Origin of the sequence: Longimicrobium sp., assembly GCA_036389795.1 — a bacterium.
GTDB lineage: Bacteria > Gemmatimonadota > Gemmatimonadetes > Longimicrobiales > Longimicrobiaceae > Longimicrobium.
The window spans coordinates 1-40,615 of record DASVWD010000159.1; the positions used below are offsets into that span (position 1 = coordinate 1).

The window sequence follows — 40,615 nt, forward strand, 5'->3', positions numbered from 1 at the left end:
CTGAAAAGGTCTCACACAGAGGGCACAGAGAACACAGAGGAACAGCGGAGAGATTGAAGTTCTCTCCGTGTCCTCCGTGTCCTCTGTGTGATGCCAATCTGTTTCTCGCGAACCAGAACAATGCTCGGAAACGTGGTATCATGCCGCCTTCCGGCTTCGCTGTGCATCGGGAAGCTGTCATTCCGAGTGGAGCCCGATGCGCCGAGCTCGTGTTCGCCGCCGAAGTCGGCCGGGCTCCCGGGGAATCCACCCGCGGCCGGCAGGAGGCCGGACCGATGCACGGAGCCAGCGTCCGGGCGGGGTGAGTGGATTCCTCGGGCGCCGCCCAGCTCAGGTGTGAAAGCCGGATCGGTGCCGCGGCGCCGCTCGGAATGACACGGTTCGCAAGAGGACCGGATCGCACACCGATTCCTGGAATCCGGTATCACTCCAGCACGAGGAAGGCGTCGATCTCGTGGAGGGGGACTTCCAGGCGGTCGCCGGTGCCGGGGTGGCGGGCGGTGAGGACCTCGGCGCCGAAGTCGGTGCGCAGCCGCTCGGGGAGGATCACCAGCTCGCCGCCGCGGCGGTGGAGCTGGATGCGGCTGCGCTCCGCGATCGCCCGCTCCAGCCGGTCGTAGTCGCCCGGCGTCCAATTCACGGGATGCGCACCGTGTCCGCCCGCGGCACGGGCGGCTCCTGGGGCTCGTCGTCCGCCGGCTCCTCGGCCGGCTCCGGCGCGGGGGGCGGTGGGGGAAGAGGGGGAGGAGGAGGCGGCGGAGCCGGGCGCGCCGGACCGGGCACGTCCGCGGGCGCAGGCGTGGACGCGGCCACCCGCGCGCCGCCGCGCCCCGGCCGGATCCCCTCGGGGCGCACCGAGAGGTAGTAGTCCTTGATGAACAGCGAGTCGATGCGGGCGAAGTTGCTGTCCGGCAGGTCGCCGAACTTCACCCCCGGCTTGGGGCGCGGCACGGCGAAGCGCAGCGTGTCCATCCACACGTCGAACTCGGTGCGCGAGAGCTTCGACAGGTAGCCGTTCACGTCCACGCCGCACCCCAGGCAGAACGAGCCGAGCGCCCCCTGCGCCGGCTCGGGCTCGAAGCGCACCAGGATGCGCCGCCCGTCGGGGGCGCGCACGTACACGGCGCCCCGCCGCACGATGCTCTCCGCCACGCCGCTCAGGTGCACCAGGCGGCCCAGCTCGCGGTCCTTCAGCTCCCTCACCTCCACGAACGGCTCCACCACCACCGGGAGCACGGGCGCGCGGTCGGCGCCGAAGGTGGAAGACGCGCCGACGTTGGCGATGCGCGTGCGCGTGGTGGCGTCGCCGAACAGGTACGCCGTGAGCAGGGCCAGCAGGCTGAGCCCCACCAGGACGGCGGTCCAGAGCCAGATGCGGGTGTTGCGCCCGCGTACGAGCCGGATGTCCATTCAACCGCTTCAGGGAACGGGGGACAGGGTACAGGGGACAGCCAGAAAACCAGCTCGGCTTCTCGCGGAGGGGACCGGGCAAGCCGCGCGCCGCGCAGGCTGTCCCCCGTCCCCCATCCCCTGTACCCTGCCGCTGGGTGCAAGCGGCGTTCCCCGCTCGCTTTCCGCCGGGACACGGCTTGCCCGGCGGCGCTCCCGCCGGTTATCATGGTGCGCCGCGCCAGCGAGGGCGCGGACCCAGCTTACCCATCCACCGGAGGAAGTTCCGTGCCCCGTACTCCCCCGGGAGAGACGCCGCGCGGGCGGGGAGCGCCGAAGCCGCCGCGGCGGTCGTCGCTCACCCCCTTCTACGTGATCCTCGGCCTGGTGCTGCTGGCCGGCATCGGCTTCCTGGCCATGCAGATGCGGCCCAAGCGCGGCGCCGCCGCCACCCAGCCCGTGGCGGTCACGCTCACCCCCGAGCAGCTCCAGCGCGTCCCCGGCGTCTCCATCGGCCGCGCCGACGCGCCGATCACCATCTTCGAGTTCGCCGACTTCCAGTGCCCGCACTGCGGCGAGTGGGCGCAGTTCATCGAGCCGCTGATCAAGGAGAACCTGGTGGCGACGGGGAAGGCGCGGTACGTGTTCTACGACTTCCCCCTGGGCGGCGCCTTCGTGTACGGCTTCCTGGCCGCGCGCGCGGGGCGCTGCGCCAACGAGCAGGGGAAGTTCTGGGAGTACCACGACATCCTCTTCGCCAACCAGCAGGAGTGGAGCTACGTCCAGGGCCCCGACGCCGCCCTGGAGAAGTTCCTGGGCTACGCGGAGCGGATCGGCGGGCTGAACGCGGGCCAGTTCGAGCAGTGCCTGCGCTCCGACAAGTACCAGAAGGAGGTCTCCGAGAGCCGCCAGCTGGGCGAGTCGCTGGGGGTGCAGGGGACGCCGTCGGTCTACGTGAACGGGCAGAAGCTGCAGCAGCTCCCCGAGCGCTACAGCCAGTTCGAGGCCGAGGTGCGCCGCATCGCGCCCGGGGCCTTCGCGGGGACGCCCGCGCCCGCCCCGGCCGCCACCGGCGCGGCGGGCGGCGGCGTGAGCGGCACCTCGGCGGCCCCGGCGCCCGCGCCCACGCCGCCGTGAGCGCGGCGCAGGACGTGGCGGCCGGGGCGCGCGCCCCGGCGCGCGAGGAGGAAGAGGCGGCCCCGGCGCCGCCGGTGAGCCGCATGGCCATCGCCGTGCTGGCGCTGGTGGGGCTCTTCGTGGCCGGCTACCTGTCGCTGTACAAGCTGGGCGTCATCGGCGAGATCACCTGCCAGATCGGCTCGTGCGACCGGGTGCAGGCCTCTCCCTGGGCGGTGTTCCTGGGCGTCCCCGTCCCCTACCTGGGGCTGGCCGGCTACGTCGGCATCCTGACGGTGTCGCTCCTGGGGATCCAGCCGCGCTTCGCGGGGGAGCGCTGGGTGGCGCTGGCGCTGTTCGGGATGGCCGCGGTGGGGGTGGCGTTCTCGGCGTACCTGACGTGGCTGGAGGCGTTCCGCATCCACGCCTGGTGCCAGTGGTGCGTGGTGTCGGCCATCCTGATGACCCTGATCTTCCTGCTCTCCATTCCCGGGCTCAGGCGGGCCCGGTGAGCGAGCCCTTCGGAGGAGCGATGCCGGAGAACGACGGCCGGACGGTGCCGGTGCGCCTGGTGTTCGCCGACCAGGGGACGTTCCACGCCGAGACGGTGCACGTGCCGCTGGCGGTGCTGGACCAGTACGACCGCCTGGTGGACCTGCTGCGCGAGGAGGAGAGCGTCACCCGGCAGATGTACGTCGACATGGACCGCCTGGTCTCGGCCTACGTGGTGAACGACGGCGAGTAGCGCGGCCCGTCTTTCGCGACGGAGGAGAGGGCCCTTCCCGAGGCGCGGGAGGGCCCTCCAGTCTTTCACGATCATCCCGCGTCGCAGAGGATCGTCCACGTGGAGGTCCCTGAAAAGCCTCACACAGAGGACACGGAGGACACAGAGAAGTTCGAATCCGTTTCCGCTGTTCCTCTGTGTTCTCTGTGTCCTCTGTGTGAGCCCGGCAGTTCGCCCGAGCCAGAGATGCACCGAAGTCCGCTGGCGTGGCAGGAACGACGGGTCAACCTCTGGGGAGGGGAGCATGGCGAAGCGGGACGGGAAGCCGAAGGGCGCGGCGCTGGTCACGGGGGCGTCGGGCGGGATCGGCGAGGAGCTGGCGAAGCTGTTCGCGGCCGACGGGCACGACCTGGTGCTGGTGTCGCGCGGCCGGGAGCGGCTGGAGCGCGTGGGCCAGGCGCTCGAGCAGGCGCACGGCGTGGCGTACACGGTGGTCACCGCGGACCTGGCGGACCCGGCGGCGCCGGAGCACGTCTTCCAGGCGGTGCGCGCGGCCGGGATCGAGGTGGAGGCGCTGGTGAACAACGCCGGCTTCGGCCTCTCCGGCCCGTTCGTGGAGACGGACGGCGAGGCGCCGACGGACCTCGGGCGCGAGCTGGAGATGATCCGGGTGAACGTGGCGGCGCCCACCCACCTGGCCAAGCTCTTCCTCCCGGCGATGGTGGAGCGCGGGCGCGGGCGGGTGCTGAACGTGGCCTCGACGGCGGCGTTCCAGCCCGGGCCCACCATGGCCGTCTACTACGCCACCAAGGCGTACCTGCTCTCGTTCTCCGAGGCGCTCTCGGTGGAGCTGCGCGGCACGGGGGTGACGGTGACGGCGCTCTGCCCCGGGCCCACGCTCACGGGGTTCCAGGAGGTGGCCGACGTGGGCGCCTCGCGGCTCTTCCACACCCCGTTCGTGATGAGCGCGGCCGAGGTGGCGCGCGTGGGCTACCGGGCCATGCGGCGCGGGAAGCCGATGGTGGTGGCGGGGCCGATGAACAAGCTGCTGGCGCAGGGCACGCGCCTGGTGCCGCGCACGATGGCGGCGCGGCTGGCGAAGATGGCGCAGGCGCGCATGTAGGCGCCGCTTGAGCCGGCCGCGCCGCGCGGTTAGCTTTGGCGCTCCCCAACTTCGATCCCTGGAGAACACATTCCATGAAGAAGATTCTCGGCGCGGCGGCGCTCGGCGTGGTCCTCTGCGCCCCGGCGGCGCGGGCTCAGGCGTCACACGTCGGCCACGGCGACCACGGCGCTCCGGCGCACGTGCTGCACGGCTCGCTCATGCACCGGCAGGAGCTCGGCCTCTCGGCGGACCAGGCCGCGCGCCTCGCGGCGATCCAGGAGGAGCTGAAGGCGGCGCACCGGGCGCACTGCGGGCAGCTCCGCGGCGTCTCGGCCGACGCCGGGCGGCGCCAGGCGATGCACGCGGAGATGCGGACCGCGATGCACCGCGCGCACGAGCAGGCCACCGCGGCGCTCACCGCGGAGCAGCGCGCCCGCCTCGACGCCCTGCACGCCGCCCACCACGGCGCCGGCGCCCGGCACGCGGCGATGCAGCACGGTGACGCCCACGCCGAGCACGCGCAGCACCACGCATCGGCGCACGGCGGCCAGGCGCACTCCGGTCACGCGCAGCACGCCGGGCACGGCGAGCAGTGCAAGGGCGACGACTGCTGCGGCGGCGCCGGCTGCTGCGGGGACGGCACCTGCGACGAGGCGGCGTGCAAGGAGTGCTGCGAGGTCTGCTGCGAGGGCATGGAGCATCGCGGCGGGCACGAGGGGCACGCGGCGGGGCACTCGCACCGCTGAGCCGGCAGCTTCCTGGCAGATCGTGACGAAGCCCGCTCCCCGGTCGGGGGCGGGCTTCGTCGCTGGTGGTGCCGAGTCGCGAGTGCCTGAAGACACTCGCTGGACCACGGAAAGCCTCGCAAACTGCGCGAGGCTTCAACAGCGAACAGCGACGGCGCAGTCCGCGCCCGATCGTCCGAATCACCCTTCTCCACCAGGGGCTCCAATGGCCGAATCCGCCGACCGCGACATCGTGAAGACGTACTCCCGCGCGCAGTTCGTGGCGAAGCTGCGGCGCCTGGCCGACTCCATCGAATCGGCCAGGCCGTTCACCATCCAGGTCGCCGGCGAGAAGCTCCGCATCCCGGCGAGCGCGCGGTTCAACATCGAGCACGAGCGCTCCGGCGGCGAGCACGAGCTCGAGTTCCAGCTGCTCTGGGCGGACGGCGCCGAGTAGCCCGGCGGCCGGGGAGAACGACGAGGGGCGAGCCGCGATGGCCCGCCCCTCGTCGTTTCCGCTGCTGTCCCTGTTCCCTGCGGTTAGAAGACGCTCACGCTCAGGTACTTCTTGGGGTTCGCGCGGATGTCTTCGGTGAGCTGGGCCAGGTTGGTCACCGCGGAGTTCAGGTTGTTGTAGAGCTGCTCGTCGCGCGAGAGCTTGCCCAGCGTCCCCTCGCCGCGGTCGATGCGGCCCACCACGTTCGCCAGCGCCGTGCTGGCGCTGTTGAGCGACGCGGTGGCCGCGTCCAGCCGCAGCGTCAGGCTGTCGGTGCGGGCGATGGCGCGCGCCAGCTCGGGCCGGGTGGCCGCCCCCTCGATCCCCGCGGCCGAGCGGCGCAGGCTGCCGGAGAGGCTCCCCAGCTCGCGGCGCTGCTCCGTGGCCAGCGCGGCCAGCTCGGCCAGCACCGCCTGCAGCTCCTGCGCGCTGGTGTTCACCGCGCCGATCGTCTGGTGCGAAAGGAGGAGTTGCGCGCGGGCCAGCACCGTGTCGGCCTTCACGCCCAGCCCCTCGGCCGTGGCGCCCAGCCCGCCGGCCTCGCCGCCGCTGCGCAGCACGTCGCCGCTCTGGGCCATCCGCCGCGAGGTGCCGGGGACGATCTCGGCCACCTTCTCGGCCAAGAGCCCCTTCTCGGCGATGCGCACCCGCGAGTCGGCGGGGAAGGGATACTGCCCCTCCAGCTCCAGGCGCATCTCCACCCGGCCGCCGTCGGTGAGCTGCAGGTCGGCGATGCGGCCGATGTTGACGCCGTGCAGCTGCACCGCGTCGCGCTTGCGGATGCCGCCCGCGTCGTCCACCACCGTGGTGACGTAGTAGCGGCCCCGGAAGAGCCCCGGGTCGGTGAGGATGAACAGCGCCGCCAGCACCGCCAGGAGGCCGGCCAGCACGAAGATCCCGACCTGCACCTCGCGGCGGGGGGTCCGGGACGGAGTCACAAGCTGCATCTCCTGCTGGGAGATTCGGTTGCGCGGGGCCGCCGAAGGGGCCCCGCCGTCGGCGCGCTGGATCATGCGGTCTCCAGGAGCTCGGAGTCGGGAACGTCGCGCTCCAGGAAGGCGCGGACCAGCGTGTCGTCGCTGGCGCGGAACTCCTCGGGCGTGCCGACGAAGCGGATCCGCCCGTGGTCGAGGAGCGCCACCCGGTCCGAGATCGGCAGCGCGCCCTCGATGTCGTGGGTCACGATGATGGAGGTGATCCCCAGCTCGCCGGCCAGCTGCGCGATCAGGCGGTGCACCACCGCGCCGTTCACCGGGTCCAGCCCCGTGACCGGCTCGTCGTAGAGCAGGATCTCGGGGCGGCCCACGATGGCGCGCGCGATCCCCACGCGCTTGCGCATGCCGCCGGAAAGCTCCGAGGGAAGTTTCCCGAGCACCTTGCCCGCGTCAAGGTTCACGTGATGCAGCGCCTCGGCCACCTGGGCCAGCACCTGGCGCTCGCCCATCTCGCGCTGCTCCTCGTCGGAGAGCCCCTGCGCCACGTTCTCGAACACCGTCATCGAGTCGAAGAGCGCCGCGTTCTGGAACACGTACCCCACCAGCCGGCGGCAGCGGACGAGCGCCCGGCGCCCGCCGCGGAAGACGGACTCGCCGTTCACGATCACGTCGCCGCGGTCGGGCGTGATGAGCCCGATCGTGGTCTTGAGCAGCACGCTCTTCCCCGTGCCCGAGTGGCCCACCACGGAGATCGTCTCGCCGCGCCCCACGGTGAGGTCCACCCCCGCCAGCACCGGGTGGTCGAACGCCTTCCAGAGATCGCGGTACTCGACCATCGGGTCGCCCACCGCGGGTGTCACCGTCATCGTCCCCCTCGCCTTCCCGTCTTCCACGTCGTTCGAAATCGATATGGGATCCAACCGTCACGACTGCTCGAACTACAACTTCAACTGCAACTGCCGGGTTCGGGCGTGTCCCTCCGCTGCGCTCCGGGCCGGGCTGCGCGCGCCGTAGGGCACGGTACGACTGTGCCCAACGGCGCCGGGCCTCCTCCGCGCCAAACCCCCGGCGCTCCGGAGTCCCGGCCCTCCGGGCGCGCATCCCTCACGCAACTGCCGTCCCGCCCCACCCCGTCGAGTCCACCCTCTCCCGGAGTTGGGAGAGGGTTGCCGCTCCAAGGCGGCGGGTGAGCGCCCCCCGCGCGGCACCGACACCCGCCCAGCACTTCGCACTTCGCACCCCGCACTTCGCACTTCAGTTCAGCAGCAGCGGCGGGAAGAGCGCGTCCAGCACCAGCACCGACAGCGTCATCAGCACCACGGCGCTGGTGGTGGACCTGCCCACGCCCTCGGCGCCGCCGCGGGTGGAGAGGCCCATGTGGCTGGCCACCAGGGGGATCACGAAGCCGAACGCCGTGCCCTTGGCCAGCGAGTAGAACATGTCCCAGTTGTGCCAGAAGAGCCCGGCGCCGTACTTGAACGCCGGGATCCCCAGCCCCACCGTGGCCTGCGCCGAGACCATCCCCGCCACGATCCCGGCGATGTTGCACATGGCCACCAGCGTGGGCACCACGATGATCCCGGCGATCAGGCGCGGGGCGACGAGCGTGCGCACGGGGTCGCGCCCCAGCGAGTGGAGCGCGTCGATCTGCTCGGAGACCACCATGGTCCCCAGCTCCGCCGTGATGCGGGCGCCCACCCGGCCGATCAGCACGATGGCCGTCATCACCGGGCCCAGCTCCAGGATGATGCTGGAGGCCACCACGCTGCCCAGGATGTAGAGCGGCACCCCGCCGGTGAACTGGTAGCCGCCCTGCTGCGAGGTCACGATCCCGCCCAGGATCCCCGTCACCAGCACGATGGGGATGGAGCCCACCCCCATCCAGTACATCTGCGCCGCCACGTCGCGCAGCGCGATGCGGCCGGTGAACAGGTACACCAGGCTGCGCCACACCAGCGTGGCCATCCCGCCGGTGTGGGCCAGGAAGTTCTCCCACCCCCGCCCCAGCCCCGCCAGCGGCCCGCTCAGGAAGAACTCCCGCCGCGGCCCCGCCTCGCGCGGCCGCTCCAGCGGCGGCAATTCTCCCGTGCGCGTCGACATCGCTCGTCCGAGATCCGGATGAAAAAGCCCGGACCCGGTCACCTGGACCGGACCCGGCGCGCGGCCTCACCCGCCGCGCGCTCGATACCCCGCATTCTCCGTCCGGTTCGCCCCTGGAAACGTACGGCGGGCGTGGCAAAACGGATCTGGCGCAAAGAACGAAAACCCGAAAACCATCACTCCCAGCCGCCCCTCGACCGGCGGGGGATCAGCGCGGCGTCGGCATCCGCTCGACTCGCCACCCACCCGACTCGTCGAGTAGATCCCTCGGGTCGCTACCGCGCCCCTCGGGATGACATCCGTTCCTCCCGGCGAGCAGGGTCCGATGCAGAGGCGAGCCGGGCGAGGCATGCCTCGCCCCTACTCATCCCCACTTTCGCACTTTCGCACTTTCGCACTCACGCACTTCAGTCCCCCGACTCCAGCGCCGGCTCCATCGCCGCGGCCGGGACCCGGCGGGGCTCGCCGTGCGAGGTGGGCTCGGCCGCCGGGCGCCTGCGGCGGCGGAAGAGGCCCATCCCCCACTCGCGGAAGTCGGAGAGGATCTCGTACACCGTGGGGATCACCAGCAGGGTCAGCAGCGTGCTGGTGATCACCCCGCCGATCACCGCCACCCCCATCGGGGCGCGGAACTGCGACCCCTCGCCGCGCCCGAGCGCCACGGGGATCATCCCCGCGATCAGCGCGAAGGTGGTCATCAGGATCGGCCTGAGCCGGATGGCGCCCGCCTCGATCAGCGCCTCGCGCAGCGGCGTGCCCGCCTCGTGCGCCCACTTGGCGAAGTCGATCAGCAGGATGGCGTTCTTCGCCACGATCCCCATGAGCAGGATGATCCCGATCATGCTCATGATGTTCAGCGTGTTCCCCGTGAGCCACAGCCCCAGCACCACGCCGATCAGCGACAACGGCAGCGACAGCATGATCGCCAGCGGGTCCAGGAAGGAGTGGAACTGGACCACCAGGATCAGATACATCAGCATCACCGCCACCCCCAGCGCGAAGAAGATGCGCCCGAACACCTCGGCGGTGTCCTCGCTCTCGCCGCCCTGGGTGATGCGGTAGCCGTCGGGGACGCGGATGTTCTCCAGCCGCGCGCCGATCCCCGCCAGCACGTCGGAGAGCGGCGCCCCCGAGGTGTTGGCCTGCACGTTGATCACCCGGTCGCGGTCCAGGTGGTCGATCTGCGCCGGGCCGAAGTTGCGCCGCACCTCGGCCACCTGCCCCAGCGGGAGGGTGACCGGCCCCTGCGGCCCCTGCAGCACGATCGGCAGCCCCTCCAGGTCGGCGGTGCGGGTGCGCGCCTCGGGGGCCAGCCGCACGGTGACGTCGCGCGTCTCGCCCGAGGGGTCCACCCAGTCGCCCGCGTCGATCCCCGCGAACGCCGGACGGACGGACTGCGCCACCTGCGCGGCGGTCACCCCCAGGCTCCCGGCCAGGCCGCGCCGGAGCACCACCTCCACCTCGGGCTTCTGCCCCTTGGTGGAGAGGTCCACGTCGGCCGCGCCGGGAACCTGCTTCACCGCCGCCAGCACCTGCTCGGCCAGCTGGTTGAGCACGCGCACGTCGGGGCCGCGCACCTCGATCTGGATCTGCTTCTGGTTGTTGAACGCGTTGGTGGTGAGGCTCACCGTGGCCCCGGCGATGCGCCCGGCCTGCCGGCGCAGCTCCTCGCCGATGGTGTACTGGTCCTGCTCGCGCGTGTTCTTGGGCGTGAGCCGCGCGTAGACCAGGGCGTTGTCCACCGTGCCGCTCCCCGTGCCCCCGGCGCCCACCGTGGTGTAGGTGTACTCCACCTCGGGGCGGGCCCTGGCCAGCCGGGCCACCTCCTCGGCCTTCAGCCGGGTGTACTCCAGGTTCGACCCCGCCGGCGTCTGCACGGTGATGTACAGCTCCGAGCGGTCGTCCTTGGGGAAGAACTCGAAGCCCAGCTTCTTGAACGGCGGCACCATGAAGCCCGCCATCATCATCAGCGGCACGCCGACCACCAGCAGGAGCGCCGTCAGCGCCTTGCGGTCCGTCACCGCCAGCAGGAACGCCAGCCCCAGCGCGATCGCCATCACCACCCCGAAGCCGGTGAGCCCGGTGGCGGGGATGGCGACGGCCCCGAAGAACGCGCCGACGGCGATCACGAACATCGACGCCCGGTGGTCGAGCGCCCAGGCGATCACCTTCTTGTAGTCCTCGGCCCGCCGCGCGAACCAGGCGTTGAAGCGGTCCAGCTTCCTCGTGATCCACGCCTTCTGGTGCTCCTCCTTGTGCGGGTCGGCCCAGTACGCCGACAGCATCGGGTCCAGCGAGAAGGAGACGAAGAGGGAGACCAGCACCGAGCAGGCGATGGTGAGCGCGAACGGCGCGAACCACTGCTCGGCGAGGCCGCCCATGAAGGCGATGGGGACGAAGACGCAGACGATGGAGAAGGTGGTGGCCGCCACCGCCAGGCCGATCTCGTCGGTCCCCTCCATCGACGCCGTGTAGTGGTCCTTCCCCATCTCCACGTGCCGCACGATGTTCTCGCGCACCACGATGGCGTCGTCGATCAGGATGCCGATGGCGAGCGAGAGGCCGAGCAGGCTCATGGTGTTGAGCGTGAAGCCGAACGCCCACACCGCCACGAAGGCGGCCAGCACGGAGACCGGCAGCGCCAGGCCGGTGATCACCGTGCTTCTCCACGAGTTCAGGAAGAGGAACACCACCAGCACGGTGAGGATGGCGCCCAGGAAGAGCGCCTCCTCCACGCTCAGCACCGAGCGGGTCACCCGCTCGCCAGCGTCCTGCACCACGTCCATGCGCACGCCCGCGGGGAGCGTCTCCTGGAGCTCCTTCACCCGCGCGATCACGCGCTCGCTGACGTCGGTGGTGCTGTAGCCCTGGCTCTTGATGATGTCGATCCCCACCGCCGGGCTGCCGTTGTAGAGCGCGGCCGAGCGGGGCTCCTCGGTCCCGTCCTTCACCGTTGCCACTTCCCCGAGCCGGATGAGCCGCCCGCCCCGCTCGGCCACCACCAGCTGCGCGAACTCGGCGGGGGACTGCATGCGGCCGCGCAGGCGAATGGTGCGCTCGTCGAGCTGGCCGTTCAGCCGCCCCACGGGGACCGCCAGGTTCTGCTGCTGCAGCGCCCCCACCACCTGCCCGATCCCCACCCCCGCCGCCTGCAGCGCGTCGGGGCGCACCTCGACGGTGAGCTCGCGCTCCACCTTGCCGCGCACCACCACCTCGGCCACGCCCTGGAGCCCCTTGAGCTCGCGGGTGACGCCGGGGTCGGCGATGCGCGTCAGCTCCGGCGAGCTGAGCGTGGGCGACGACAGGGCGAGCGAGACGATCGGCAGGTCGTTGGGGTCCCAGCGCGACAGGATCGGCTCCTCCATCTCCTGCGGCAGGTCGCCGCGGATCTGCGAGATGGCGTCGCGGATGTCCTGGGTGGCCTGCTGCACGTCCTTCTCGAAGACGAACTGCACCAGGACGTTGCCGAAGCCGTCGTAGCTCGACGAGGTCATCTCGTCGACGCCGCTGATCCCGGAGATCGCCTCCTCTACGGGATCGATCACCTCGCGCTCGACGATGTCGGGGCTGGCCCCGGGATACGGAATCGCCACGAACACGAAGGGCGGGTTGATCTCGGGGTACTCGTCGGTGTCCAGGTTGAACAGCGCGAAGAGCCCGAAGACGACCAGCGCCAGCATCGAGACGACGGTGACGACCGGCCGCCTGATGGCGAAGTCGGAAATGAACATGGCGCCTCCTCCCTCAGCGCTGCCCGGCGGACGCGGCCGCGGGCGCCGCGGCGCCCACGCGGACCGGCGTCCCCGGCGTGGTCCCCAGCGCCGCGCCCACCAGGAGCGTGTCGCCGGCCGTGATCCCCCCCAGCACCTCCACCCGCTCGCTCTCCGGGTCGCGGGAGCCCAGCTGCACCGGCACCCGCTCGGCCCGGCCGCCCTTGAGCCGCAGCACGGAGGGCTGCACCCCCCGCTCGTCCACCGCGTTGGCGGGGACCAGGATCGCCTGGCGGGCCTCGGCCTCCACGCGCCCCTCGGCGAAGAGGCCGGAGACCAGCGTCCCCTCCTGGTTGGGGACCTGCACGTAGACCGGCACCTGCCCCGTGGACGGGTCGGCCGAGGGGTTGATGCGCTCGACGGTGCCGGTGAAGGCGCGCCCGGGGTAGCCGCTCACGGTGAAGCGCACGGCCGCGCCGGGCTTCACCGCCCCCAGCTGGGCGGCGGGGACGCTGGCCTCCAGCCGCATGCTCCCGGGGTCGACGATGGTGAAGAGGGCGGCGCCCGGCGCCACCACGTCGCCCGCGCTCACCGGGCGCTCTCCCACCACGCCGCCGAGCGGGGCGCGCACGCTGGTGTTGCCCAGCTGCTGGCGGGCGCTGGCCAGGCGGGCCCGCGCGTCGGCCAGCTGGCCGCGGGCGTTGGTCACGTTCCAGCGCGCGGTCTCCAGGTCGCGCTCGGCCACGGCGCCGGCGCGGGCCAGGCTCTCGGTGCGCTCGGCGTTCCTCTGCGCCACCGTCACCGACTGCTCGGCGGTGCGCACGGCCGACTGGGCGGAGAGCACCGCGTCGCGCAGCGCCGCCGCCTCGATGCGGGCCAGCGGCTGCCCGGCGCGCACGGCCTGCCCCTTGTCGGCGTACACCTCCAGCACGGTGCCGCCCACCTCGGCGCGCACCTGGGCCTCGCGCTCGGCGCGCAGCGTCCCCGAGAGCGCGGGGCCGGTGCGCAGCTCCTCGACCTGCACCACCAGGACGTTCTCGGGCCCCACCACCACCGCCTCGGGGGCCTTCGCCTCGGCGGCGTCGCCCTCCTTGCCGCACCCGGCCAGGGCCAGGGCGGCGGCCAGTACGAACGCGGCCGCGCCGCGCACCGGAATCGTCTTCGTATCGCTCATGGCACCCCTGCCGACGTTAGGGCGGTGGCCGTCTGGTCCGCGGGCGTGGTCCGCGGCTGCTGTCTGAGCTGCTGCTGTTGCTGCGGCTGCTGGAGCTGCTGCGCCCCGGCCGGCGCCGAGCCCGCGGCCTGCCCGACGTTGAGCGGCAGGTCGGGCAGCAGCGCCAGGCGGGCCTGCGCGATGCGGAGATCGCGCGCGGCCTGCGCCCGGTTGGCCTCGGCCTGCTGCAGCAGGATGCGCGAGTCGGTGAGCTCGGTCTGGGTGGAGATCCCCTCGCGGAAGCGGATCTCGGCGATCTGGTACGCGCGGGTGGCCTGCTCCACGGTGCCGGCGCTCGCCTCCCAGGCGGCGCGGGCGGCGGCCAGCCGCTCGAGCGCGGTGCGGGTGTCGAGCTGGGCCAGGCTCACCGTCTGCGCCAGGCGGGCCTGGGCCTCCAGCACGTTGGCCTCGGCCACCAGCTGGTCGCCGCGCAGGCGCCCGCCGGTGAAGAGGGGCACCGAGAGCTGGGCGCCCACGTTCCAGTTGCTGCGGAAGTCGTCCCACGCGGGGAGCGCCCCCTGCGGGTACCCCACCCGCCCGTACTGCGAGAAGAGGCTCACCGTGGGGAGCCGCTGGCTCCTGGCCACCCGGAGCAGCCCCTCCTGCACGCGCACCGCCTCCTGCGCCTGCTTGACGGGGGCGCGGCTCATCGTGGTGGTGTCGCCCAGGAGCCGCTGGTTGGAGGAGAAGCGCGCCACGGGGACGGCCTCGGCGTCGTTCAGCTCGGTGGTGAGCCGCAGCGGCTCGTCGGGCGAGAGGTTCAGCAGGAGCTTGAGCCGCGTGTACGCCAGGTCGCGCTCGCTGGTGCGCTGGATGAGCACCGGCCGCTGGTTGTCGCGGGTGACGGTGGCGCGCAGCAGCTCGAACTCGGGCTGGTTCCCCACCTGCCGGGCCAGGCGCGTCTGCTCCAGCGTGGTCTCGGCCTGGCGGAGCGTGGCCCGGGCGATCTCCACCAGCCGGTCGGCCAGCGCGGCGTCGTAGTACGCCTGGGTGACGTCGAGCACCAGCTGGGCGCGGGTGGAGGCCAGGGCGATCTCGGCGTTGCGGCGCCCGGCGTCGGCCACCTGGTTCTGCCCGGTGATGCGCCCGCCGGTGAAGAGGTTCTGGTTGAGGTTCAGCCCCAGCCGCCAGGTGTTCTCGCGCCCGAAGGGGAGGTCGCCGAAGGCGGCGAAGGGGTTGGAGTTCACCGCGCAGTCCACCGCGTGCTCGAGCGAGTCGACCCGCTCGGCCAGGGGGAGCGACGGGTCGGGGGTGAAGGTGCCGCAGTTCTGCGGCCCGGTGGTGGTGGTGGTATCGGACCCGCCGCCGCCGATCCCCTCGAACTCCGAGGCGAGGGCGCGGGTGTAACTGGCGGTGCCGGTGAGCTGCGGGAGCCGCTCGCTGCGGGCGCGCAGCTGCTCGCCGCGCGCGCGGGTGATGCCGGCGCGGGAGATGACGATCTGGTCGCTGGCGTCCTCGGCGATGCGGAGCGCCTCCTCGAGCGAGAGGGGGCGCCCGGCGGCCGCGGACGCCGGCTGTCCCGGTACGGCCTGCGCGGCGAGCGGCGCGCAGAGCAGCGCCGCCAGCAGCGCGGCGGCCCCGGACAGGCGCGGCGCGGTTCGGGTGCGCATATTCTTCAGGGCTGAAGCGTTCACGTCACGACTGCGTTCACACGGTCACGAAAGTCCCCGAGGACGGCGCGCGGTCGCCCCGGGTTTCAGCGCTCCGGCGCGCCTCACGCGGCGTCGGAAGTGGCCCGGGCGGCGGCGTGCCGCAGCCCGTACCAGTTGTCCAGCAGCTTGTCGCACTCGGTGATGAGCAGCTCGTGGAAGCGCTCGGCCTCCTCCAGCCGCCGGTGGCCGTCGGCGCACTGGGGCGGCAGGGCCGCGCGGGTGTCGGCGAAGACGTTCACCATCTCGCGCCAGCGCGACTGGGCCACGCGCAGCATCTTGGCCCAGGGGTCGCTCTCGACCTTGTAGAAGTCGCGGCGGTCGCCGAGCGAGCTGGCGCGCTGGATCATCCCGAGCTGCTCCAGCATCCGGCAGTTGGTGCTCACCGACGCCTTGCTGGCCTGGAGCTTCTCGGCCAGCTCGTCGAGCGAGAAGGCCCGCCCGCCCACGAGCAGGAGGCCGAAGATGCGCCCGGCGCTGCGGGCCATCCCCTCCTTCTCGCAGATGAGCCCCATCCGCTCCACGAACTGCAGGACCGAATCCTCCATCGTTCTCACCTTTGGAGTCGGGAATCCCCCCTCATGAATCAGCGGCGGAATGCTAATCGGTTCAGATCGTTCAGTCAATACTGAACGATGAGAAACATCTGAGTGATTCAAAAGTTTCTAACACAACTCTTTCGGCGGGAAGGAGATGCGGATCTTCGCACGTGGGAAATCCCGAGCTGCTGAGCCAGATTCAGAGGTCGGAGAGGGGGCGGGAGGAGGGGGCGGGAGGGGGAAGGTGGGGCAGCGATGACCCAGCAGAATGAACCGGGTTCAGTACGATAGGGCCTCCGCGTACCAGCCAGATCTCGTGCCGCGCGGGGGGCCCTCACCCGCCGCCTTAGAGCGGCAACCCTCTCCCAGGTCTGGGAGAGGGTGGACTTACGATTCTGCGAGAGCCCCGTAGGGTCGAGGCCTGCCTCGACCGGCGGATGCCGGTGCGTGCGCGGGAGGCGGGCGATGCGTCGGGCAGCCTCCGCACGGACTCGCGGGCTCGCCCCTTGAAACCCCAGGCGATGTGCGCGACGAAACCCCGCGTGAGGGATGCGCGCCCGCCAGGGCCGGGACGCCGCCGCCACAGGGGTATCGTGGCGGCGGTGGCCCGGCGCCGTTGGGCAGCGTCGTTTGCTGCCCTACGGCGCGCGCAGCCCGGCCCGGAGCGCAGCGGAGGGACACGCCCAGACCGCAGTGCGAAGTGCCCGGTGCGAAGTGCGAGCGCTCCACGAGACAGGTGGGCGGCGCCGGGTGGCCGTGATCTTGCCCAACCTTTGCGGTGACAATAAGCTACGCTGTCCGCCACCTCCCCGTCCAACCCGAGAACCGAGGCGAACGCCCCCATCGTGAGCCCCTCGGCCCAGGCCCCCGCCCGGGAGCACGACGCCCGCTTCGGCGCCACGCGCGACGGCGTGTGCGTGCTGTCGCCGGACTGGCGCATCCGCTACATGAACGCCTCCATGCTGGAGATCCTGCGCCTGATCGGGCGCGAGGAGGGGATCCAGACGCTCTGGGACGCGCTCCCCGGCTGGGAGCGCACCCCCGCGGCCGACCGGCTGCGCGAGGCCATGGAGAGCGACCGCCCGCAGCGCTTCCGCGTGGACGGCGAGCGCGGCGCGGGGCGCGTCTGGGAGGTGGAGGCGGAGCCGCTGGAGACGGGCGAGCTGCGCGTGCGGCTGCGCAACGTGACGGCCGAGGCGCGCGCCCAGCAGGCCGAGGAGCGCTTCCGCGAGGCCACCGTCTCGCTCGCCGAGCGCGAGGAGCGGCTGGAGGGGATCGTGGCCGGCGCGCCCGTGGGGATCGTGCTGCTGGACGCCGACACCTTCACCGTGCGCGAGGCGAACGAGTTCTACCACCAGTTCCTGGAGGGCGAGTGGCGGCGTCCGGGGGCGATCGTGGGGCACGCCACGCCCGAGTTCATCCCCGACTGGCACGCCGCGGGGCTGCAGGAGACCTTCGAGCGGGTGCGCGACAGCGGCCAGGCGTTCGAGATCTCGGAGTTCGAGTTCCACGGCTTCGCGCGCGGCACCACCTACTTCCGCTTCACCCTGCAGCCGATCCCCGCCGGCCCCCGGCCGCGCTACCTGCTGCTGATGGTGGTGGAGATCACCGAGCAGGTGCTGGCCCGCCGCCGGGCCGAGGCGGAGCGCCGGGCGCTCTACGACGTGCTGGCCACGCTCCCCGTGGGCGTGCTGGTGGCCGAGGCGCCCTCGGGGCGCACCACCTACCTGAACCCCGCGGGCGCGGCGCTCGGCGGCCGCTCGGCAGACGAGCTCACGGCGGCCGAGGTGGGCGAGTACACGGCGCGCTGGCGGATCTGCCGCCCCACCGGCGAGCCGTACCCGCCCGGCGAGCTGCCGATCGCCCGGGCGCTGCGGGGCGAGACCACGCGCGACGCCGAGATGGTGCTGCGCCTCCCCGACGGCGCGGAGCGCACGGTGCTGGTGAGCGGGGTGCCGCTCCTGGACGCCGAGGGGCGGGTGGACCGCGGGATGGTGGTGTTCTACGACCTCACCGACCGCCTGCGGCTGGAGCGCGCGCTGCTGGAGCGCAGCCGCGAGCTGGAGGCGGCCGCGGCCGAGGCGGCGCTGCGCGCGGAGGAGAGCCGGGCGCTGCGCGAGATCGGCCGGGCGCTGGTGTCGGAGCTGGAGCCCGACCGGGTGCTGCAGATGGCGGCCGGCTACGCGCGCGAGCTGCTGGGGGCGCGGGGGAGCTCGGTGTGCCTGCTGCTCCCCGGCGGCCAGGAGTTCCGGGTGAGCCCGGCGCTGGGGACGCTGGGCCAGCTGGACGGGACGGTCTTCCCCTACCCCGGCTCGGTGATGGAGCAGGTGGTGGCCGACGACGAGCCGATCCTCTACAACGCGGTCGACGAGGTGCGCCCCACCAGCCCCGTGCTCCCCCTGGTGCGGCGCCTGCGCCTCCGGAACCTGCTCTTCGTCCCCCTGCGCGCCTTCGGGCGCACGCTGGGGGTGCTGAACGCGGTGGACCGCGAGGAGCCCTTCGGCCCCGAGCAGGTGCGGCTGCTCTCCGCGCTGGCCGACTCGGTGGCGCTGGCCATCCACAACGCGGGGGCGTTCGCGGCCGAGCGGCGCCGCGCCGAGGAGAACCGCGCGCTCCTGGCCGCGGCCGAGGCGCTCACCTCCACGCTCGACGCCGACGAGGTGACGCGCCGCATCGCCACCATCGCCTGCGACCTGACGCGGGCGGACGGGGCGGGGCTCACGCTCCTCTCCGGCGAGCGCGGCGAGCGCTCCCAGATGATGGCGGCGGTGGGGATGCTGGAGCCGATGGCGGGCGCCGAGAGCCCCAGCGCGGGCTCGCTCACCGAGCTGGTGACGCGCGGGGGCCGCCCCCTCCTCCTCTCCCTCTCGGAGCTGGACGACGCGGTCACCTCCAGGGGAGCGCTGACCGCGCTCGGGGCCGAGCACGGGGCGGTGGTGCCGGTGCGCGCCGGCGACGACGTGGTGGGGCTCCTGGGCGTGGTGCGCACGGCCGACACCGGCCCGTTCTCGGACGACGACCTGCGCGTGCTCTCTCTCCTGGCCGACCAGGCGGCGCTGGCGGTGAGGAACGCGCGGCTCTACGAGTCGGCGCGCTCGGCGAGCCGCGCCAAGAGCGAGTTCCTGGCCATGATGAGCCACGAGCTGCGCACGCCGCTGAACGCGCTGGAGGGGTACGCGAGCCTGCTGGAGGAGGGGATCTACGGCCCGGTGAACGAGGCGCAGATGCGCGCGCTGGACCGCATGCGCGTCTCGCGCCGGCACCTGATGGCGCTGATCGACAAGGTGCTGGACCTGGCGCGGGTGGAGGCCGGCACCCGCCGCCCGGAGCTGGAGGTGGTGGAGGTGGACGCGCTGGTGGAGCAGGTGGCCGAGGCCATGCGCGGCGCGGCGGAGGCCAAGGGCCTGGCGCTGGAGATGGAGGCGGGTGGCGCCGGGCGGCTGCGCACCGACGCCGGCCTGGTGCGGCAGATCCTCACCAACCTGCTGGGCAACTCCATCAAGTTCACCGAGGCCGGCGCCGTGCGGGTGCGCACCCGCCGCGAAGGCGAGACGGTGACGGTGGAGGTGGAGGACACCGGTCCGGGGATCGCGCCCCAGCACCAGGACCGCGTCTTCGAGGCGTTCTTCCAGGTCGACCCCTCCACCACGCGCAAGGAGGGCGGCACCGGCCTGGGCCTGGCCCTCTCGCGCGACTTCGCCCGGCTCCTGGGCGGCGAGATCACGCTGCGCAGCACCCCCGGCGAGGGGTCGACGTTCGCGCTGCAGCTGCCGGTGGGGGAAAGTGCGTGAGCGCGAACACGCTCGGCGGGGTTGCGCAGATGTCGTTCGATACCAGGTTGCCGAGCATAGTTCTGGTTCCAAACAGATTGGAATCACACAGAGAACACAGAGGGAACTGAAGACGCGATTGAAGTTCTCTGTGTCCTCCGTGTCCTCTGTGAGAGGCTTTTCAGAAGCTGTACCTGAACGATGCTCCGCAAGGTGGTATGATTCCAAATCTTTGGGGTCTCTCTCGAAAAACCAGGAACGCAGTCGGCGCCTGGCCGACCAGGGTCAGGCGCAATCCGCCGCCACGGTCTCGAGCTGGAAGCACCCGTCGGGACAGGCGGTGTCCTGCGAGCAGCCGTACGTGCAGTCGAAGTTGGCGTCGGTCGGCTCGCACGGGCCCAGGAACGACGGCGGCGCCGGCTCGATCTGGTGCGCCCTGAGGGTGCCGCGCCCCCGCGGAGCGTCCGGGGTGGTCTCGAACGAGATGATCTCCAGGTCTTCCAGCTTCAGCTTCTTCATGGCTCCGCGCGGTACCGAAGTGCCTTCGCTTGCCCGCGTTCGCAAGGCATTGTCCCAAAGTTAAACGTTTGTTCAGAGAGAGACAACCCGGCCAGGCCCCGGGGCAGCTCCTTTCCGAGCCTCGGGAGAGGGGCGAAGACACGCCATCCGTGGAAGCTCGGCGACCCCGCGCACCCCATCCCGACAGGTTCGGCCCACGGTCACAAAGGTTTGCTTGACACGGATCGGGGGCTTGCAAATAATTGCACGAAATGATGATCACGCCCTCTTCATGGAAAGGACTCACGGGCATGAGAGACCCATGGTATTGCGACGAGGACGCGGTGTTTCCCGACCGCGCGGATTGGATGAGCGCACTCCCCGACGATCTGCCACTCCACAGGATGTCCATCCCCGGCACCCACCAGACCTGTGCTCGGCGCCTGGGAGCGGCCTTCGTGTGCCAGGCGCTGAGCCTGGCGAGCCAGCTCAGGGCCGGAATCCGCTTCCTCGACATCCGGTGCCGCCACTACAAGACCGGGATGCCGATCCACCACGCGGCCAACTATCAGGGCTACTGGTTCGACAAGAAGTTCCAGTTCGAAGACATGGCGGACCCCTGCGTGCTCGACGACTGCATCGCCTTCCTCAGGGCCCATCCGAGGGAATGCATCATCATGTCCATCCGGATGGAACTGCCCTGGTACAGGGAAGACGCGGCGGACGCGGCGGCCAACGGGGGCGAGTGGTTCAGCGACTGCGTCTGCAAGTCCATCGAGCATACCCGGGACTTCTGGTTCGACCCCGCCACCCTCGGCGCGCCCGAGCGTCCGCCGCCGCTCCTGGGCATGGTCCGCGGCAAGATCGTCCTCGTCAGGGGCTTCCTGGACAACTTCAGGGCGACGTGGCCGGACGAGGTCAGGACCCGCGCGAGAGGCTGGCAGAGGGACGGCGCCGTGCTCCACGAACAGGATGAATACAGGGTCTATTCCTGGTCGCTGGGAGCCAAGTTCAACTGGATCGCGAAGACCTCCGACCGCGCCCGCGGCCTGAATCTGTGGTACAGCAACTTCACCAGCGGCTCCGAGGGGCTCGCGCCCTCGGACGTGGCAAAGGCCATCAACCCGAGGGTGGCCGGCTACCTCGACCTGTGCCGCCCGACGTCCGGCCCCGACGGCGTGGGAATGCTGGCCATGGATTTCCCCGGCGACGGATTGATCCAGAAGGTCGTCGCCCTCAACTCCGCGCCGCAGCCGCCCGTGCGGACGACGCTCTGGCTCGCCGACGAGTTCGGCGGCATCTCCCGCCCCGCGGGCGAGGACAATCACGTCTCCATTCTCCCGGGACGCTCGCTGGGCGGGCTGGAGGTGAAGTACCAGGACGGCTACGGCCTCGTCAACCTGCGCCTCTTCGACTCCACCGGGAGGGTCTTCGTGCCGATCCGGCAGTGGTCGGACGGGCGCTACGGGGGTGGATGGATGTGCCCGGACTTCGACGGCGACGCCCCCGTCCGCGTGAACGGGCCCATCAACGGCATCCAGTTCGCCAAGCATGAGAAGTGGGGGATCGTGAACGCGCGCGTCCACCTGAGAGGCAAGCCCGAGGAGGCCTGGGAGCCGTGGCTCACCCGCGCGGAAACGGACGCGACGGCGGAGTGCGTCTCCGAGCCCCGGGTGCTCAACGGCGCTCAGACGGTGTTCTGGCTCAACACCTGGAGAGAGGGCGGGAAGGGCATCGTCGACGGCCGGATCGCCTACGCCTGACGACAGGGAGAGGCCCTGCTCCCGAGTCCCGCCCAGCCGGCTCGTGCGGATTCGCCCCTCCCCGGGTCTCGGGAGAGGGGCGAAGTCACGTCGTCCCTTCGCGCTCCCGATCCTGCCCTACTCGTCCTGCGACAGGATGACGGCCGTGTACGGGCCGATGCTCACGCTGCCGCTGGCGGGCATGCCGTGCATCGCGGGCCCGTCGGCGGCGACGTGCCAGCTGGGGTGGTCGCCGTAGTCGGCGCCGTAGCCGCTCCAGTCGCTGTTCAGCCGCACCTTCCACTCGCCGCCGCGCGGGAAGCCGATCACGTAGCTGTCGTACGCGCGGTTGGCGAAGTTCAGCAGCACCACCACGTCGTCGCGCGGGCCGCCGCCCTCCCAGCGGTGGAAGGCGAGCACCTTGTCGGCGTCGTTCACGTGGTGCACGTGCACGTGCGGGCCGCTTAAGCCCCGCGTGGTGTCGAACCAGTTGCGGCGCAGCCGGACCAGGTCGCCGTACAGCAGGTGCACGCCGCCGAAGGCGTCGAGCCTGGTCCAGTCGATCGGGTCGCCGTCCTCGAACCAGCGGTCCTCCAGGATCTCCTGCCCCTGGAAGAGCATGGGGATCCCCGGCGAGGTGAACACCAGCGCCGCCCCCAGCGTGGAGCGCTTGCGCGAGAACCAGCTCCCCGCCTCTCCCGGCCAGATCTCCTCCGGCACCCGCGCGTGCCCGTTGGCTACCTCGTCATGGCTCTCCGTGTAGATCACGCGCTTACAGGGGTCGCCCTCGTAGCGGTGCTCCACGGCGCGGCGCAGCTCCTCCATGCTGCGCCCCTCGTCGTGCATGGCGACCACCGCGCGGCGCACCGGGTGCACGAACTCGCCGTCCCACTGCGTGTCGAACCCGGCGCCGCCGGCCTCCGCGTCGCGCACGATCCAGCCGTTGTTCCGGAGGTCCTCGGCCACGTGCAGCTTCCAGGGCTGGCGGAAGTCGGTCTCGCGGTTGATGCGCTGCATCAGGCCCCACCCGTCGCCCAGGTCGTGCGACGGGTCGCCGTCGTTGCCGAAGACGTTGCGGATGTACGCCGTGGCGTCCCAGCGCAGCCCGTCGAAGCGGAACTCCTCCAGCCACATCAGCGCGTTGTCGCGGATGAACTGCCGCACCTCCTCGCGCCCGTAGTCGGGGCGCGTGTCGCCCCACGGCGTGCTCGAGCGATGGTCGTTGTAGAAGTAGATCCCGCCCTTGCCGTTCTCGCTCCACCCGTCGAACTGCCAGAGGTCCAGGTCGCTGGGGCCGAAGTGGTTGTAGACCACGTCGAAGATCACCGCGATGCCGTGCTCGTGCGCCGCCTTCACCAGCCGCTTCAGGTCGGCCGGGCCGCCGAAGGCGCTCTCGATGGCGAAGATGTGCGCCGGGTTGTACCCCCACGAGAAGTCGGCCGCGAACTCCACCGAGGGCATCAGCTCGATGCAGTTGACGCCCAGCTCGCGCAGGTACGGCAGGCGCGCGATGACGCTGGCGAAGCTCCCCGGGTGGTCCCCGGGCTGGTCGTTGAAGGTGCCCACGTGCAGCTCGTAGACGACCAGCTCGTTCCAGGGCGGCATCCGGTAGCCCGACTCGTCGCCCCAGTCGAAGGCGGGGTCCACCACGATGGCGTTGCCCACCGAGCTGGTGACGTCGCGCGCGTACGGGTCGATCCTGCCGAGGGTCTGCCCGCCGCCGCGGATGGCGAAGCGGTACTCGTCGCCCGCCTTCGCGCCGGGGAGGTCCGCCGACCAGTAGCCGTTCCCCTCGTGGGCCAGCGGGTGCGCGTCGGCGTTCCAGTCGTTGAAGGTGCCCACGACCGAGACCGCTTCGGCGTGCGGCGCCCAGACGCGGAAGGAGACGCCCTCGCCGTGCAGCACCGCCCCCATCCCCGCGTGCGGCGACGGCTGCGGCGCCTCCGCGGATGGCGACGGCTGCGGCGAGGATTCCTCCGCCGCGCCGCCGTCCGGTGCCTCCGCGTGCGGCGCCTCGTCCGCTCCGGCCGCCTCGGGCGTGGCCTCCTGGTCCGCGTCCGCGCCGGAGTCGGATTCCGCGGAGCTTTCCGCCGCCGGCTCGGGCGCAGGCTCGGCGGCGGGCTCGCGTGCGCGCGCGGCCGGCTCGCCCAGCACCTCCGCGGCGGACGGCTCCTGGGGGACGTCGGGCCCCGCGGCCACCGCGTCGGGGTCGACGGAGGACGCGATCAGGGAGTCGATGATCGGGTCGACGCGCGCGGGGTTGAGCGCGCTCGCGGAAATCACTTCAGGCGCGGGCGGCGGGTCTTCGGGCGGCTGCCACGGCTCGGGCTCCTCCCACGGCTCGGGCTCGCGCGGATCGTCGGGTCCGAAGCGGCGCATGGGGCCTCCTGGCGGTGGGGATGGAGATCGGGTTCGCCGGGCGCGGCACGGCGGCGCACCGGCCGGGTGCGGACGCGGAAAGACGGCTTCAGGGGGGCAAGTTCCACGCCCGGTGGCGGGGCAGGTGACGGGCTGCGGAACGGCGGACCCAGGTGGGGAGACGACTCCCCACTTCGAGCCGACCGACGCATGGTTCACTCCATACGCGCCGTCGTGAGAAACGGTACGGGGGATTGGGGATTTCCGCTGGTCCATAAACATGCGCTGCCCGGTACACGCATTGCCCTACCCATTGCCGCCGCGGCACACTCGTGCCGACACTTTTCCCACCAAGCGGAGGCGCCTCATGAGACCGCTTCGATTCCCCACCCTGCTCCTGCCGGCCGCGCTCGCGCTGGCGCTGGCCGCCTGCGCCGAAGACCCCGCCGGCCTCTCGCCCGACGACGCCCAAGTGCGGCGCGTCGTGGTCCCGGCGTGCGTGGAGTTCGGGCCGCCCCCGGCGCTCGGCACCGTGTACGGCGCGCCGGTCGCCACGCCCATCAACGCGGTCGTGTTCGTGGAGAACGGCGTCCGCGTCTCCGTGCACAGGTTCTTCACCGCTGGAGGGGCGTTCTACAACCTGATGCGGATCGAGAACGCGTTCGGCGGCTTCGGAGCCGGCCAGATCGCCCGCGCCAACAACATCAACATCGGCTTCGACTACACGGGAGTGGGCTTCGCCGTGAACGCCGTGAGGCTCGAGTGGCGGGACGCCGGCGGAGTCGAGAACCTGCAGGTGAACGCGAGCGGCACGTTCATCGGCGAGCTGGACACGCCCCCGGCCGCACTCGGCGGGGTGGGCGTTTCCTCCAGTTCGTTCGCCATCCCCGGCGGCGACCAGGGGACCACCACGCTCACCGGACCCGTCAGCCGCTTCCGTGTGGGCGGCCAGGAGTTCTGGATCGACCGCGTCTGCGCCTTCCCGTAAGGCGCGGCGGACAGGACCCGGATGCGAAGGAGGCCGGCGCGAGCGATTCGCGCCGGCCTCCGTCTTCCTCCGTACCTTGCCTCCGTCCGGGCCGTTCACTGCGCCGGCACGGCGGGTAGCAGATGGGACATGCGTGGGACGACTGGGACGCGGTCCGGTGAGTGTGTTTCGCCGGGGCGCGGCCTTCGTCGCCTCGAACCGGGCCACGCGGCGGACGCGGGTAGATTCCTCGGTCGCGCCGGGCGATCGTGCCGGGGCAGGAATCCGCGCGGCGCTCCCTCGGAATGACAGATCCTTGGTTCTCCACGTGATTCCCGCACTCACGCACTCACGCACTCACGCACTCACGCACTCACGCACTCACGCACCTCCCCTGAACCTCCGCAGCCTGAGCGAGTTCGCCACCACGCTCACCGAGCTCAGCGACATCGCGGCGCTGGCGAGCACGGGGGAGAGGAGCCAGCCGGTGACCGGGTACAGCACGCCCGCGGCCACGGGGATGCCGATCACGTTGTAGACGAAGGCCCAGAACAGGTTCTGCTTCACCGTGCGGATGGTGGCCCGCGACAGGCGGATGGCCGTCACCACGCCGCGCAGGTCGCCGCGGATCAGCGTCACGTCGCTGGCCTCGATCGCCACGTCGGTCCCCGTGCCGATGGCGATGCCCACGTCGGCCTGCGCCAGCGCGGGGGCGTCGTTGATCCCGTCGCCCACCATCCCCACCCGCTTCCGCTCCTCTTCCTGCAGCCGCTTCACCTCGCGCGCCTTCCCCTCGGGGAGCACCTCGGCCAGCACGCGGTCGATCCCCGCCTGGCGCGCCACGGCCTGGGCGGTGCGGCGGTTGTCGCCGGTGATCATCACCACCTCGAGACCCATCTCCTCGAGCGCCGCCACCGCCTCGCGCGACCCGGGCTTGAGCGTGTCGGCCACGGCCAGGAGCCCCGCCGGGCGCCCGTCCACCGCGGCGAACATCGGCGTCTTCCCCTCGTCCGCCAGCGCCGCGGCGCGCTCCTCCCACGCGCTCGCGTCGATCCCCCGCTCGCGCAGCAGCCTCGCGTTGCCGAGGAGCACCGCACGGCCCTCGACGACGGCCTCGATCCCGTGCCCCGCCACGGCGCGGAAGCCCGCCGCGTCGGCGAGCGCGAGGTTGCGCTCCCGCGCGCCGCGCACCACCGCCTCGCCCACCGGGTGCTCGCTCCCGCGCTCGGCCGAGGCGGCCAGCCGCAGCAGCTCGTCCGCGCCGAAGCCGTCCGCCGGGGCCACGTCCGTCAGCGCGGGCTCGCCGCGGGTGAGGGTGCCGGTCTTGTCCAGGACGATGGTGTCGAGCTTGTGCGCCGTCTCCAGGCTCTCGCCGCCCTTGATCAGCACCCCGTGCTCGGCGCCCTTCCCGGTGCCCACCAGGATCGCCGTGGGAGTCGCCAGCCCCAGCGCGCACGGGCAGGCGATGATCAGCACCGACACGAAGCTCACTAGCGCCATGGTGAAGCGCGTCTCCTCCGGGCCCAGGACGAACCAGGCCGCGAAGGCGGCGATGGCGATGGAGATCACCACCGGGGTGAAGATCCCGCTCACCACGTCGGCCAGGCGCGCGATCGGGGCGCGCGAGCCCTGCGCGTCCTGCACCAGCTTCACGATCTGCTGCAGCGCCGTGTCCCTGCCCACCCGGGTCGCCGTGAAGCGGAAGGCGCCGGTGCGGTTCAGCGTGGCGCCGAACACCTCGTCGCCCGGCCCCTTCTCCACCGGCAGGCTCTCGCCGGTGAGCATCGACTCGTCCACCGCCGAGGCGCCGTCCACGACCACGCCGTCGACCGGGATCTTCTCGCCCGGGCGGACCACCACCACGTCGCCGGGGACCACCTCCTCCACGGGCACGTCCGCCTCCGCGCCGCCGCGGACCACGCGCGCCGTCTTCGCCTGCAGCTCCACGAGCCGGCGGATCGCCTCGCCCGTCCTCCCCTTGGCGCGCGACTCCAGCAGCCGCCCCAGCAGGATCAGCGCGATGATGACGGAGGCCGCCTCGAAGTAGACCGGCGCGCGCGCCCCGCCCTCCATGGCCATCCCCGCGTGGGCGCCCATGGCGAAGAAGCCGGGGAAGAGGGTCGCCGCGACGGAGTAGAGGTACGCCGTGCCGGTGCCCGTGGCGATCAGCGTGTTCATGTCCGCCGCGCGGTGGCGGAGCGCCGCCCAGGCGCCGCGGTAGAACTGCGCGCCCGCCCAGAGGACCACCGGGGTGGTCAGCGCGAGCTGCACCCACTCCTGCCCCCGGAAGGCGAGCCACGGGACGCGCCCGTGCGACATCGCCATCACCAGCACGGGGAGCGAGAGGAGCGCGGCCACCCAGAAGCGGCCGCGCAAGCTCCGGTACTCGGCCGCGTGCGCCGCCGCCAGCGACTCCGCCGCCGCGCCCTCTCCGCCGCCGGGGACGTCGCGCACCCGGTAGCCGAAGTCCTCGACGGCGCGGCGGAGCGCGGCGGCGCCGGTCGTGCCCGGGAGGTACTCCACCCGCACGTCCATCGTCCCCAGGTTGAAGGCGGCCGAGACGACGCCCGGCTGCGCCAGCAGGTGCTTCTCCAGCGGCTGCGAAGAGCCGGAGGGGCGCGCCGAGTCGTCCACCGCGAAGTCGGCGCGCGCCGTCCCCGCGGTCCCGTAGCCGGCGTCCTCGACCACCCTGATGAAGTCGCGCACGCCGGCAGCCGCCGGGTCGTACTCCACGGTGGCGCGCGCCGTGGCGAAGTTCACCCCCGCGCGCCGCACCCCGGGCGCCTTCGACAGCTGCTTCTCGATGCGCCGGGCGCACGCCGCGCACGTCATCCCCGTGATCGGCAGGTCCACGCGCTCGCCGCCGGGGGCGCCTTCGCCGCGGCGCGGCGGCGCGGACGTGAGCTGCACCATCGGCCGCGCCGGATCTTTATCTCTGTTCCCGCGGGCGCCGGGGTCCGGGCCCGCCGTCGTTTTCGCTTCCATGTTCGCCTCCCGCCTCAGCGGGCGTGCCTGTACATGAGGTCCAGCACCTCGCCGTAGGTGTCCTCGGCGCGGCGCTCGTCGCCCGAGCGGAGCGCGTCGGTGATGCAGTGGCGCAGGTGGTTCTTCATCAGCAGCTTCCCCACCCCGCGCAACGCCTCGTGCACCGACGCGATCTGCGTGAGCACGTCGGCGCAGTAGCGCTCCTCCTCCACCATCCGCTGCAGCCCGCGGACCTGCCCCTCGATGCGGCGGAGCCGCGCGAGCGCCTGCTCCTTCAGCTCGCCCTCGACGTGCACCGCCGCCCGCGGCTCGACTGCGTTCTCGGTCATGATCTCGATCCTGAGCAGTAGGATACCCCCGTACCCTATCAATGTGCGAATGATAACCAGGGTGTCAAGGGGGGGATTTCTCCGTGTGCGGAGGAGGAATCAGCCGAGCCGATGGAGCAGCGCGCTCGTTGCCCGGCGAAGGAAGGCGCTCGCCTGCTCGCGGCGAACGGTTGGGAAGTTGTCCAGAAACTCGTCGAGAGAGTAGCCACCGGTCAGATACTCCACCAGCGTATCCACTGGAACGCGAGTACCGACGAAGACGGGCGTCCCGCCCATGATCTCAGGATCGCTGTGGATCACGCTGCCGTCTGGCAGGGCGACAGGACGATTGTCGGGCATCACACCTCCTTCGCTGGTGCCGCGAATCGTACCCGAGCTTCGAGTGCTGGTCCATCCCCACACAACAAGTCCGCCACCGCGCGCCGACCACATGACTGCCGGTGGCCGACAGTGCGCGGTGCTCGGAATTCCGCGTTGCTTCACTGGTGGCGCCTGCACACATTCGCAAACTCCACACAGGGATCGGCATGAACTCCTCAAAGCAGGTGATCGATGAATGACCATGCCTTCCAGGAACTCCTTGAGAGCGTCCGCCAGGGAACGGCGATCCTCCGCGGCGAGATCGAGCCGGCGCGCCGTTTCTTCATTGATGGTTCGCGTGAGCTCGGCACCGGGCGAGCGAGCGATCAGGAGACAGCAGGGGACGGAGATTGGCCTATTTCTAGTGGCACGAAAGAAGACTCTTGATCCTCACGTTGCGTGAGGTCTTACCGTAGTCGCGTCGTGGCCACGACCCTGGGAAGGAGAGAGACGTGACGAGGCTCTGGAAGGTGGGCGAGCTGGCGCGCAGCACGGGGCTGTCCGTGCGCACGCTGCACCACTACGACGAGATCGGGCTGCTCTCGCCGTCGCACCGCACGCAGTCGGGGCACCGGCAGTACGGGGAGGGCGACGTGGCGAGGCTGCAGCAGATCGTTTCGCTGAGGAGCCTGGGGCTGCCGCTGGAGGAGATCCGCGGCGCCCTGGACCGGCGCGGGCTCTCCCTGGCCGAGGTGATCCGGCTCCACGCGGCCCGGCTGCGGGAGCAGCTCGACATGCAGCGCCGGCTGGTGGAGCGCCTGGAGGCGGTCGCCGCCGGGCTGGACCGGGCGGAGGGCGTCTCCGCCGAGGAACTGATCCGCATGATGGAGATGATCAAGATGCACGAGAAATACTACACTCCCGAGCAGCTGGAGCAGATCAAGGCCCGCGGCGAGGAGTACGGGCCGGAGCGCATCCGCCAGTTCGAGGCCGAGTGGGCGCAGCTCATGGCCGACGTCCAGGCCGAGATGGACAGGGGGACCGACCCGGCGGACCCGCGGGTGCAGGACATGGCCCGGCGCTGGATGGAGCTGGTGAGCGCGTTCACCGGCGGCGACCCCGGGATCGCGAGCTCCGTGAAGCGCATGTGGCAGGAGGAGGAGCAGATCCACGGGATCGACACCGCCAACATGCGCCGGATGGGCGAGTACATCGGCCGCGCCCACGCCGCCGCGCAGAGCGCGGGGTGATCTCCTCAGCGCAGCGAAAAGCCGCCCGCACGGCAGGTCCGTGCGGGCGGCTTCTTTTGAGCGGTCGTGTTACAGATCGGCGGTTCCGCGGCGGCGGCTCGCCGAGGTGGCGCGCTCCCGGCATCTCCTGAACCGATTGAGAGGGAATCCGATCCGGTCGACCGAGCCAGGAAGTCGTAAAGGAGAAGAATGATGAGGACGGAGCTGCCGGTGGCGCCGCTGGGCGTCACGGGGATGGAGATCACGCGCGCCGGCTTCGGCGCGTGGGCGATCGGCGGGGCGGGGTGGGCGTTCGGGTGGGGGAGCCAGGACGACGACGACTCCGTCACCGCCATCCGCCACTGCGTGGAGCGCGGGATCAACTGGATCGACACCGCGGCGGCCTACGGGCTGGGCCACTCCGAGGAGGTGGTCGCGCGGGCGCTCGCCGGGCTGCCGCCGGACGAGCGGCCGTACGTGTTCACCAAGTGCGGGCTGGTGTGGGACGAGCGCGACCGCGAAGCCCCGCCCCGGCGCGTGGGCGACCCGGCCAGCATCCGGCGCGAGGTCGAGGCGTCGCTCAGGCGCCTGCGGGTGGAGCGGATCGACCTCTACCAGATGCACTGGCCTGCGGAAGACGGCACGCCGCTGGAGGACTACTGGGGGACGCTGCTGGAGCTGAAGGCGGAGGGGAAGGCGCGCGCGGTGGGCCTCTCCAACCACGACGCCCGGCAGCTCGCCGCGGCCGAGCGGCTGGGGCACGTCGACACGCTGCAGCCGCCGTTCTCGGCCATCGACCGCGACGCGGCGGCCGCGGAGCTCCCCTGGTGCGACGCGCACGAGACCGGCGTGATCGTCTACAGCCCGATGCAGTCCGGGCTGCTGACCGGCGCCTTCGACCGGGCGCGCGCGGCGAATCTCCCCGCCGACGACTGGAGGTCGCGCTCGCCCGACTTCACCGGCGAGGGGCTGGAGCGCAACCTGGCGCTGGCGGAGGCGCTGCGCCCGGTCGCCGAGCGCCACGGGGCCACCGTGGCGGCGGTGGCGGTGGCGTGGACGCTCGCGTGGCCGGGCGTCACCGGGGCCATCGTCGGCGCGCGGAGCCCGGAGCAGGTGGACGGCTGGCTCCCCGCCGCCACCCTGCGCCTGACCGACGCGGACCTGGACGAGATCGCCGGCGCCATCCGCCGGACCGGCGCCGGGACCGGCCCGGAGCGTCCGCCGGTGCCAGCGCCGGTGTGAGCCCTGGAGCCGGGTAAACGCGAAAGCCGCCCGCACGGCAGGTCCGTGCGGGCGGCTCGTCGCGATGGGTGCCCCTCCGGGCTCAGGGAGCCGGGGCCGGAGCGGGCGCGGCCGGAGCGGGCGCGGGCGCGCCGGACTCGGGGCAGCGGTACGCGATCATCTGCCCCTTGCGGTCCTTCGAGACGCCGAAGACGGCCGCGGCGACGCGGCGGCCGCTGCTGGGCTCGCGGACGGTGCCCAGCAGGATGGCGTTCGCGCCGATCTTGCCGGCGCGGCGCTTGGCGGCGTTGATCATCTCCGTCTCGCCGGTCATGTCCACGTCGCCCGAGGTGTGGATCAGGGCGTAGCGCTGGCAGGTGGAGGGGACCTCCTCCTCGCGCAGGAAGACGGTGACCTGGTCTTCGGGGACCGGGGCGTGCTGGGCGCCGGGCACCAGCAGGGTGGACCGGGCGCTGACGCAGCCGGCGAGCAGCAGCAGCGCCGACGCGTACAGGGGGATGCGGTTGCGTGACATGGAAGTGGCGAGAGCGTGAAGGGCGCCGGCCCGGCGCGGGACCGCCCGGAGGCGGGAAAGGACAATCGGGTGCGCAGAAATTGACGCGCGGACCTCCCGCGCGCAAGCACTACCGCGCGGGCGCTCCGCGCCAGAGCACGACGTCAGAACGACTCCTCGCCGAGACCCGCGCCCCGGACGGAGCCGAAGCCGGCCTCGCCGGTGCTCTTGCTGACGTGGACGCCGTACTTCGCGCCGCCGGCCGCCGCGAAGGTCACCACCCAGGCCGCGCCGGTCGCAGCGGCGGCGTCGCCGTCGGTCTCGGCCAGGCTCTCCACCGTCATCCCGGGGAGGTTGCGGACGCCGAACATGGCCTGCATGTCGTCGGCGGGGTCGGCGACGAGGGTGGCGGCGCGCCACACCACCGCGCACTGCTCCTCGGCCGAGAGGCCGGACACGTCGCTCCTGCCCACGTGGGGCATGGCGCGCGGGCAGCCGGTCTCGCCCACCATCGCCCGCAGCACCTCGCGCGTGCGGCCGGGCGAGGGCGGGCCCTCCACCACCAGCAGCCCGAGCGCCAGGACGCCCACCGAGATGAGCGCCGGGCGCATCTTCTTCTTCATCAGCGGGCCGAACCAGTTGGAGAGCATCACCCCCGCCGCCGCGCCCACCGGCGCCCCGCGCATCATCGCCGTCACCCGGTCGAAGTCGGGCGGCAGCTCGACCAGGAAGCGCCTGGGCAGCGTGGACGCCAGGTAGGCGCCCACCACCGCGCCCACGGCCGCCAGGCGCGCGAACTCGGCCCAGTCGAGCACCCCCTGCCGCTTCGGCGCCACCCACGAGACCGACTGGTTGGCGGTGGAGAGGAACTGCTTGGCGGCCTGCTGCTCGGTGGCGTCGGGGGTGGGGCGGGCGAGGGTGTCCGTCATCGCCCGCAGCTCCATGTCGTGCGACGAGGAGATCACCTCGGTCTTCGCCGACTCGTCGCGGTAGCGGGTGCGCAGCTCGTCGGTGAGCTGGCGGACGCGCTGCGAGTGCTGGTGGCACTGGGTGCGGAGCACGTCGGCGTCGGGGCGCGCGGGGTCGGCCAGGAGCAGCCGCTTGCGCCAGAAGCGGGCGCGCTCCTGGTACAGCTCGTCCAGGCGCGAGTAGAAGCCGGCCGAGCGGCGCTTCTCCACGTACAGCGCGACGGCGATCATCACCGCCGCGCAGATCGTGATCACGATCTGCATGGTGTGGATGGGGATAGGGGTGAGAAGAAGATTTTAGGGGAGGGGGAACGGTTGGCGCCAACAAGATCGCGCAAATGCGCGGGCCGCGCCAGGGTTTTGCCCGGCGGCCTCGCGCCATCAGAACGCGATGGACTGGGGCAAATGGGTGGTCAGGTAGCGCTGAGCGACCCGGAAAGGCTCCGATACCTGCTTGAACGATTCCGGATTCCGCTCCTCCGGGGGACGCCAGTCGAAGTTCTCCAGCTCCGTGACCATCACCGTTCCGACCGAAAGGACCTTCCCGATCGTTGCGGCGCGGCTCTGGGCCATGGAATAGAGCGCCTTGTGAAGGAGAGCCTGCGTGACGAGCATGCGCCAGAGCACCGGACGGGTCCTGGGGTGGAAGTACTGGAAGATTTCCAGGAAGCGCCCGAACTTCTCTCCTCCGTGCTTCGGGACGTCATCCTCGAACGCCTTCTGGAACTCCCCGAAGCTCAGGCAGCGCGGAGGCGCATCCTTCTCCCGGAGGATGAGGGCTTCCACGGCCACATCGAGCCAGCCGAGCGTAACGCCCTGCCTCCAGTACCTGGCAGGATCGGAAATCCGCTTCGTCTTCCAGTCGTGGTCGAACGGTTCGTACGGCAAGTCATGGTCGAGACGCGCGAACTCGAACTCGTCGGTGAACGAGATGTACATCCGTTTCGCCAGGAGGTACTGCGCTTCGATCTTCTCGTCCACCGCGAGGTCCACCCCCGTCAGCCGCTCCTGGAGAAGCCGGAACCAGGCGGCGGGAGCCAGCAGATTGTAGATGGTGGAAGACAGATAGTATCCTCCGTCCAGCCAGCTCGGGCCGCCGGGCGGGCCCAGGTGGCCCAGGCGGGCAGTCCGCGCGAGGCTGTAGACGCGGTGGAAGGCGCTCTCGGACGCTTCCGCGAGACGGAACAGCAGCGGCTCGCATTCCTTGTACAGGCGCTTTCTCGCCTCGTACTCGTAATCGCGCCTCGCGTCCTGCTCCGATTTCTGCGCTGCCAGCGCGGCTTCGAGACGCGTATTCTGCTCCTGGCTCGCGCCCTGCAGCCTGGCGATCCTCCAGGTGTTCCACCCGTTCCAGAAAGCTACGGCGAGCGTTCCCAGGAACGTGAGACCAACCCCGGTGAGCGCGAGCGTGGCGGTTCGATGCGCTTCCCGCGCCTGGATCATGGCCGCCAGCGTGTCAGCCTCGACGATCATCTCCGCCTCCACTCCGTAGTGTAAGCGCCAGCCGACGCGCGTCGGAGGTTCTGCCGCTCCGCGGGCGTGGTCGTGCCCGGATCACACCGCCGCCGCCACCTCCGCGCGCGAGACCAGGCCCTGCGTCCCGTTCACCCGCACGCGCTCGCCGTCGTGCAGGCTCGACAGCGCGCCGTGCACGGCCATCACGGCGGGGACGCCGACCTCGCGGGCGGTGACGGCGCCGTGGGAGAGGGGGCCGCCGCTCTCGGTGACCACCGCGCAGGCGGAGTAGAAGAGCGGCGTCCACGCGGGGTTCGTCGTCCGCGCCACCAGCACCGAGCCGGGGACGAAGCGCGCGAAGTCCTCCACCCCGTGCACCCGGCACACCGGCCCCTCCGCCACGCCCGGCGAGCCGGGGAGCCCCCGCAGCGCCCCCTCCGCCGCGGCCTCGGGCTCCTCGCCGTAGACGCGCGGCGGGGCGGCGCGCTTGGCCGCCTCGTACGCCGCCCGCTCGCGCCGCGCCTCCTCCGCGGCGGCATCCTCCACCGGCTCGCCCTCCATCAGCGCCGTCAGCGTCCGCTTGCGCAGGAAGAAGACGTCCTCCGGCCGCTCCACCACGCCGCGTCCCACCAGCCGGCGGCCGACCTCCACCAGCGCCGCGCGGAAGGGGATGGAGAGCCGCGTGGTCTGGTAGTGCTCCAGGTCGTCGAGCCCCGTGTAGGCGCGCGTGAGCCGCAGCACCTCGGCGGCGAAGTTGCGCAGCTCCTCGGGCACCAGCGCCAGGTACTCGCGCTCCGCGGCGGACTGGCGCGCGCGTAAGCTCCCCTCGCGCGGCGCCGGGTCGGCCACGTCGCCCTGGAGGAGCATCAGGCGCAGGTTCTCCAGCACCACCCAGGGCTGCCCGATCCAGGTGGGCACGTAGGCGTCGAAGTCCACCTCGCGGTGCCCGTGGTTCTCCAGGAAGCGCCGGAAGCCGGACGCGAACGCCGGGAAGCGCTCCAGCATCCCCTCCTCCCACGCCCTCCGCCGGTCCACCTCCGTCAGCAGCCGCTCCAGCTCCGGCTCGCCGCGGACCACGCGGTAGAGGCGGTACAGGTCCGCGTTCACCAGGTTCGTCTTGGTCTCGCAGAACGAGGTGAGCGCGTCGTAGAGCGCCGGCGCCCGCTCGCGGCCTACCAGCATCGCCACCAGGGTGAAGAGGGTGCGGTGCAGCACGCCCTGGGTGATGGAGATGGCGATGTTGGGGAGGAAGTACTCGCGCCCCAGCCGGTCGACCGCCCGCAGGTGCCGCCAGAGCTCGCCGTCGGGCAGCGTCTCCAGGTCGACGGCGGCGAAGCGGCCCAGGGCGAGCAGGTAGCGGTCGAGGTCGCGCGCCCAGGTGACGGGGAGCTCCTGCACCCAGCGGTAGCGGTCGATCAGCCACTGCCGCTTCGAGCTGAGCTCCTCCAGCGAGTCGAAGCGCACCTGCAGCGCCTGCGTGAAGAGCTGCACCGCCGTCTGGTTGCCGTAGACGTAGCCGTCGAAGCGCTCGAACCACTTCCCCGCGAACGGCGGGTAGCCGAGCAGCTCCAGCGAGTACGCCAGCGACTCGTGGAAGCCCTCGGTGGTGAAGTCCCAGGTGAGCGGCGTCACCGGGTTGGGGAAGCGCTCGGCCGACTCGTCGCGCGTCCAGCGGGCGGGGAACTCGGTCACCGGGCGCGACTGGAGGAGGTACAGCGTGCCGCCCGCCACCGCCCACTCGGTGTCCTGCGGGAAGGCGTAGAAGCGCTCCACCCGCACCACCAGCCGCAGCAGCTCGGCCAGCTCCGCGTCCGAGAGCGCCGGCGCGTCGCGCTTCTCCGGCGGCACCTCGACGCGCTCCGTCCCGTGCCGGGTGGAGACCAGCGCGTGCGCCTTGGTGCCGACCGCGCGCTGCACCACCTCGCCGGTCCGGCGCGAGAGGACGTACTGGTCGATCCCGCCCTCGCCGGAGACCACCGTCTCGCCCAGCCCGAAGGCGGCGTTGACCACCACCTGGTCCAGGTCGCCGGTGACGGGGTTCATCGAGAACGCCACGCCCGCCACCTCGCTCGCCACCATCCGCTGCACCACCACCGCCATCGCCGCGCCCGCCGCGCCGAAGCCGCGCTCGTGCCGGTAGCGCACCGCCCGGTCCTCCCAGAGCGAGGCGAAGCAGCGCCGCACCGCCTCGATCACCCCGTCCACCCCCGCCACGTCGAGGTAGGTGTCGTGCTGCCCGGCGAAGGCGGCGCCCGCCAGGTCCTCGAGCGTGGCCGAGGAGCGCACGGAGACGCGCCCGCCCCCCAGCAGCGGCGGCAGCCGCGCCCGGAGCGCCTGGTCCACCTCCGGCGGGAGCGGATGCGAGACGAGCAGCGCGCGCACCTCCGCGCACTGGGCGTGGAGCGCGGCCGCGTCCCCGGGCGTGAGCGCGGCGATGCGCGCCTCCAGCCCCGGCACCGCGGCCAGGAACGCGCGGTACGCCGCCGCGGGCACCACCACGCCCGGCGGCACGGGAAAGCCGCCCTGCGTGAGCCGGGCGAGGCTCGCCCCCTTGCCGCCCGCGGCGGAGGGCTCGGTGGCCGCGTCGTCGGTGAACTCGAGGATCATGGGAATTCGGATCGAGGAACGCCAATCGAAGTGGGCCAGACCGGATGGGCAGGTTCAGCCGTCCAACAGGAGGATCCTGCGCAGGGCGCCATGAGAAAGGTCGGCCCGGCCCACAGTGTTATCTCATTCCAAGATAACTTCGCTAAACTTTTTAAGATTCACCGTTCGCCTGTGGCGCTCCGACTCCGCGGCTGGGGCGAACCAGATGTAACCGGTTCGTTATCCGCCTACCGGTCGCGCTGGGAGCGTGTCCTCCGCCCCTTCCGGGCATCGGGCAGACTCCAGTCAGGGATGGAACGGCGCATGAACGCATCGAACATCGGGACCGTGAACGCCGTGTCGCCATGGGCCGGGCTGTAGATCATCCCCTTGCGGATGAGCCCGTTGCGCAGCGGCGCGACTGCGGACACGTCCTCGCCCAGGACGCGAGCGATGTCACCCGACCGGTGCGGTCCCGGACCCAGTTCGGCCATCGCCCGCACATAGTCTTTCTCGCGCGGGGTGAGCCGGTCCATGCGCACCCGGAAGAAACCTTTGTCGAGGTGGTCGAGCGCGTGCTGGGTCGCGCGTTCGGCGTCCTCCACCTCGATCGGCGACGCATCGGCCACGTTCCAGGCATGGTATCCCCACTCTTGAAGGAAGTACGGATAGCCCCGCGTCGTATCCACGATAATATCCAGCGCCCGGTCCGTGATGTCGGCGCCTTCGCGCAGCGTGGGTTCACGGATGGCATTCTTCGCGTCCTCCGGCGGTAGCGGCCCGACGTCGGGAAAGGCGAACAGCCGCTCGGCATACGACTTGGCATCACCGGCGAGCGCGGCGAGCTGCGGCAGGCCCGCGCCGAAGAGCACGAACGGGAGCCCCTTCTGGCCGATCTTGTGCACCGAGACGATCAGCGCCGCCAGGTCTTCCGCCGACACGTACTGCACCTCGTCGATGAAGAGCGCGACCGCGCTGTCCGCCGCTTTCGCGGCCTCGGCGACCGCCAGCAGCACTTCCGGCAGGTCCGACTCCAGGCTTCCCGAATCGGCCGTCCCGGTCTCGGGCTCCACTCCGAATTCGACGTCGCCGACCGCCACCTTGAAAGCGCTGGCGAAGGAGCGCAGAACACCGAGTGCCCGACGCGCCCGGACCTGCACCCGCTCGATACGGCTGAGCCTGAAGAGCAGCTTGCGCAAAGGTGGGACTAGCTGCTCGGCCAGCCGTTTGCTCTCCGGAGCCTCCAGCATGACAGTCTGGTACTCCAGTTCGTCCGCGATCTCGGCGATGCGGTTGAGGAGCACCGTTTTCCCCACGCCGCGCAAGCCGAGGAGCATCTGGCTCCGGGCGGCACGCCCCGCCTTCACCCGGCCAAGCGTAACCCTCGCGTCCGCGATGATCTGGTCGCGGCCAGCGAGTTCCGGAGGTTGTGTCCCGGCTCCGGGAGCAAACGGGTTCGTTGTTGGATCCATAGCAAAGTTACGAAGGTTATCGATCTTATCCAAGATACAGATAACTTTACTAATTTCCTTTATATTCGCAACCCTGCGGGGTGGGGGGCTACCAGACTCCCCCGGATACGGCGCGACATCAAACTAATCGCGAGATCAGGCGCTCGTCACATGGCACTCGACGCCGGTGCTGCCGGCTGCGCCTCCCACTCCGCCGCCAGCCGCCGGATCTCCGCGTCGATCGCCCGCGCCTCAGCGACCAGCTTGCGGCGCGCCTCCGGGCGGCGGACGAAGAGGAGGAAGGTGCGGGCGCGCCGCCACGCCCCGCCCGCGCGGTCGCGGTAGAGCAGCGCCACGGCCCCGGCGTACGGCAGCGACAGCGCGTAGAGCACGGTCCAGAACGGCGTCGCCAGGACGGCGACGGCGAGGATCTGCAGCGCCCAGAAGAGGGGGAAGACCGGGAGGCTCAGGAAGACGGCGTTCGAGGCGAAGTGGTCGCGGTCGGTGGACATCTTCCGCACCAGCGCCTTCAGCACGCCGTACGGCAGCCAGTGGTTCACCGTCCCCCACGCCGCGATCGGCAGGCCCACCAGGAGCAGCTCCAGCTCGCGGAAGACGAAGAACGCCGCGCGCCCCGGCTCCACCGGCAGGAACAGCTCCGGCGCGGTGATCCCCAGCCGCCCCAGCTCGCCGTACAGCCCGGCCAGCCGCCCCTCCAGCGCCGCCAGCTCCTCGCGCCGCTCCCTCGCCAGGCGCTCGCGCCCCGCCTGGAGGCGGTGGATGGTCCGCACCCGCCCGGCCACGTCCGCCGGCTCCTCGCGCCCGAGCGGCGCCGGGGGCACGCCCGCCACCTCCAGCAGCTCCGCCGCGCGGGTGAAGGTCTCCACGTCGCGCTCGGCCGCGTAGCTGGTGGTGAGCTCGCGGATCCGCGCCTCGACCAGGTCCGTCAGCTCGCGCGGGCCGGCCTCCGGGTGCGCGCGCCGCCACTCCCCCGCGTCGAACGGCTCGCCGAAGACGATCCCCGCCGCCGAGCGGAAGCGCTCCTTCGCCTCGAAGTGCAGGCCCACCGGCACCACGGCGAGCGAGGGGTGGTGCGCCACGAAGTCCAGCGCGATGCGCGCCGCGCCCGTCTTGAACGGCCGTAAGCCCGGATCCGAGTGGCTCACCCCCTCGGGGAAGATGCACACCGCGCCGCCCTCCGCCAGCCGACGCCGGCACGCGGAGAGCGCGTCCACGTTCTTCGCCGGGTCGGCGCCCTGCTCCACGTCCTGCGCGCGGTGGAACTCCACCACGTTCAGCGCCCGCATCAGCAGGCGCAGCAGCGGGTTCCGCTTCAGCGTGCTCTTGGCCGTGAGCGTCACCGGCCGCTCGATGCGCGTGATGATGAGCAGCGGGTCGACGAACGCGTTGGTGTGGTTGGCCACGAAGAGCACCGGCCCGCGCTCCGGGACGTTGCCCCGCCCCTGCACGTCCACGCGCCGGAAGAAGCCGAAGAGCGCCGCCCTCCAGAGCGCGCGGACGAAGCGGTAGATCACGCCGCCCCCTCCGCCTCGAGCGCGGGCACCGCGCGCCGGGCGAGCAGCGCGCGCGCCGCGCGGCCGGCCACGAGCGCCAGGAAGACCCCCGCGACCAGGTCCACCACGTAGTGGTAGCGCAGTACCAGCGTCGCGGCGGCGATCAGGACCACGAGGGGAACGTAGATCAGCCCGCGCAGCGTGTTGCGGTGCCGGAAGTCGAAGTACATCGCGAAGAACGACGCGCCCAGGTGCAGGCTGGGGAAGGCGCCGTGCGGCCCACCCAGGGCCTCGACCGACCTCGTCACGACCCCGTGGAAGAACCCGCCCGAGAGCGGCGTGGCGAACTGGTCCGCCAGCTGGACGATGGGGCCGCGCGCCGGGAGGAAGAGGTAGCCCAGGAAGCTCAGCGCGTACAGGATGGCGAAGCCGGTGATGAACTCCTCGCGCTCCCCCGCCGGCCGCCCCACCAGCCCCAGGAAGATGGAGACGTACAGGTAGGGGATGAACGACGCGTAGAAGATGCTCAGGAACTCCACCCAGCGCGTCGCTCCCAGCGGGTCCAGCCACAGCGACGGCGAGTCGCCGAAGAGGAGCGCCTCGTCCGCCGTCGCCAGCCACGGGTCGGCGACCCAGGGGACGGCCCGGAAGGCGACGTGGCCGAGCGTGGTGTAGAGCGTGAACATCACCGCGATCACCGCCAGCGCGCGCGCGAACGCCCCCGGCCGCCGCGCCAGCGCCCACGCCACCGCGCCGAACCCCGCCAGCAGCCCCGCGTGCAGCGCCAGCTCCCCGCCCACCCGCGCGCCGCCCGCGTACGCCACCGCCAGCGTGGCCGTCACGACCGCGAGGATGAACAGCGTCGCCCGGTCGGCGGGATGGATGCGCGCTGCGGCCACGGGGAGAGAGAGAGCGGGACGGGAAGAGATGGAGCCGATCACACCGGCCGCGAAACATGCCGCCGCGCCGCGTCGCCGGGCAAGTGCGTCGTTCCGCTTCGACCGGCATCGGCGCGGCCGCCGGCGGC

General features: G+C 71.8%; 33 protein-coding genes. 12 read left to right on the top strand and 21 right to left on the bottom strand.

From position 1 onward, the window contains the following. Positions 1–424: 424 nt before the first annotated feature. Together VF746_21485 and VF746_21490 are read right to left on the bottom strand one after the other, a co-directional pair. Complete coding sequence (locus VF746_21485; protein HEX8694998.1) at positions 425–640, bottom strand: hypothetical protein; 216 nt, start codon at positions 638–640, stop codon at positions 425–427. Continuing rightward, positions 637–1,410: a hypothetical protein gene (locus VF746_21490; protein ID HEX8694999.1), complete on the bottom strand. Its 774-nt coding sequence runs from the start codon at positions 1,408–1,410 to the stop codon at positions 637–639. Before VF746_21490 ends, VF746_21485 begins: the two co-directional genes overlap by 4 nt. A gap of 267 nt (positions 1,411–1,677) precedes the next feature. On the opposite strand from VF746_21490, the gene VF746_21495 reads away from it, so the two are divergent. The 6 genes from VF746_21495 to VF746_21520 all read left to right on the top strand — a co-directional run bounded on the left by VF746_21495 (position 1,678) and on the right by VF746_21520 (position 5,516). Continuing rightward, on the top strand, positions 1,678–2,526 hold the full coding sequence (locus VF746_21495; protein HEX8695000.1) for a thioredoxin domain-containing protein: 849 nt from the start codon (positions 1,678–1,680) through the stop codon (positions 2,524–2,526). Continuing rightward, a complete protein-coding gene (locus tag VF746_21500; protein ID HEX8695001.1) occupies positions 2,523–3,017 on the top strand; it encodes a vitamin K epoxide reductase family protein in 495 nt (164 codons plus the stop codon). Before VF746_21495 ends, VF746_21500 begins: the two co-directional genes overlap by 4 nt. Before the next feature lie 20 nt (positions 3,018–3,037). After that, positions 3,038–3,250 (top strand): hypothetical protein, encoded by a 213-nt coding sequence (locus VF746_21505; protein HEX8695002.1) that lies wholly within the window; start codon positions 3,038–3,040, stop codon positions 3,248–3,250. Between the two features lie 283 nt (positions 3,251–3,533). Beyond that, positions 3,534–4,352 (top strand): SDR family oxidoreductase, encoded by an 819-nt coding sequence (locus VF746_21510; GenBank protein HEX8695003.1) that lies wholly within the window; start codon positions 3,534–3,536, stop codon positions 4,350–4,352. Between the two features lie 74 nt (positions 4,353–4,426). Next, positions 4,427–5,080 (top strand): Spy/CpxP family protein refolding chaperone, encoded by a 654-nt coding sequence (locus VF746_21515; protein HEX8695004.1) that lies wholly within the window; start codon positions 4,427–4,429, stop codon positions 5,078–5,080. A gap of 205 nt (positions 5,081–5,285) precedes the next feature. After that, positions 5,286–5,516 (top strand): amphi-Trp domain-containing protein, encoded by a 231-nt coding sequence (locus VF746_21520; protein ID HEX8695005.1) that lies wholly within the window; start codon positions 5,286–5,288, stop codon positions 5,514–5,516. Between the two features lie 83 nt (positions 5,517–5,599). Here VF746_21520 and VF746_21525 read toward each other — a convergent pair whose 3' ends face one another. The 7 genes from VF746_21525 to VF746_21555 all read right to left on the bottom strand — a co-directional run bounded on the left by VF746_21525 (position 5,600) and on the right by VF746_21555 (position 15,710). Beyond that, entirely contained in the window at positions 5,600–6,493 is an 894-nt protein-coding gene (locus VF746_21525; protein HEX8695006.1) for an MlaD family protein, read from the bottom strand. 71 nt (positions 6,494–6,564) lie between these two features. Next, positions 6,565–7,356, bottom strand: a complete 792-nt coding sequence (locus VF746_21530; protein HEX8695007.1) for an ATP-binding cassette domain-containing protein — start codon at positions 7,354–7,356, stop codon at positions 6,565–6,567. Between the two features lie 388 nt (positions 7,357–7,744). After that, entirely contained in the window at positions 7,745–8,590 is an 846-nt protein-coding gene (locus VF746_21535) for an ABC transporter permease (GenBank protein HEX8695008.1), read from the bottom strand. Between the two features lie 407 nt (positions 8,591–8,997). Continuing rightward, positions 8,998–12,321 carry an efflux RND transporter permease subunit gene (locus VF746_21540; protein ID HEX8695009.1) on the bottom strand — a complete coding sequence of 1,108 codons (3,324 nt, stop codon included), beginning with the start codon at positions 12,319–12,321 and terminating at the stop codon, positions 8,998–9,000. Positions 12,322–12,334: 13 nt separating this feature from the next. Continuing rightward, the gene (locus VF746_21545) at positions 12,335–13,474 is read right to left on the bottom strand and encodes an efflux RND transporter periplasmic adaptor subunit (GenBank protein ID HEX8695010.1); all 1,140 of its coding nucleotides are present in this window, start codon (positions 13,472–13,474) and stop codon (positions 12,335–12,337) included. Further along, positions 13,471–15,123, bottom strand: coding sequence for a TolC family protein (locus VF746_21550; GenBank protein HEX8695011.1), 1,653 nt, complete (start codon positions 15,121–15,123; stop codon positions 13,471–13,473). The genes VF746_21545 and VF746_21550 overlap by 4 nt, the downstream gene beginning before the upstream one ends. A gap of 104 nt (positions 15,124–15,227) precedes the next feature. Then, positions 15,228–15,710 carry a MarR family transcriptional regulator gene (locus VF746_21555; GenBank protein HEX8695012.1) on the bottom strand — a complete coding sequence of 161 codons (483 nt, stop codon included), beginning with the start codon at positions 15,708–15,710 and terminating at the stop codon, positions 15,228–15,230. 836 nt (positions 15,711–16,546) lie between these two features. Between VF746_21555 and VF746_21560 the strand changes: the two genes are divergently transcribed. After that, positions 16,547–19,492, top strand: coding sequence for an ATP-binding protein (locus VF746_21560; GenBank protein HEX8695013.1), 2,946 nt, complete (start codon positions 16,547–16,549; stop codon positions 19,490–19,492). A gap of 264 nt (positions 19,493–19,756) precedes the next feature. On the opposite strand, the gene VF746_21565 is transcribed toward VF746_21560, so the two are convergent. Beyond that, complete coding sequence (locus VF746_21565; GenBank protein HEX8695014.1) at positions 19,757–19,990, bottom strand: hypothetical protein; 234 nt, start codon at positions 19,988–19,990, stop codon at positions 19,757–19,759. Positions 19,991–20,427: 437 nt separating this feature from the next. On the opposite strand from VF746_21565, the gene VF746_21570 reads away from it, so the two are divergent. Beyond that, positions 20,428–21,732: a hypothetical protein gene (locus tag VF746_21570; GenBank protein ID HEX8695015.1), complete on the top strand. Its 1,305-nt coding sequence runs from the start codon at positions 20,428–20,430 to the stop codon at positions 21,730–21,732. Positions 21,733–21,849: 117 nt separating this feature from the next. Here the strand turns inward: VF746_21570 and VF746_21575 are convergent, their stop codons facing one another. Continuing rightward, positions 21,850–24,090 (bottom strand): alpha-amylase family glycosyl hydrolase, encoded by a 2,241-nt coding sequence (locus VF746_21575; protein ID HEX8695016.1) that lies wholly within the window; start codon positions 24,088–24,090, stop codon positions 21,850–21,852. 346 nt (positions 24,091–24,436) lie between these two features. Between VF746_21575 and VF746_21580 the strand changes: the two genes are divergently transcribed. After that, complete coding sequence (locus tag VF746_21580) at positions 24,437–25,057, top strand: hypothetical protein (protein HEX8695017.1); 621 nt, start codon at positions 24,437–24,439, stop codon at positions 25,055–25,057. Between the two features lie 360 nt (positions 25,058–25,417). On the opposite strand, the gene VF746_21585 is transcribed toward VF746_21580, so the two are convergent. The 3 genes from VF746_21585 to VF746_21595 all read right to left on the bottom strand — a co-directional run bounded on the left by VF746_21585 (position 25,418) and on the right by VF746_21595 (position 28,689). Further along, the gene (locus tag VF746_21585; GenBank protein HEX8695018.1) at positions 25,418–28,021 is read right to left on the bottom strand and encodes a heavy metal translocating P-type ATPase; all 2,604 of its coding nucleotides are present in this window, start codon (positions 28,019–28,021) and stop codon (positions 25,418–25,420) included. 14 nt (positions 28,022–28,035) lie between these two features. Next, complete coding sequence (locus VF746_21590; GenBank protein HEX8695019.1) at positions 28,036–28,350, bottom strand: metal-sensitive transcriptional regulator; 315 nt, start codon at positions 28,348–28,350, stop codon at positions 28,036–28,038. Positions 28,351–28,449: 99 nt separating this feature from the next. Then, positions 28,450–28,689 carry a DUF433 domain-containing protein gene (locus VF746_21595; protein ID HEX8695020.1) on the bottom strand — a complete coding sequence of 80 codons (240 nt, stop codon included), beginning with the start codon at positions 28,687–28,689 and terminating at the stop codon, positions 28,450–28,452. A gap of 213 nt (positions 28,690–28,902) precedes the next feature. Here VF746_21595 and VF746_21600 point away from each other — a divergent pair, with 213 nt between their 5' ends. The 3 genes from VF746_21600 to VF746_21610 all read left to right on the top strand — a co-directional run bounded on the left by VF746_21600 (position 28,903) and on the right by VF746_21610 (position 31,121). Then, the gene (locus VF746_21600) at positions 28,903–29,097 is read left to right on the top strand and encodes a hypothetical protein (protein HEX8695021.1); all 195 of its coding nucleotides are present in this window, start codon (positions 28,903–28,905) and stop codon (positions 29,095–29,097) included. Positions 29,098–29,162: 65 nt separating this feature from the next. Further along, a complete protein-coding gene (locus VF746_21605) occupies positions 29,163–29,900 on the top strand; it encodes a MerR family transcriptional regulator (protein HEX8695022.1) in 738 nt (245 codons plus the stop codon). Positions 29,901–30,089: 189 nt separating this feature from the next. Further along, positions 30,090–31,121 carry an aldo/keto reductase gene (locus VF746_21610; protein ID HEX8695023.1) on the top strand — a complete coding sequence of 344 codons (1,032 nt, stop codon included), beginning with the start codon at positions 30,090–30,092 and terminating at the stop codon, positions 31,119–31,121. A gap of 82 nt (positions 31,122–31,203) precedes the next feature. Here the strand turns inward: VF746_21610 and VF746_21615 are convergent, their stop codons facing one another. The 7 genes from VF746_21615 to VF746_21645 form a co-directional block, all read right to left on the bottom strand. After that, the gene (locus VF746_21615; GenBank protein HEX8695024.1) at positions 31,204–31,635 is read right to left on the bottom strand and encodes a hypothetical protein; all 432 of its coding nucleotides are present in this window, start codon (positions 31,633–31,635) and stop codon (positions 31,204–31,206) included. 143 nt (positions 31,636–31,778) lie between these two features. Beyond that, entirely contained in the window at positions 31,779–32,846 is a 1,068-nt protein-coding gene (locus VF746_21620; GenBank protein ID HEX8695025.1) for a hypothetical protein, read from the bottom strand. 117 nt (positions 32,847–32,963) lie between these two features. After that, a complete protein-coding gene (locus tag VF746_21625) occupies positions 32,964–34,055 on the bottom strand; it encodes a hypothetical protein (GenBank protein HEX8695026.1) in 1,092 nt (363 codons plus the stop codon). An 81-nt stretch (positions 34,056–34,136) separates the two neighbouring features. Next, entirely contained in the window at positions 34,137–36,644 is a 2,508-nt protein-coding gene (locus VF746_21630; GenBank protein ID HEX8695027.1) for a PEP/pyruvate-binding domain-containing protein, read from the bottom strand. A gap of 227 nt (positions 36,645–36,871) precedes the next feature. Continuing rightward, positions 36,872–38,095, bottom strand: coding sequence for an ATP-binding protein (locus tag VF746_21635; protein ID HEX8695028.1), 1,224 nt, complete (start codon positions 38,093–38,095; stop codon positions 36,872–36,874). Positions 38,096–38,241: 146 nt separating this feature from the next. Then, positions 38,242–39,609, bottom strand: a complete 1,368-nt coding sequence (locus VF746_21640) for a lysophospholipid acyltransferase family protein (protein ID HEX8695029.1) — start codon at positions 39,607–39,609, stop codon at positions 38,242–38,244. Continuing rightward, complete coding sequence (locus VF746_21645; GenBank protein ID HEX8695030.1) at positions 39,606–40,487, bottom strand: phosphatase PAP2 family protein; 882 nt, start codon at positions 40,485–40,487, stop codon at positions 39,606–39,608. The genes VF746_21640 and VF746_21645 overlap by 4 nt, the downstream gene beginning before the upstream one ends. Positions 40,488–40,615: the final 128 nt, after the last annotated feature.

Coding starts and splice junctions, on each gene's coding strand:
- VF746_21510 (HEX8695003.1), top strand. CDS start 3,534: ATGGCGAAGCGGGACGGGAAGCCGAAGGGCGCGGCGCTGGTCACGGGG.
- VF746_21620 (HEX8695025.1), bottom strand. CDS start 32,846: ATGCAGATCGTGATCACGATCTGCGCGGCGGTGATGATCGCCGTCGCG.
- VF746_21565 (HEX8695014.1), bottom strand. CDS start 19,990: ATGAAGAAGCTGAAGCTGGAAGACCTGGAGATCATCTCGTTCGAGACC.
- VF746_21600 (HEX8695021.1), top strand. CDS start 28,903: ATGAATGACCATGCCTTCCAGGAACTCCTTGAGAGCGTCCGCCAGGGA.
- VF746_21630 (HEX8695027.1), bottom strand. CDS start 36,644: ATGATCCTCGAGTTCACCGACGACGCGGCCACCGAGCCCTCCGCCGCG.
- VF746_21545 (HEX8695010.1), bottom strand. CDS start 13,474: ATGAGCGATACGAAGACGATTCCGGTGCGCGGCGCGGCCGCGTTCGTA.
- VF746_21550 (HEX8695011.1), bottom strand. CDS start 15,123: ATGCGCACCCGAACCGCGCCGCGCCTGTCCGGGGCCGCCGCGCTGCTG.
- VF746_21590 (HEX8695019.1), bottom strand. CDS start 28,350: ATGACCGAGAACGCAGTCGAGCCGCGGGCGGCGGTGCACGTCGAGGGC.
- VF746_21585 (HEX8695018.1), bottom strand. CDS start 28,021: ATGGAAGCGAAAACGACGGCGGGCCCGGACCCCGGCGCCCGCGGGAAC.
- VF746_21515 (HEX8695004.1), top strand. CDS start 4,427: ATGAAGAAGATTCTCGGCGCGGCGGCGCTCGGCGTGGTCCTCTGCGCC.
- VF746_21575 (HEX8695016.1), bottom strand. CDS start 24,090: ATGCGCCGCTTCGGACCCGACGATCCGCGCGAGCCCGAGCCGTGGGAG.
- VF746_21615 (HEX8695024.1), bottom strand. CDS start 31,635: ATGTCACGCAACCGCATCCCCCTGTACGCGTCGGCGCTGCTGCTGCTC.
- VF746_21595 (HEX8695020.1), bottom strand. CDS start 28,689: ATGCCCGACAATCGTCCTGTCGCCCTGCCAGACGGCAGCGTGATCCAC.
- VF746_21490 (HEX8694999.1), bottom strand. CDS start 1,410: ATGGACATCCGGCTCGTACGCGGGCGCAACACCCGCATCTGGCTCTGG.
- VF746_21540 (HEX8695009.1), bottom strand. CDS start 12,321: ATGTTCATTTCCGACTTCGCCATCAGGCGGCCGGTCGTCACCGTCGTC.
- VF746_21520 (HEX8695005.1), top strand. CDS start 5,286: ATGGCCGAATCCGCCGACCGCGACATCGTGAAGACGTACTCCCGCGCG.
- VF746_21530 (HEX8695007.1), bottom strand. CDS start 7,356: ATGACGGTGACACCCGCGGTGGGCGACCCGATGGTCGAGTACCGCGAT.
- VF746_21610 (HEX8695023.1), top strand. CDS start 30,090: ATGATGAGGACGGAGCTGCCGGTGGCGCCGCTGGGCGTCACGGGGATG.
- VF746_21535 (HEX8695008.1), bottom strand. CDS start 8,590: ATGTCGACGCGCACGGGAGAATTGCCGCCGCTGGAGCGGCCGCGCGAG.
- VF746_21625 (HEX8695026.1), bottom strand. CDS start 34,055: ATGATCGTCGAGGCTGACACGCTGGCGGCCATGATCCAGGCGCGGGAA.
- VF746_21580 (HEX8695017.1), top strand. CDS start 24,437: ATGAGACCGCTTCGATTCCCCACCCTGCTCCTGCCGGCCGCGCTCGCG.
- VF746_21505 (HEX8695002.1), top strand. CDS start 3,038: ATGCCGGAGAACGACGGCCGGACGGTGCCGGTGCGCCTGGTGTTCGCC.
- VF746_21555 (HEX8695012.1), bottom strand. CDS start 15,710: ATGGAGGATTCGGTCCTGCAGTTCGTGGAGCGGATGGGGCTCATCTGC.
- VF746_21635 (HEX8695028.1), bottom strand. CDS start 38,095: ATGGATCCAACAACGAACCCGTTTGCTCCCGGAGCCGGGACACAACCT.